At 60.2% G+C, this 56,465-nt stretch carries 55 protein-coding genes and 2 pseudogenes (2 of these 57 only partly in view); 26 read left to right on the forward strand and 31 right to left on the reverse strand.

Going from position 1 to position 56,465, the window contains the following annotated elements:
• The 5 genes from WGT02_RS12265 to WGT02_RS12285 form a co-directional block, all read right to left on the reverse strand.
• A protein-coding gene (locus WGT02_RS12265) for a cysteine desulfurase (RefSeq protein WP_024312709.1) crosses the window boundary here: on the reverse strand, positions 1-218 show its beginning. It extends 1,024 nt beyond the left edge of the window; 218 of the gene's 1,242 nt are visible here — the first part of the coding sequence; it begins with the start codon at positions 216-218; its stop codon lies beyond the left edge, outside the window.
• A 12-nt stretch (positions 219-230) separates the two neighbouring features.
• A complete protein-coding gene (sufD, locus tag WGT02_RS12270; RefSeq protein ID WP_208250335.1) occupies positions 231-1,505 on the reverse strand; it encodes a Fe-S cluster assembly protein SufD in 1,275 nt (424 codons plus the stop codon).
• Positions 1,506-1,528: 23 nt separating this feature from the next.
• Positions 1,529-2,284 carry a Fe-S cluster assembly ATPase SufC gene (sufC, locus tag WGT02_RS12275; RefSeq protein ID WP_208250333.1) on the reverse strand — a complete coding sequence of 252 codons (756 nt, stop codon included), beginning with the start codon at positions 2,282-2,284 and terminating at the stop codon, positions 1,529-1,531.
• Positions 2,285-2,356: 72 nt separating this feature from the next.
• On the reverse strand, positions 2,357-3,826 hold the full coding sequence (gene sufB / locus WGT02_RS12280) for a Fe-S cluster assembly protein SufB (RefSeq protein WP_208250331.1): 1,470 nt from the start codon (positions 3,824-3,826) through the stop codon (positions 2,357-2,359).
• Between the two features lie 143 nt (positions 3,827-3,969).
• Entirely contained in the window at positions 3,970-5,136 is a 1,167-nt protein-coding gene (locus WGT02_RS12285) for a cysteine desulfurase family protein (RefSeq protein ID WP_024312713.1), read from the reverse strand.
• Positions 5,137-5,341: 205 nt separating this feature from the next.
• Between WGT02_RS12285 and WGT02_RS12290 the strand changes: the two genes are divergently transcribed.
• Positions 5,342-6,019, forward strand: a complete 678-nt coding sequence (locus tag WGT02_RS12290) for an alpha/beta hydrolase (RefSeq protein WP_018902229.1) — start codon at positions 5,342-5,344, stop codon at positions 6,017-6,019.
• On the opposite strand, the gene WGT02_RS12295 is transcribed toward WGT02_RS12290, so the two are convergent.
• Both WGT02_RS12295 and WGT02_RS12300 read right to left on the reverse strand, forming a co-directional pair.
• Positions 6,016-6,540, reverse strand: a complete 525-nt coding sequence (locus tag WGT02_RS12295) for a GNAT family N-acetyltransferase (protein WP_037069771.1) — start codon at positions 6,538-6,540, stop codon at positions 6,016-6,018. The two genes, WGT02_RS12290 and WGT02_RS12295, sit on opposite strands and share 4 nt — an antisense overlap.
• The gene (locus WGT02_RS12300) at positions 6,540-7,658 is read right to left on the reverse strand and encodes an anhydro-N-acetylmuramic acid kinase (protein ID WP_024312715.1); all 1,119 of its coding nucleotides are present in this window, start codon (positions 7,656-7,658) and stop codon (positions 6,540-6,542) included. The genes WGT02_RS12295 and WGT02_RS12300 overlap by 1 nt, the downstream gene beginning before the upstream one ends.
• A 116-nt stretch (positions 7,659-7,774) precedes the next feature.
• On the opposite strand from WGT02_RS12300, the gene tyrS reads away from it, so the two are divergent.
• Positions 7,775-9,031, forward strand: coding sequence for a tyrosine--tRNA ligase (tyrS, locus tag WGT02_RS12305; protein WP_024312716.1), 1,257 nt, complete (start codon positions 7,775-7,777; stop codon positions 9,029-9,031).
• 52 nt (positions 9,032-9,083) lie between these two features.
• Here tyrS and WGT02_RS12310 read toward each other — a convergent pair whose 3' ends face one another.
• A complete protein-coding gene (locus WGT02_RS12310) occupies positions 9,084-12,476 on the reverse strand; it encodes a DUF3971 domain-containing protein (protein WP_024312717.1) in 3,393 nt (1,130 codons plus the stop codon).
• 119 nt (positions 12,477-12,595) lie between these two features.
• Between WGT02_RS12310 and WGT02_RS12315 the strand changes: the two genes are divergently transcribed.
• The 5 genes from WGT02_RS12315 (at position 12,596) to WGT02_RS12335 (ending at position 17,363) form a co-directional block, all read left to right on the forward strand.
• Positions 12,596-13,069, forward strand: coding sequence for a peroxiredoxin (locus WGT02_RS12315; protein WP_024312718.1), 474 nt, complete (start codon positions 12,596-12,598; stop codon positions 13,067-13,069).
• Positions 13,066-13,893: a ferritin-like domain-containing protein gene (locus WGT02_RS12320; RefSeq protein ID WP_024312719.1), complete on the forward strand. Its 828-nt coding sequence runs from the start codon at positions 13,066-13,068 to the stop codon at positions 13,891-13,893. Before WGT02_RS12315 ends, WGT02_RS12320 begins: the two co-directional genes overlap by 4 nt.
• A 97-nt stretch (positions 13,894-13,990) precedes the next feature.
• On the forward strand, positions 13,991-15,289 hold the full coding sequence (locus WGT02_RS12325; RefSeq protein WP_208250330.1) for a M23 family metallopeptidase: 1,299 nt from the start codon (positions 13,991-13,993) through the stop codon (positions 15,287-15,289).
• 157 nt (positions 15,290-15,446) lie between these two features.
• The gene (locus tag WGT02_RS12330; protein ID WP_024312721.1) at positions 15,447-16,934 is read left to right on the forward strand and encodes a DEAD/DEAH box helicase; all 1,488 of its coding nucleotides are present in this window, start codon (positions 15,447-15,449) and stop codon (positions 16,932-16,934) included.
• Between the two features lie 6 nt (positions 16,935-16,940).
• Positions 16,941-17,363 (forward strand): NUDIX domain-containing protein, encoded by a 423-nt coding sequence (locus tag WGT02_RS12335; RefSeq protein WP_024312722.1) that lies wholly within the window; start codon positions 16,941-16,943, stop codon positions 17,361-17,363.
• A 3-nt stretch (positions 17,364-17,366) separates the two neighbouring features.
• On the opposite strand, the gene WGT02_RS12340 is transcribed toward WGT02_RS12335, so the two are convergent.
• Genes WGT02_RS12340 through WGT02_RS12370 form a run of 7 tightly spaced genes read right to left on the reverse strand, consistent with a single transcriptional unit; the run spans position 17,367 to position 23,069 of the window.
• Entirely contained in the window at positions 17,367-17,684 is a 318-nt protein-coding gene (locus WGT02_RS12340) for a TfoX/Sxy family protein (protein ID WP_024312723.1), read from the reverse strand.
• A gap of 5 nt (positions 17,685-17,689) precedes the next feature.
• A complete protein-coding gene (locus tag WGT02_RS12345; RefSeq protein ID WP_208250329.1) occupies positions 17,690-19,324 on the reverse strand; it encodes an NTP transferase domain-containing protein in 1,635 nt (544 codons plus the stop codon).
• Positions 19,321-20,025 (reverse strand): XdhC family protein, encoded by a 705-nt coding sequence (locus WGT02_RS12350; RefSeq protein ID WP_208250328.1) that lies wholly within the window; start codon positions 20,023-20,025, stop codon positions 19,321-19,323. The genes WGT02_RS12345 and WGT02_RS12350 overlap by 4 nt, the downstream gene beginning before the upstream one ends.
• Positions 20,025-20,354, reverse strand: coding sequence for an XdhC family protein (locus tag WGT02_RS12355; RefSeq protein WP_208250327.1), 330 nt, complete (start codon positions 20,352-20,354; stop codon positions 20,025-20,027). Before WGT02_RS12355 ends, WGT02_RS12350 begins: the two co-directional genes overlap by 1 nt.
• Positions 20,351-21,613: a VWA domain-containing protein gene (locus WGT02_RS12360; RefSeq protein ID WP_024312727.1), complete on the reverse strand. Its 1,263-nt coding sequence runs from the start codon at positions 21,611-21,613 to the stop codon at positions 20,351-20,353. The genes WGT02_RS12355 and WGT02_RS12360 overlap by 4 nt, the downstream gene beginning before the upstream one ends.
• 3 nt (positions 21,614-21,616) lie before the next feature.
• Entirely contained in the window at positions 21,617-22,546 is a 930-nt protein-coding gene (locus WGT02_RS12365; RefSeq protein ID WP_024312728.1) for a MoxR family ATPase, read from the reverse strand.
• Positions 22,547-22,568: 22 nt separating this feature from the next.
• A complete protein-coding gene (locus WGT02_RS12370; RefSeq protein WP_176703569.1) occupies positions 22,569-23,069 on the reverse strand; it encodes a flavin reductase in 501 nt (166 codons plus the stop codon).
• 164 nt (positions 23,070-23,233) lie between these two features.
• Here WGT02_RS12370 and WGT02_RS12375 point away from each other — a divergent pair, with 164 nt between their 5' ends.
• From WGT02_RS12375 to purB, 4 genes are all read left to right on the forward strand, one after another.
• On the forward strand, positions 23,234-24,316 hold the full coding sequence (locus WGT02_RS12375) for a branched-chain amino acid ABC transporter substrate-binding protein (RefSeq protein WP_024312730.1): 1,083 nt from the start codon (positions 23,234-23,236) through the stop codon (positions 24,314-24,316).
• Positions 24,317-24,355: 39 nt separating this feature from the next.
• Complete coding sequence (gene rpe / locus WGT02_RS12380; RefSeq protein WP_024312731.1) at positions 24,356-25,036, forward strand: ribulose-phosphate 3-epimerase; 681 nt, start codon at positions 24,356-24,358, stop codon at positions 25,034-25,036.
• Positions 25,037-25,052: 16 nt separating this feature from the next.
• Positions 25,053-25,544, forward strand: a complete 492-nt coding sequence (locus WGT02_RS12385) for a hypothetical protein (RefSeq protein WP_208250326.1) — start codon at positions 25,053-25,055, stop codon at positions 25,542-25,544.
• Positions 25,545-25,607: 63 nt separating this feature from the next.
• Positions 25,608-26,915 carry an adenylosuccinate lyase gene (gene purB / locus WGT02_RS12390; protein WP_024312733.1) on the forward strand — a complete coding sequence of 436 codons (1,308 nt, stop codon included), beginning with the start codon at positions 25,608-25,610 and terminating at the stop codon, positions 26,913-26,915.
• Positions 26,916-26,921: 6 nt separating this feature from the next.
• Here purB and WGT02_RS12395 read toward each other — a convergent pair whose 3' ends face one another.
• The gene (locus tag WGT02_RS12395; protein ID WP_024312734.1) at positions 26,922-27,410 is read right to left on the reverse strand and encodes a low affinity iron permease family protein; all 489 of its coding nucleotides are present in this window, start codon (positions 27,408-27,410) and stop codon (positions 26,922-26,924) included.
• 70 nt (positions 27,411-27,480) lie between these two features.
• A complete protein-coding gene (locus WGT02_RS12400) occupies positions 27,481-28,284 on the reverse strand; it encodes a DUF2189 domain-containing protein (RefSeq protein WP_024312735.1) in 804 nt (267 codons plus the stop codon).
• A gap of 157 nt (positions 28,285-28,441) precedes the next feature.
• Between WGT02_RS12400 and WGT02_RS12405 the strand changes: the two genes are divergently transcribed.
• The 7 genes from WGT02_RS12405 (at position 28,442) to WGT02_RS12435 (ending at position 34,411) form a co-directional block, all read left to right on the forward strand.
• Positions 28,442-28,996: an alpha/beta hydrolase gene (locus tag WGT02_RS12405; protein WP_024312736.1), complete on the forward strand. Its 555-nt coding sequence runs from the start codon at positions 28,442-28,444 to the stop codon at positions 28,994-28,996.
• 455 nt (positions 28,997-29,451) lie between these two features.
• Positions 29,452-31,746, forward strand: coding sequence for a bifunctional diguanylate cyclase/phosphodiesterase (locus WGT02_RS12410; protein ID WP_208250325.1), 2,295 nt, complete (start codon positions 29,452-29,454; stop codon positions 31,744-31,746).
• Between the two features lie 230 nt (positions 31,747-31,976).
• On the forward strand, positions 31,977-32,741 hold the full coding sequence (gene purC, locus WGT02_RS12415; protein ID WP_007532892.1) for a phosphoribosylaminoimidazolesuccinocarboxamide synthase: 765 nt from the start codon (positions 31,977-31,979) through the stop codon (positions 32,739-32,741).
• A 33-nt stretch (positions 32,742-32,774) separates the two neighbouring features.
• A complete protein-coding gene (gene purS, locus WGT02_RS12420; RefSeq protein WP_024312738.1) occupies positions 32,775-33,017 on the forward strand; it encodes a phosphoribosylformylglycinamidine synthase subunit PurS in 243 nt (80 codons plus the stop codon).
• Between the two features lie 21 nt (positions 33,018-33,038).
• A complete protein-coding gene (locus WGT02_RS12425; protein WP_024312739.1) occupies positions 33,039-33,284 on the forward strand; it encodes a hypothetical protein in 246 nt (81 codons plus the stop codon).
• Between the two features lie 8 nt (positions 33,285-33,292).
• The gene (gene purQ / locus WGT02_RS12430) at positions 33,293-33,964 is read left to right on the forward strand and encodes a phosphoribosylformylglycinamidine synthase subunit PurQ (protein WP_024312740.1); all 672 of its coding nucleotides are present in this window, start codon (positions 33,293-33,295) and stop codon (positions 33,962-33,964) included.
• A gap of 48 nt (positions 33,965-34,012) precedes the next feature.
• A complete protein-coding gene (locus tag WGT02_RS12435; protein ID WP_024312741.1) occupies positions 34,013-34,411 on the forward strand; it encodes a hypothetical protein in 399 nt (132 codons plus the stop codon).
• On the opposite strand, the gene WGT02_RS12440 is transcribed toward WGT02_RS12435, so the two are convergent.
• From WGT02_RS12440 to WGT02_RS12450, 3 genes and pseudogenes are all read right to left on the reverse strand, one after another.
• Complete coding sequence (locus WGT02_RS12440) at positions 34,412-34,678, reverse strand: DUF1127 domain-containing protein (RefSeq protein ID WP_024312742.1); 267 nt, start codon at positions 34,676-34,678, stop codon at positions 34,412-34,414.
• 502 nt (positions 34,679-35,180) lie between these two features.
• Positions 35,181-36,290: pseudogene (locus WGT02_RS12445) on the reverse strand (IS91 family transposase); the annotation flags it as partial.
• 15 nt (positions 36,291-36,305) lie between these two features.
• Entirely contained in the window at positions 36,306-37,421 is a 1,116-nt protein-coding gene (locus tag WGT02_RS12450; RefSeq protein ID WP_208245192.1) for an IS630 family transposase, read from the reverse strand.
• 28 nt (positions 37,422-37,449) lie between these two features.
• On the opposite strand from WGT02_RS12450, the gene WGT02_RS12455 reads away from it, so the two are divergent.
• On the forward strand, positions 37,450-37,734 hold the full coding sequence (locus WGT02_RS12455) for a LexA family transcriptional regulator (RefSeq protein ID WP_225039569.1): 285 nt from the start codon (positions 37,450-37,452) through the stop codon (positions 37,732-37,734).
• A 115-nt stretch (positions 37,735-37,849) separates the two neighbouring features.
• Here WGT02_RS12455 and WGT02_RS12460 read toward each other — a convergent pair whose 3' ends face one another.
• Entirely contained in the window at positions 37,850-38,713 is an 864-nt protein-coding gene (locus WGT02_RS12460; protein WP_037069958.1) for a site-specific integrase, read from the reverse strand.
• A 98-nt stretch (positions 38,714-38,811) separates the two neighbouring features.
• Between WGT02_RS12460 and WGT02_RS12465 the strand changes: the two are divergent.
• The 4 genes and pseudogenes from WGT02_RS12465 to WGT02_RS12480 form a co-directional block, all read left to right on the forward strand.
• Positions 38,812-40,164: pseudogene (locus WGT02_RS12465) on the forward strand (PLP-dependent aminotransferase family protein); the annotation flags it as partial.
• 169 nt (positions 40,165-40,333) lie between these two features.
• Entirely contained in the window at positions 40,334-40,870 is a 537-nt protein-coding gene (locus WGT02_RS12470; protein ID WP_225039822.1) for an acyloxyacyl hydrolase, read from the forward strand.
• Positions 40,871-40,993: 123 nt separating this feature from the next.
• Positions 40,994-43,228: a phosphoribosylformylglycinamidine synthase subunit PurL gene (gene purL, locus WGT02_RS12475; protein ID WP_024312745.1), complete on the forward strand. Its 2,235-nt coding sequence runs from the start codon at positions 40,994-40,996 to the stop codon at positions 43,226-43,228.
• A gap of 19 nt (positions 43,229-43,247) precedes the next feature.
• Positions 43,248-43,481: a BolA/IbaG family iron-sulfur metabolism protein gene (locus WGT02_RS12480; protein ID WP_024312746.1), complete on the forward strand. Its 234-nt coding sequence runs from the start codon at positions 43,248-43,250 to the stop codon at positions 43,479-43,481.
• 20 nt (positions 43,482-43,501) lie between these two features.
• Here the strand turns inward: WGT02_RS12480 and WGT02_RS12485 are convergent, their stop codons facing one another.
• Complete coding sequence (locus tag WGT02_RS12485; protein ID WP_208250323.1) at positions 43,502-44,653, reverse strand: hypothetical protein; 1,152 nt, start codon at positions 44,651-44,653, stop codon at positions 43,502-43,504.
• 283 nt (positions 44,654-44,936) lie between these two features.
• Between WGT02_RS12485 and grxD the strand changes: the two genes are divergently transcribed.
• The 3 genes from grxD to WGT02_RS12500 all read left to right on the forward strand — a co-directional run bounded on the left by grxD (position 44,937) and on the right by WGT02_RS12500 (position 47,938).
• Positions 44,937-45,272 (forward strand): Grx4 family monothiol glutaredoxin, encoded by a 336-nt coding sequence (gene grxD, locus WGT02_RS12490; protein WP_024312748.1) that lies wholly within the window; start codon positions 44,937-44,939, stop codon positions 45,270-45,272.
• Positions 45,273-45,415: 143 nt separating this feature from the next.
• On the forward strand, positions 45,416-46,621 hold the full coding sequence (locus WGT02_RS12495) for a multidrug effflux MFS transporter (RefSeq protein WP_208250591.1): 1,206 nt from the start codon (positions 45,416-45,418) through the stop codon (positions 46,619-46,621).
• Positions 46,622-46,657: 36 nt separating this feature from the next.
• Complete coding sequence (locus tag WGT02_RS12500) at positions 46,658-47,938, forward strand: multidrug effflux MFS transporter (protein ID WP_024312750.1); 1,281 nt, start codon at positions 46,658-46,660, stop codon at positions 47,936-47,938.
• A 91-nt stretch (positions 47,939-48,029) separates the two neighbouring features.
• Here WGT02_RS12500 and WGT02_RS12505 read toward each other — a convergent pair whose 3' ends face one another.
• The 9 genes from WGT02_RS12505 to WGT02_RS12545 form a co-directional block, all read right to left on the reverse strand.
• Positions 48,030-48,626, reverse strand: a complete 597-nt coding sequence (locus tag WGT02_RS12505; RefSeq protein WP_024312751.1) for a LysE family translocator — start codon at positions 48,624-48,626, stop codon at positions 48,030-48,032.
• A 211-nt stretch (positions 48,627-48,837) separates the two neighbouring features.
• The gene (locus tag WGT02_RS12510) at positions 48,838-49,662 is read right to left on the reverse strand and encodes an inositol monophosphatase family protein (RefSeq protein ID WP_024312752.1); all 825 of its coding nucleotides are present in this window, start codon (positions 49,660-49,662) and stop codon (positions 48,838-48,840) included.
• A 28-nt stretch (positions 49,663-49,690) separates the two neighbouring features.
• Positions 49,691-50,575 carry a tRNA 2-thiocytidine(32) synthetase TtcA gene (gene ttcA / locus WGT02_RS12515; RefSeq protein WP_208250322.1) on the reverse strand — a complete coding sequence of 295 codons (885 nt, stop codon included), beginning with the start codon at positions 50,573-50,575 and terminating at the stop codon, positions 49,691-49,693.
• 58 nt (positions 50,576-50,633) lie between these two features.
• Positions 50,634-51,563 (reverse strand): glutaminase, encoded by a 930-nt coding sequence (locus WGT02_RS12520; protein WP_024312754.1) that lies wholly within the window; start codon positions 51,561-51,563, stop codon positions 50,634-50,636.
• A gap of 74 nt (positions 51,564-51,637) precedes the next feature.
• The gene (rpsD, locus tag WGT02_RS12525) at positions 51,638-52,255 is read right to left on the reverse strand and encodes a 30S ribosomal protein S4 (protein ID WP_024312755.1); all 618 of its coding nucleotides are present in this window, start codon (positions 52,253-52,255) and stop codon (positions 51,638-51,640) included.
• Positions 52,256-52,528: 273 nt separating this feature from the next.
• Positions 52,529-54,043 (reverse strand): ATP-binding protein, encoded by a 1,515-nt coding sequence (locus WGT02_RS12530; protein WP_024312756.1) that lies wholly within the window; start codon positions 54,041-54,043, stop codon positions 52,529-52,531.
• Positions 54,044-54,134: 91 nt separating this feature from the next.
• The gene (locus tag WGT02_RS12535) at positions 54,135-55,262 is read right to left on the reverse strand and encodes an MFS transporter (RefSeq protein WP_208250321.1); all 1,128 of its coding nucleotides are present in this window, start codon (positions 55,260-55,262) and stop codon (positions 54,135-54,137) included.
• 114 nt (positions 55,263-55,376) lie between these two features.
• Positions 55,377-56,177, reverse strand: coding sequence for a glutamate racemase (gene murI, locus WGT02_RS12540; RefSeq protein WP_024312758.1), 801 nt, complete (start codon positions 56,175-56,177; stop codon positions 55,377-55,379).
• Positions 56,158-56,465, reverse strand: the 3' end of a protein-coding gene (locus tag WGT02_RS12545; RefSeq protein WP_024312759.1) for an RNA methyltransferase. Its footprint extends 523 nt past the window's final position; 308 of the gene's 831 nt are visible here — the last part of the coding sequence; its start codon lies off the right edge, out of view; it ends in the stop codon at positions 56,158-56,160. The genes murI and WGT02_RS12545 overlap by 20 nt, the downstream gene beginning before the upstream one ends.

Genomic DNA, 56,465 nt, shown 5'->3' on the forward strand with positions numbered 1-56,465 from the left:
GTCGCAGCGTTCGACAGGAAATGCAGACCACGGTGAACGTTCGCATATTCGCTCGAATAGGCGTGCGAAATCGCGTCTATAACCGCCTGCGGCTTCTGCGCGGAGGCACCGTTGTCCAGATAGACCAGCGGCTTGCCGTAGACTTCCTTCGCAAGGATCGGAAAATCCTTGCGAATGGCTTCGACGTCATATGAGGTTGCCGGAACTATCTTGTCCATGACGCTATCCGATCAGGCGTGTTTTTCGAGCCAGGCCGAAATGACGCTTTCCAGCGACTCGACCAGGGCTTCATCTTCGAGCTCTTCGACGATCTCGGCAACGAAGGCATTGACGAGCATTGCGCGCGCCTTGTTCTCCGGAATGCCGCGCGCCATCATGTAGTAAAGATGGTTGTCGTCGATGTCGGCAACCGTCGCACCGTGGCCGCACTGAACGTCGTCAGCGAAAATCTCGAGTTCCGGCTTCATCGAGAATTCAGCGTCGTCGGACATGAGCAAAGTGTTGCACGCCATCCTGGCGTCGGTCTTTTGCGCATCGGGGGCGACACGGATCATGCCTTGGAAGACGCCCTTGGCACGGTCGAAGACGACGTTGCGAATCACGTCGGTGGAGCCCGTATGCGGAACGTTATGGCCGAGAACCATGGTAACGTCGGTATGCGTTTCAGCGCCAAGCAGGTTGATACCACGAAGCGTCAGGTCGGCACCCTCGCCCGTTACCTTGATGTGCAACTCCTGGCGAACCAGCTTGCCGCCGGCATTGATGACGAAAAGCTTCAGCTTGGCATCGGCACCGAGATCAACACGGATCTGGCCGAGGTGCGTATCCGCTGCGCCCTGCTGCTGGATGATGATCCAGGTGAGCTCCGTACCCTCGCCAACCGTGACGTCACTGACGTGAGACACGAAGGCGGCATCGGAGGTCACTGCAAGGTGACGTTCGATGACCGTCGCCTTTACGTTTGCACCGAAGCTAACCGGCAGGCGTGTGTGCGTCTGGCCGCCAGCGTGAACGAACTGAATCTCGAGCGGTTCCTCAAGCGCAGTTTCGGCGGCGACGTCAATGACGTAGCCATCCCGCACGAAGCTGCCGTTGATGCGGCCGATCGCATCGTCACTGCCGAGTGCGCCGAGGCCGATGGCAGCCGTGCCGTTCGAAAGCTGGGCCGCGTAGCCCGAAATGTCGAGGCCATCGACCGAAGCCTTCAGATTTGGCACACCCTGAATAACCGAAAGAACCGAGGATTCCTCAACCAGCGGGTCGCGGGCTTCCGAGCCGGCGTCGCCTGCCTGTTCCGGAATGGCGCGCAACAGTGTCTTGAGGTCGGTATAGTGCCAGGCCTCGATGCGGCGCGTCGGCAGGCCGGCCTTCTTCAGGTCGTCAAGCAGCCTGTCGCGGATGGCGATGACCGAACCGTCGCCCGGCAATTCGCCGATCTGGTTGTTGAAAGCCTCGATGAGCGCCGCTTCCGCGGTGGTCTGGCGGCTCGTCGTCTGCATGTTCATGAGACCCGTCCTTTCCGCCCAGATCAGGCTGCAGCGTCGATGATGTCGGCGTAGCCGTTGGCTTCCAGCTCATGCGCCAGTGTCTTGTCGCCCGACTTGATCACCTGCCCCTTGTAGAGAACGTGAACCGTGTCCGGAACGATATAGTCGAGCAGGCGCTGGTAGTGGGTGATGACGATGACGGCGCGGTCCGGCGAACGCAGCGCGTTGACGCCATCGGCAACGATCTTCAGTGCATCGATGTCGAGACCACTGTCGGTTTCGTCGAGAACGCAAAGCTGCGGCTGCAGCAGCGCCATCTGCAGGATTTCGGCGCGCTTCTTCTCGCCGCCGGAGAAGCCGACGTTCAGCGGACGCTTCAGCATTTCGGTGTTGATCTGCAGCTTGCCGGCAGCGTCCTTGACGAGGCGCATGAAATCAGGCGTCTTCAGCTCGTCTTCGCCGCGTGCCTTGCGCTGTTCGTTCATCGCGACTTTGAGGAACTGCATGGTGGCAACACCGGGAATTTCGACTGGGTACTGGAACGCGAGGAAGATGCCCTTGGCGGCACGCTCGGCAGCATCGAGTTCCAGGATGCTCTCGCCGTTGTAAAGGATGTCGCCTTCGGTGACTTCATAGTCTTCGCGGCCTGACAGGATGTAGGAGAGCGTCGACTTGCCAGAGCCATTCGGGCCCATGATGGCGGCAACTTCGCCAGCCTTTACCGTCAGGTCCAGGCCGCGGATGATCTCGGTGCCGTCTTCGGCGATGCGGGCGTGCAGGTTCTTAATTTCAAGCATGGTCTTGTCCCATAAAAAGCAATCGGAGAAAGGCGCGATCCACGCGCCCTCGCGCATTCATGTCGTGTTGCGTCAGCCGACGCTGCCTTCGAGCGAGATGCTGATCAGCTTCTGCGCTTCGACAGCGAATTCCATCGGCAGTTCCTGCAGGACTTCCTTGACGAAGCCGTTGACGATCAGGGCGATCGCCGCTTCGGTCGGGATGCCGCGTTGCAGGCAATAGAAGAGCTGGTCCTCGGAGATTTTCGAGGTGGTTGCTTCGTGCTCGAACTGCGCCGTCGAGTTCTTCGCTTCGATATATGGCACAGTATGCGCGCCGCACTTGTCGCCAATCAGCAGCGAGTCGCACTGTGTGAAGTTACGAGCGTTCGACGCCTTGCGGTGAGCCGAAACCTGGCCGCGATAGGTATTCTGCGATACGCCGGCAGCAATGCCCTTGGAGACGATGCGGCTCGAGGTGTTCTTACCGAGATGGATCATCTTCGTGCCGCTGTCGATCTGCTGATGGCCGTTGGACACGGCGATCGAGTAGAACTCGCCGCGGCTGTCATCGCCGCGCAGGATGCAGGACGGATATTTCCAGGTGATCGCCGAGCCGGTTTCGACCTGCGTCCACGAGATCTTCGACCGGTGACCACGGCAATCGCCGCGCTTGGTGACGAAGTTGTAGATGCCGCCCTTGCCTTGTGCGTCGCCCGGATACCAGTTCTGCACCGTCGAATACTTGATCTCGGCGTCATCGAGTGCAACGAGTTCGACTACCGCCGCATGCAACTGGTTCTCGTCGCGCTGCGGCGCGGTGCAGCCTTCGAGGTAAGAAACGTATGCCCCTTCCTCGGCGATGATCAGCGTGCGCTCGAACTGGCCGGTGTTCTTCTCGTTGATGCGGAAGTAGGTGGACAGTTCCATCGGGCAGCGAACGCCCTTGGGAACGAACACGAAGGAGCCATCGGTAAAGACAGCCGAGTTCAGCGTCGCATAGTAATTGTCGCTCGTCGGAACAACCGTGCCGAGATACTTCTTCATGAGATCAGGATGCTCGCGGATCGCTTCCGAGATCGACATGAAAATCACGCCGGCTTTCTTCAGCTCCTCTTTGAATGTCGTGACGACGGAGACTGAGTCGAAGACCGCATCGACGGCAATCCGCGGTTTCTCGACGCCAGCGAGTATTTCCTGCTCCTTGAGCGGAATCCCGAGCTTTTCGTAAACCTTGAGGATTTCAGGATCGACTTCATCAAGCGACTTCGGGCCAGGCGTGCTCTTCGGCGCGGCGTAGTAATAGATGTCGTTGAAATCGATCTTCGGATAATTGACGCGCGCCCAGGTCGGTTCTTCCAGGGTCAGCCAGCGTTTGTAGGCCTCGAGACGCCATTCGAGCATCCATTCCGGCTCCTGCTTCTTGGCGGAAATGAACCGGATGATGTCTTCGGACAGGCCCTTGGGTGCCTTGTCCATTTCGATGATGGTCTCGAAACCGTATTTGTACTGATCGACGTCAATCTCGCGGACGCGATCGACCGTTTCCTGGACGGCGGGCATGTCATTCTCCAATCTCGCCGGAGAAAAGGTCCGGCAGCTTGTCGTTCGGGCAGTATCGTTTGCCTTGTATGTAGGTGGCCAAAAGGGACTTTTCAGCCCGAATGGCAAGCGGAAATTTGCGTTTCCGCAAATTTATGAAGCGGTCACGCCGCCTCCCCGGCCGGCTTGCGTCGAGCGGCTATTTTCGCAAAGACGGAAATCGCCTTGTCGATCTCCTCTTCGGTCGTGGCAAAGCCCAACGAAATGCGCAAAGCACCGAGCTTGGGGTCACGCCCCATGGCAACCAGAACATGGCTTTCCCCGACCTTGCCGGAGGAGCAGGCGGAACCTGCCGAGAGCGCCACACCTTCGAGATCGAAGGCGATCTGGCCCGTCTCGGCCTTCAGCCCCGGAAGGGTGAAAAAGGTCGTATTCGAGACGCGTTGTCCCGCGGCGCCGTAGATGACGACGTCAGGCGCAGCCCCTCGCATTCCGGTTTCCAATCGATCACGCAGGGCCGAAACGGCCTCATTGCGCTGAAGGAATTCCGCAACGGCGGCTTCGGCGGCGGCGCCGAAACCGATCACCGCAAGTGAATTCTCTGTCCCCGAGCGGTGACCCTTCTCCTGGCCGCCGCCATGGATCAGCGGCCGCGGCATCAGGACTTCGCCACGGGTGATCAGCGCACCGGTGCCTTTCGGGCCGCCGAGCTTGTGCGACGAGATGATCATGAAATCGGCGCCGAATGCGTTGATATCGAGCTTCAAACGACCCGCTGCCTGCACAGCATCGACGACAAGCAGACCACCATGCGCCTGTACGATCTTCGCAACGTCGGCGATCGGCTGAACGATACCGGTCTCGTTGTTAACAAGCATAACCGCGACCATCGGCAAGCCACTCGATTTGTCATGAGCAGCGAGCAAAGTGCCAAGCGCATCGAGATCGACGACACCGGCCTCGGTAACAGGAATTTCCGTCGTTTGTTCCTTCGAAAACCGGCCGCCTTCGCGCACCGCGGGATGCTCGACGGCCGAGTAGTAAAGTTGGCCGATTGCGAGCGGCGTCCGCCCCATCCTGAACTCGGGCGTCAGGACCATATTGGCCGCTTCGGTTGCGCCGCTCGTGAAGATCACATGTGCAGGATCGGCGCCCGCAAGCGTCGCCACTTGGCGCCGCGCACGTTCTATGGCCGCGCGGACAGTTCGGCCTTCGCCGTGAACCGAGTTCGGGTTGCCGAACAGATCCATCGCGCGCAGAACGGCGTCGCGCGCCTGCGGATGCAGCGGCGAAGTCGCGTTCCAATCGAGATAAAGGCGTGGCGGCGCCATGATCTTTCGTCCTGCGCTAAAATCCTTGCGAGGCGGCTCGGCTCATTTTCCTTGAAATTTCGGCCGGGCTTGCCTTATGACACATCCCACAATGCGTGGATCGCCATGCAAGTTTCGAATTGTTCTAAACTGCGTTTTAGAAAAGCTGACAACGTTCGTCAAGTCTGCGCAGCGTGAACGCGAAGAAATAAACGCCGGAGTACAGATGCCCGAAGTCATTTTCAACGGCCCCGCAGGCCGCCTTGAAGGCCGCTACCAGCCCTCCAAGGAAAAAAGCGCGCCGATTGCCCTCATTCTGCACCCGCACCCCCAGTTCGGCGGCACGATGAACAACCAGATCGTCTACCAGCTCTTCTACATGTTCCAGAAGCGCGGGTTCACGACATTGCGCTTCAACTTCCGGGGAATCGGTCGCAGCCAGGGTGAGTTCGACCATGGTGCCGGCGAGCTTTCGGATGCCGCATCTGCGCTCGACTGGGTGCAGAGCCTGCACCCAGATTCGAAGACCTGCTGGGTCGCCGGTTATTCCTTCGGCTCCTGGATCGGAATGCAGCTGCTGATGCGACGGCCGGAGATCGAAGGCTTCATGTCGATCGCGCCGCAGCCGAACACCTACGACTTCTCGTTCCTCGCGCCCTGCCCGTCCTCCGGCCTCATCATCAACGGCGACGCTGACAAGGTGGCACCCGAGAAGGATGTCAACGGCCTCGTCGAGAAGCTGAAGACGCAGAAGGGTATCTTAATCACGCACCGCACGGTGCCGGGCGCCAACCACTTCTTTAACGGTCAAGTCGAGACCCTGATGGGCGAATGCGAGGATTACCTCGATCGCCGCCTGAACGGCGAACTGGTACCCGAACCGGCCGCCAAGCGGATTCGCTAGGCTGACCGCATCCCGCCGGTCAATTCGAACGTCGGGCAAGACAATCCGTCAACGATCATCGGCATGCGGCCTCGCATGCCGATTTTCGTTAGGACATGCTGAGATGCGGCATTGTCCGGATGCGTGAAGGCGATAAACTTCGACGCGACGTTCCGCGCGAAGAACCAGTCGGCCAGCCCGCCCGCAATCTCGGTCGCATAGCCCTTGTCCCATTCCTGCCGTCGAAGCGAATAGCCGAGTTCGAATTCCTGCCGCTCACCGCCGAAAAGCGAGAACCCCGCGCGGCCAATGAAGCGATCGTCCTCGCGGCCGAGGATCTTGTACTTCGTAATTCCGTCGCGCGCTTGCTCGCCGAACCAGTTGCGTAACCGTTCCTCCGACTTCTCGCGCGACCACGGAGCAGCACCCGAGAGATATTGCGTCGTCTCGATGGTGGAGTGAAGCTCCTGGATCAGGCCCGCATCGTCCGGTTCCCACATGACCGCGACAAGGCGCGGTGTCTCCAGAATGACCGGCGGCATCACGGCTTCACCACAACACCGCCGCTTACCGGCGCACGCACGCCCGTTGTCCCGGGAAACGTCAAGGGCAAGCCGTCCAACGACCTCACCGCGAGATAGGCCCAGGCTTCCGCCTCCATTGAATCTCCGTTGAAACCAGCCGCCTCCGCAGAAATCACTTGGGCGCCCTGGCGCCGGGCGATATCTCTCAAATCCAGCATCAGCACGCGATTGAGGCGACCACCGCCGCAGACGATGTAAAGCGTCGGCGTCACCGGCAGGTGACCGGCGGACTTGATGATCGAAGCGGCAGCGACGTAGGCAAGCGTGCGCGCACCATCGGCAAGTTCTGCATCTGCGCCCGACGGCGGCGGAAAGTCGTTGCGGTCGAGCGAGCGCCGCTTCCCCGCGGTAAAGAACGGGCTGTTCAAATAACGATCGGCCAGCTCGGCGATGATCCGACCCTCCGAAGCGATCATGCCGCCCTGATCGAACGGCACACCCGCATGGGTCTCGACCCACTGGTCGATCAGCGTATTGCCGGGTCCACTGTCGTAGCCGACGATGACGCCGTCTGCGCCGATATAGGTTAGGTTGGAAATCCCGCCGATATTGACGAAGCAGACCGGCAAAGCCGCGTTGATGAGGTTGGCGGCAAGTGCTGCATGATAGACCGGAACCAACGGCGCACCCTGGCCGCCATGCACCATGTCGTTGGCACGGAGGTCGTAGGCCACCGAAATGCCCGTCTCCCGCGCCAGCAGTGCCCCATCGCCGATCTGCACGGTCAACGCCTCGTCCGGCCGATGTAGCACCGTCTGCCCGTGAAAGCCGATGACATCGATCGAGGCCGCATCGAGCGCATTTGCAGCCAGAAATTCCCTAACGGCAACTACATGACGTAACGTCAGTTCGCGCTCGATAGAGGCCAGATCGCCCAGCCGTTGCTCACGTTGGGTAATGGTTTTCGCCTGCTCCAGTGCCAGCTTCAACCGATCACGGAAGGCCGGATCATAGGGAACGTTGAGGAAAGGCCCGCGTTCGACGACCGCTCGGCCATCCGTGCGCAGCAGCGCCACGTCGATACCGTCCATCGATGTTCCGCTCATCAAGCCGATCGCGGTCCTGACCTTCTCCATGACCCCTCGCTGGAAGATTCCTGCCAAATGGTGACTGTTCGGCAAAACAGTGCTAAACGCGCCGCGTCACTTCAACAATAGCCAATCCGAAAATCCGCACCCGAGAGCAAAAGGTCATGTCCGAGTTCAAATCCGATTTCCTCCGCACGCTGAAAGAGCGCGGCTTCATTCATCAGATCTCCGATGAATTGGGCCTCGACGAACTCTTCGCCAAGGAAACGGTAACGGCTTATATCGGCTTCGACCCGACGGCGCCCAGCCTGCATGCGGGCTCGCTCATCCAGATCATGATGCTGCACTGGCTGCAAGCAACCGGTCACCGCGCCATTTCGCTGATGGGCGGCGGCACCGGTATGGTCGGCGACCCCTCCTTCAAGGACGAGGCACGCCAGTTGATGACTATTGACACGATCGAGAGCAACATCGCCTCGATCAAGCGCGTCTTCTCGAACTACCTGACCTACGGCGACGGCCCCAAAGATGCACTGATGATCAACAATGCCGAGTGGCTGCGTTCGATCAATTACCTCGAGTTCCTGCGCGACGTTGGCCGGCATTTCTCCGTCAACCGAATGCTGTCCTTTGACAGCGTCAAGACGCGCCTTGATCGCGAGCAGTCGCTGTCGTTCCTCGAATTCAACTACATGATCCTGCAGGCCTACGACTTCGTCGAACTGGCCAAGCGCTACGACTGCCGTCTGCAGATGGGCGGTTCGGATCAGTGGGGCAACATCGTAAACGGCATCGACCTCGGTCACCGCATGGGGACGCGGCAGCTCTACGCGCTGACCTCGCCGCTGCTGACGACCGCTTCCGGTGCCAAGATGGGCAAGTCCGCGACCGGCGCCGTCTGGCTCAATGCCGACATGCTGTCGGCCTATGACTTCTGGCAGTACTGGCGCAACACCGAAGACGCCGACGTCTCGCGCTTCCTGAAGCTCTACACGACGCTCCCGATGGACGAGGTCGCACGCCTGTCGGCGCTCGCCGGCTCGGAGGTCAACGAAGTCAAGAAGATCCTGGCGACCGAGGTGACCTCGATCCTGCACGGCCGGACAGCCGCCGAACAGGCTGCCGAAACCGCCCGCAAGACCTTCGAGGAAGGAGGCCTTGCCGAAAACCTTCCCTCGGTCGAGGTCCCGGCTGCCGAACTGGACGACGGTATTGGCCTGCTGTCGCTGATCGTCCGCGCCGGCCTTGCCGCTTCGAATGGCGAGGCGCGCCGCCACGTTCAGGGCGGTGCAGTGCGCATCAACGACCAGGCAGTCAGTGACGAACGCAGGATCATCGGCAGCGGCGAGATCACCGCCGATGGCGTCATCAAGCTGTCGCTCGGCAAGAAGAAGCACATCCTGATCCGCTGCGCCGCTTAAGTGCGGCCAACGTCAGAAAAGGAAAGCCGGCCTCGCGCCGGCTTTTTCGTGCCTATTGGAATTCGAAGATGTTGCGGAAGACGCCGGGCGCGATGATCGACAACGGATTGATGATCATATCGGGGGACTCCAATTTCCCTGTCAGCTTGAACGTGATGCCGATCAGGCCGCGGTCCGTGCCATTGCCGAGGATGATACCGATCAGAGGCAATTCGGCGAAGAGCCGGTTCAGGCCATAGGCGGGCATGAAAGTGCCTGTCATGTCCATCCTTCCGCGCTGGTCGCGCACCATGCCTTGGAACACTGCGCCGACCTGATCGCCACGCACGACGCCGTTCTCAATGCTGATCGCGCCGTTCGTTGAAACGATCCGGGCAAAGCCGCGCTGGAAGCGCTGTGCAGAGGTGTCGATGTTCCGCTTCACCGCTGAATTCAGGCTCCGTTGCTCCTGACCGACCGGCGTCGAAACGATCGAGTGCAGGCGCTGCTCATTGACGAGAGAGAAGCGCCTGATGTCGATCGACCCGTCCCAGCTGTCGCCCGCGCCGAGGCGGATCTGCAGATTGAGCAAGCCGCCCGTCATGTGCTGATAGAGATCGGCGAAGCGCGAGACGGAGCCCGCATCCCCGCTCGTGATATTGATGACGCCATTGCCCTTCGTCCGGGCGACGAACGCCTCGCCGCTGTCGGTGACACCGGTGAAATTCAGTGACTGCAGCCTGCCATCCGCCGAAACGTAAAGCATGTCTACATTCCGCACCTTCTCATCGTTGAAGCCGACGATGCGACCGAGCTTGGCCCGTATGGATACGCTACCGCTCTGGTCGTCGTCGCTTTCGCCATTGCTGCCGGCCTTCAATCTGGAGATGATCGGACGGGCATCGGCACTATTGCCAGATACGGAGACATCAAGCCCTCCCTTGTTGCGCTTCACCGAAACGGAAAAATCGTCAAGAGAAGATAGTTTGACGCTGTCGAGATCCGCCTTCACCAGGCTGCCCTTGCCGATGACGAGAGAGCCGTTCGCGCCGAATCCGTCGCCTTTCAGGACGAAGTTCTTCAACTGCGTGTTGTCGGCTGGGCCGGATGCTTCGAACGTAGCCGTGGCGCCGATACCACTTCCCTTGGACCATCCCATCCATGGCAGCGATAGGCGGGCCCTTCCAAGGTCGATCGTGACCCCTTGCCGGTCCTGATCGATGCGATTGAGTTCAACGTCGATGCTGCCATCGATGATGTTGTTGAGGCCGGGTAGCAGCTTTTCCCGCTGATCGTTGTTGAGCGTAGCGGTAATGTGTTGCTGCGGCTGAACGCCGGAAGATTTATCCGTGGGCTCGACAAGCTCGATACCGGCGGGAATGCCGTCGATCAGCCCTTTTCCGTCGACGCTTACCTGCTTCGGATCAGCGTTCAGGACCCCGTCGAGGCTCGTGATTTTACGGCCCGAAATCGGCTTGGCGATATCGAGATCCTGAAGCTGCAACACCGCCTTCCATTCGGCCGGCGGAGGATTTTGCGACGAGATCAGCCCGAGGCGTGCCTGCACGTTCGCCGACACCTTGCCCGTGAGATCCTCAGGCACGAGGCCCGCACGCTGCAATACCTGGATCGGCTTGTAGGTCAGCAATTCGCCGACCGCGTCCGCCGCGCCGGAAATGGGAAGATTGAGTTCGGCCATGAGCGGCTTGTCGTAGGTCGACGGAAGGAGAAACGTACCCTCGCCGACGTTTACCGATCGTCCCGACGGGAAGAACGCCGTCCCGCTCTTGATCGAGATCGTCGCGCGCGGACCGCTCAAATCAAAATGCGCATTCGTATCGCGGATCGGCGGGATGTCGCCGACCACGTTCATCCGCGTACCAGCGATGTCGAACGCAATGCGGATCTGGTTCTCGTCGAGTTTCAGCCCCTTACCCACCGCCTCGTCCATGCGTCCGAACGGAATGAAGACGGAGATTGAAGCGTCGCTGACGGTGCCCCCGAAGAGGTTGCGTTCAACCCACTCGCGGCCCTTCGACGCCATCCAGAACGGCCATAATTGCTTGACGGCCGTTGTCTGCAGCTGCTGTGACTGACCGGCAAAGCTGATTTCCGGTGAGACGTCTCCGAAGCGGACATGCAAGGAGGCGAAGAGGCCGCCGGCCGGGCTCGAAACCCGCATATTCTCGAATTGCAGTTCGCGGCTGGCAACCAGGTACCGACCGGTCGCCTGGATATCGAAGGCAAGGGGTTGCTCTCCGGATCCAGTTGGCGCCGCCGTGCCGCCACTCACAAGCAGATCGATACCGAAGCCCTTTCCTGCGGAGGCATCGATCTTGTCCAGATCGATAAGGGCACCGGTGAGCGGTACCGACGTCGCGCCGAACTGAACGCGTGACTTGGCGATCTCGAGCGTTTGCTTGGAGAAATCATAGGCAAGGTTGATGCTGCCGCCGCTCAACTCCTGCTGGTCGCCGTCCATATAAAAGTGCCCCGGCTTCAGCTCGATCGAGGCATCGAGCGCAGGCGAAGCGTGATCGCCGGTACGAACGGCAGAGATCGCCAAGTCTCCAGTGCCATCGATGCCTTGCCGGATTTGACCTTCGACGTTTCGCTTGAGCGTGAACGGCCCCAGATCGACGCCTGCCAACTGCCCTGTCAACTTCGAAGTATGCCCGCTGGCCATTTCCGTGACGACGCTGAGTGTTGCCGGTTTGCCGTTGATCGCGACCTCGCCATCCAACGCCAGCGCGCCCTGGCGTGTCCTCGAGAAGGCCAGACTGTCGATTACGATCGAGAGTGGACCGTTTGCCGTATCGGCCAGCTTGATGTCGATGCCCGAGAGCTTGACCGACCGGGTTCCGCCGCGCTCTACGAAGCTGTCGATCATGTCAAGTTGAGCAAATGCCGCTTCCAGCGCGGCCGGGATTTCGTCGATCCTGACATCATCGAGCTTGAGCGGTTTTCCTGACGGCAGCAACGCCGTATCGAGCGCGATATCTTCGGCCTCGATCTGCGCAATCGCTATTCGACCGCGGAAGAGTTGCAGCGGGTCGAGTGCCATGCGCATGGCATGCGTCGTCGACAGGTGCTGGCCGCTCTTCTCGTCGATCATGTTGACGTCGCGCGCCTCGAGCGCAAGGCGCAGGTTCGATGTAAAGCGGATGACCGTCGAGCCGACCTCGGCCCGATAGCGCGGCCCGATAGCGGAGTTGAGGGCAGCCTGCGCCTGCCGCGAAAGCGGCGCGTCGAATATGCCGCTTTCCACCGTGAAGACAATCGCGGCGAGCACGAACAGAATAACGGCAATGCAGCCGCCCGTGGCACCAGCAGTTCTGCGCATGCGCGAACGCGTTGGCGGGCAGCTGACGATGATGGGATCTTCGGCCTGCGCCGAGGGAAGCTCATGCAGTGCGACGATATCTTTCTTGCGGAATGTAATTTTCTCGCCGCGGATCGCCGACATGCGTCTCGCCTAACTCTTTAATTTGTGGTCTGGACCAGACTGGCTGGACGATCGTTCGTCCAATATATATCTGGCAAATCACCTGTTATCCATAAACTCGGCAAAAGAAAGGTTTCTCCATGGCGGATATCAGCATCGGCACCGCGGCGCCCGACTTTGATCTCCCGCGTGATGGCGGAGGCCGCGTCTCGCTTGGTCATTTCCGCGGCAAACCACTGATACTTTTCTTCTATCCCAAGGATGACACGACGGGGTGCACGGCGGAATCGCTCGCCTTCACGGCGCTTGCCGGCGAATTTGAGAAAGCTGGCGCCGGCGTTATCGGGATGTCTCCCGATTCCGTGAAGTGCCATGACCGGTTCATCAAGAAGCACGACCTTGCGGTCGTCTTGGCGTCTGATGAAGAGAAGACGACGCTGGAAGCCTATGGTGTGTGGAAGCAGAAGACCATGTACGGACGCAATTTCATGGGTGTGGAGCGCACGACTTTCCTCATTCGCGAGGATGGGACGATCGGAACGATCTGGCAGAAGGTGAAAGTGCCAGGCCACGCCGAAATCGTCCTTGCCGCTGTGCAGAACCTGTCGCGATGACGTCTCGGTCCAACGTCACATCCCTGCGCGGCGGAGCGATCGACGCCATCCGCGCAACCGATCTCGATGAGAAGACCACGCTTGCCCAGGAAACTGCTACACGTTGGTTCCGTCGCACGCTGTCACTGCGTTCGCCGCTTGACGCGCCGCTGCCCGAGAGGCCGGGCCGTCCGGACAAGCCAGAGCTGATCCCGCCGACGCAGGTCGAAAAGCGTTCCTTGCATACGGTCAAGGGGCGCATCGCGCTGCTGCATGCCATCGCCCATATCGAACTCAACGCTGTCGACTTGGCGCTGGATATCGTTGCCCGATTCGCCACCGAGCCGGTGCCGAACTCCTTCTTCGACGGGTGGATGCAGGTAGCCTTCGAGGAGGCGAAACATTTCCGCATGGTGCGCGCCCGCCTGAGAGACCTCGACGCGGACTATGGTGACCTGCCCGCGCACGACGGCCTGTGGCAGGCGGCGCACTCGACGAGAAATAACCTGACGGCGCGGCTTGCGGTCGTTCCGCTCATCCTTGAGGCCCGCGGGCTCGACGTCACGCCGTCGCTGCAGGCCAAAATGCGCGAATCCGGCGATCTGGAGAGCGCAGCCGTGCTTGATGTCATTTACAACGACGAGAAAGGGCACGTCGCGATCGGCGCCAAATGGTTCCGCTTCCTCTGCTCCAGGGAAAAACGGGATCCTGCACGGACATTCCACGAATTGGTGCGCGCCAATTTCCGCGGTCCGTTGAAGCCTCCCTTCAACGACATCGCGCGGGCCGAAGCGGGCCTGACGCCGTCCTTCTACCGGTCGCTGATATCGACGAGCAACGCCTGATCCGATAGCGACAGCCATGCTGACCTAAGTAAATATTAACCATAATGGTGCGTAATCGTGGCAATTGAGGCATCGGCCGTCAATTGGGAGATTCTCCGTGACGCATGCACAGCATAGCCGCGTATTCGGTCAGCGAAAACAAGAGCATATACTGATCCTGGCGAGCGGCGACCGGATCCGTCACCTGACTGTCAAGCCGTGGATGGCAGCACTCGGTTTCTGTTTCGTCGGCGTCTTTGCGATCGGCTATCTGCTGGCGACGTCCTATCTCGTGCTGCGTGACGACCTGATCGGCGCCGCGATGGCCAGGCAGGCGCGCATGCAGCATGACTATGAAGACCGCATCGCCGCTTTGCGCGCCCAGGTGGACCGCGTTACGTCACGTCAATTGCTCGATCAGCAAGTTGTCGAGGACAAGGTCGACAAGCTGATGGAGCAGCAACTGGCGCTTACCTCGCGCCACGGTAAGCTGGGCTCGCTTCTTGACCGCGCCGAGAATTCTGGACTGGGCGGCAAGGAGACGACACCGCTGCAGTCCTACGCTCCCGAATCAAACGACAAGCACGCCTCGCTTTCCGGTGCAGTTCAGGCAATCGAAAATCAGCTTGCGGGGGCTGACGCACCGGAAGACATGGCCTCCGACAACGCTACCCTCGCTGACGTGCCGGCACATGAAACCGTTGGCGACCGCGCCGACCGTGTTTTCTCCAAGGTGACGCTGTCGTTGAAGGACATCGAGCAGAAGCAGCGCAATCGCATCGCGCAATTGACGAGCGACGCGGGCGGAACAGCCAATGCCATATCGAAGGTCCTGACACGTTTCCGCATTTCGGTGCCAGCCGAGCGCGTGACGCAGGATGACAGCGCAGTCGGCGGACCGTATGTCGAGCCTGAAAGCGCGGATGATTTCGATACCTCGCTTTCGCAGCTTGACGATGCCCTCACCCGCCTGGAGTCGGTGCGGAGCACGGCGGAATCGTTGCCGTTCCAGAACCCGGCCATTGGCAAGGAGATTACCAGCTCGTTCGGGAACAGGCGCGATCCGTTCCTCGGACGCCTGGCACTTCACTCCGGCATCGATTTCCGTTTTGCGCCCGGCGAGAAGGTTCGCCCGACAGCGCCCGGCAAGGTGATCGCTGCAGGCTGGACTGGCGGCTACGGCAACATGGTCGAGGTGGATCATGGCAACGGTATTTCTACGCGCTACGGCCATATGTCGGAAATTCTCGTGAAAGTCGGCGACAAGGTAGACCGCACTGACGTGATTGGCCTTGCGGGCAGCACGGGCCGATCCACCGATACGCATTTACACTACGAGGTCCGCCAGGATGGTCGTGCCGTCGACCCCATTTATTTCATGAACGCGGGCTTGAAGCTTGCCAGTTACATAAAGTAACTACGGGCACTAACCACCTCTTTACCTCTGCACTGGTCGCAAAGCCTGTATTCCTTGACTTAAGGACAGTTTCGGCTTATGTCGCGCTGCATTGCGGCATGCAATCACGCCGACTCAATCAGAGTACGGCCGAACCGGAACGGAAACAGTTTTCCCTTTGACGACATTTGCTGATCTTGGCTTGAGCCAAAAAGTGCTTTCCGCTGTCACCGACGCGGGCTACACGGTGCCAACCCCTATCCAGGCTGGCGCCATTCCCTTTGCGCTGGAACGCCGCGATATTTGCGGCATTGCGCAAACAGGAACGGGCAAGACGGCCTCCTTCGTCTTGCCGATGCTGTCGCTGCTGGAAAAGGGCCGTGCCCGCGCCCGCATGCCGCGCACGCTGATCCTCGAGCCGACCCGCGAGTTGGCTGCGCAGGTCGCCGAGAACTTCGAAAAGTACGGCAAAAATCACCGGTTGAATGTCGCGCTGCTAATCGGCGGCGTCTCCTTCGAAGATCAGGATCGCAAGCTTGAGCGCGGTGCCGATGTTCTGATCTGCACGCCCGGCCGCCTGCTCGACCACTTCGAGCGCGGCAAGCTCTTGATGAGCGGCGTTGAGATTCTCGTCATCGACGAAGCCGACCGCATGCTCGACATGGGTTTCATTCCCGATATCGAGCGTATCGCCAAGCTCATTCCGTTCACCCGCCAGACGCTGTTCTTCTCGGCAACCATGCCGTCTGAGATTCAGAAGCTCGCCGATCGCTTCCTGCAGAATCCGGAACGCATCGAAGTCGCCAAGCCGGCATCGACGGCAAAGACGGTAACGCAGCGCTTCGTCGCCTCGCATGGAAAGGATTACGAGAAGCGCGCCGTTTTGCGCGACCTCGTCAAAGCGCAGACCGATCTCAAGAACGCGATCATCTTCTGCAACCGCAAGAAGGACGTTTCCGAGCTCTTCCGTTCTCTGGACCGCCACGGCTTTTCTGCCGGCGCTCTGCATGGTGACATGGATCAGCGCTCGCGCATGGCCATGCTGCAGAACTTCAAGGATGGCAACCTCCAGCTTCTCGTGGCTTCCGATGTCGCCGCCCGCGGTCTCGACATTCCTGACGTCAGCCACGTCTTCAACTTCGATGTTCCGATCCATTCCGAGGATTATGTGCATCGCATTGGCCGCACCGGCCGCGCAGGCCGTTCCGGCGCTGCATTCACCATCGTCACCCGCCACGACCAGAAACATGCCGACGCGATCGAAAAGCTGATCGGCGAGAAAGTTGAGTGGTTGAGCGGCGACCTTTCCGCCTTGCCCCCTCCCGAACCCAGCCGCGACGACGATCGCTCGCGCCGCAAGGGTCGAGACAAGGACCGCGGTCGCGCCAAGGGCCGTGGAGGTCATAAATCTGATATCGCCGTCGCAGATAATGACGTCGAGACGATGGAAACAGCAGCACCAGCAAAGGTCGAAAGCGTGAAGCAAGAGCGCAAAGCAGAACAACACAAGCCGCAACACAACACGCGCGCCGCTCGTCCTTACCCGGCAAACGATGACAATCGCGATCGCCGCCGCTACCGGGACCACGACGACGGCCCGACGCCTGTCGGCTTTGGCGATGAGATTCCAGCCTTCATGCTGATCACGGCCAACGCCAAGATCTGACGAACCATGGGTACGCCGGGCATCGATTTTCCGGGCCTTGGCGTTGGCCTGGTGATTTTGCGTGACCGCAAGATCCTGCTCTACAAGCGCATGCGCGCCCCTGAGGCCGGCCACTGGAGCATTGTGGGCGGCAAGGTGGATCACATGGAGCCAGCCGATCAGGCGGCGCGACGCGAAGCGGAAGAGGAAACCGGCCTATCCATCGGCCGCGTCAGTCTTCTCGGCCCTGCCGAACTTATCAGCAAGGCGGACGAACAGCACTGGATCTCCCTGCTCTATATAGCGTCCGAGTTTGACGGCGAACCGAAGCTCACCGAGCCGGACAAACTCTCGGACTTCGGCTGGTTCAGCCGTTCCGAACTCCCGCAGCCGCTTTCCGCCTTTGCGGCGGCAGCGATGGAGCGGCTGAAGGCCGACGAACTGCTCTAAGGATCATTCCGCCCGGAGCGCAGCCTCATAGGCAAGCCGCACCCATCGTGCCATGACATCAGGGTCATCATAGGCATCGTCCGGGATCGACCAGTACGGCATCTTCACCGGACTTCCCTTCTTGCCTTCATAGGTCCATTGTGTCGCCCCAGCTGCGGCGAATTCGGATGCACTCCGCTCGTCGGCCTTCAGCAACATCTCGCCGCGCACTTCGACCGCCACGATCCGGCCCATGTGGTAGATGCCCTTGCCACCAAACATGCGCTTGATGGTGACGGGACCAAGGCCTTGAAACATTTCTTCGATTGCCGCCGCATCCATTGCCCTTATCCCTTCAAAACGCCGCCTGCCGCGATGACGGCCTCCGGCGTATCCACGTCCAAATGTGCGGAATCGCCAATATCGATGTCTACCACAGGCACGCCCGATGTCTCGATGATATGCCGCGCCCCGACGTCACCCTCCAGCCTCATAACCTCATCGAACAGCGATTTCGGCATGATCACGGGATTGCCGCGCTTGCCGCGCGACACCGCACGGATGATCGACTGGCCGTTCGATCGCCGGAACGCTGCGATCAGTCGATCGAGATCGCCGCTGGAAACGCCCGGCATATCGGCCAACATGACCAGAATACCATCCGCATCCCGCGCTTGCTCGACGGAAAATCCTGTCGAGAGCGACGAGGCCATGCCCGAGGCGTAGTCAGGATTGTGAACTGTCACTGCATTCAGCCCGGACAGCGCCGCTTCGATGTCGTTTTTGCGATGCCCCGTCACGACGACGACCGACGACGACCGACTACCGATCGCCGTCATCACCGATCGCCGGACGAGCGGCACACCGTCAAACTCCGCGAGCAGCTTATGTGGACCGCGCTTGCCCATCCGGCTGGCTTTGCCGGCGGCAAGAACGACGGTCAAGACGTTATCCGCGGGGGCCAATCGCGCCTCCGGTTCGCGAAGGCTTGGCCGCGCTTGGATTTCCATCAGCAGACCTCCGACACCCATGCCGCTGATCTCGAGTGCACTTGGCTCTTCACCCACCAGGATCCGATCGAGCACCCAGTCGAAGCCATTCTCGTTGGGGCTGCGCGCACATCCCGGCGCCCCAATCACCGGGATATTGCCGATGCGGCCGAGAACGAGCAAGTTACCGGGATCGACAGGCATACCGACCTGCACGACCTCGCCCCCAGCCTGCCGAATGGCCTCGGGAATCACGTCCTCCGCATCAATCACGGCAGACGCACCGAAAAGGATAATCATTTTCGGTGCTTTGTCGGGCTGCCGAGATGCGTCTCTGAGCGCCTCTGCAACCGGCTCGGCACGGTGAGCAACCCTTGCCTCCCTGACGAGTTGGCTACCGGATACGATGAGCCGGCGAGAAAGAACACGCGCCGTCTTGTCCATCACCGCAGGCTTCAGCGATGGCAGCTGCGTCGCAATCAATGACACGGACCGGCTGACGAAAGGTTTCACCTCGAAAGCGGGCGTCGCCCGCAGCACTTCGCATGCCCCGTCCAGTTTCTCGCCCGAAACCGCGAGTGGAATGATCTTGAATGTTGCGACCATGTCGCCGTTCCGGACAGGCACATGGTCGTTGAGGCAGGCGAGCGTTATGCCGGGATCGACCCTGTTCAGGCGATCGACGACACTTCGGCTTGCGACGAACAGCCCGTCGACCGTGGAATACACATTCACGCGCCCCGTGGACGCTTCCGAGAAGCGCAGGTGGTCGGGGGCGACGGCCTGCGCAAGCCGTCCCGCCGCGTCATCCTCACCCACGTCCCCCGGCTCGATGCGCGCTGCAATGACATGCTCAATACCCACGCCGCGCAGTCTGACGATGTCACCGGCGTCGATCCTGTGCCCTTTGGGCAGGCTGCCGCCTGCAAGCTTCACCGCATGCGCGAGGACCAGGCCTTCGGCGACGTCGATGGAAAACGACCCGAATTTCATTTCTTGTCACCGGTGGGTGATATCTCGCGGGTTCGCAAGGTCTGGACGATCTCCGCGAGAATGGCGACCGCGATTTCTGCCGGGCTCGCCGCACCGATATTGAGCCCGATGGGTGCACTGATCCTGGCAAGGGCGGCTTCGTCCACACCGTCGGCGCGCAACCGCTCCAGGCGCGTCGCGTGCGTCTTGCGGTTGCCGAGTGCACCGACGTAGAAACAACCGATCCGCAACGCTTCCGTGATCGGGAAATCGTCGATCTTCGGGTCATGCGTAACCGCGACGAGCGCCGTATAGGCATCCAGCGGACGATCATTGAGCACGTCCACCGGCCACTCCGCCGTCAGTTCGATGCCGAGGAATCGTTCGGGCGTGGCGAAAGCCGTGCGCGGATCGATGATGCGGACATCGAAGCCCGCAAGAGATGCCATCTGCGCCAGGACTTGGCTGATGTGAACGGCACCGATGATCACGATATGGGCCGGCGGCAGATGCACGTTCAGAAAGTACCGATGCCCATCGACCTCGATCGACGTCGATTTGCCCGAGCGAAAAGCAGCTTTTACGGCAGGCACCAACCAAGGCTGCACGGAATCTCCCTCGAGGACGACGCTATCGCCGCCGTTCTCAAGATCGGTCAGCAATATGGCTCCCCTGCGAGCCCGGCGAGCATCATTGAGCCGCGCAAGATTTGCGGCATCCATCAATCGAGCCTTTCGACATAGACGCGAATGCGGCCACCACAGGAAAGGCCGACGCGCCATGCGGTTTCATCCGCAACGCCGAACTCGAGCATCTTCGCCTTGCCGTCGGCGATCACGTCCAGAGCCTCGGTTATAACGGCCCCTTCGACGCAGCCTCCGGAGACGGACCCTTCGAAATTGCCATCACGATCGATCACCAGATGGCTCCCTGCCGGTCGCGGCGCCGAGCCCCACGTCTCGATCACCGTAGCGATGGCAACGTCTCGCCCGTCTTTCCGCCAGGTTTCTGCCGTCATCAACGGATCAAGGTCAAAAAATGTCCCTGTCATGCGATGCCTTTCAATGTTGCGAGGTACCGGCGCGGGTCGTATGTGGTCGACCTGGTTGCGCCGAGTGCTTCTGCGAGATCGCTCAAGGATGATAGATTGTGAACCGGTCGGAATTCGTCAACATGCGGCAGCATTGTGCGCACACCACGGGCTCGCGGCTCGAAGCCATCGAAGCGCAGCAGCGGATTGAGCCAGATCAGTCGCCGGCAAGAGCGGTGCAGGCGGTCCATCTCGGCCGCGAGCAGCTCCGTTCCCTCGCGTTCCAGGCCGTCGGTGATAAGCAGCACCACCGCGCCCTGGCCCAGCACGCGCCGGGCCCACAGGCGATTGAATTCCTTTAGCGTTTCACCGATCCGCGTTCCTCCCGACCAATCCTTTACGGCCGCGGCGCATTCGTCCATCGCCTCGTCCGGGTCCTTGTGGCGCATCTGCCTGGTGACATTCGTGAGGCGCGTCCCGAATAGGAAGGTATGCACCCGCCGGCGCTTCTCCGTCAGCACATGCAGAAAATGCAGAAAGATGCGCGTGTACTGGCTCATCGAGCCCGAGATATCGGCGAGAACCACCAAGGGCGGCTGGACCTCGCGGATCTCCCGGTACCGCGGAAGAATGAGACCCGCCCCGTTGCGCAATGCCGCCCGCATGGTGGCGCGCGGATCGACGTGCGAATGAACATGCGACGGCCGGAAGCGCCGAGTGCGCACCTTGTCCAGAGGCAACTGCAGTTTCGCGAGTGCCTTCTTGGCGACCGCGATCTCCATCGCTGACATTTGCGCAAAGTCCATTCGCCGGAAAACCTCGTTGCCCGACATGGTGAGGCGCGCATCGATCTCGATGTCGGGTTCATCCCGCGGGGGCTTGCTGTCCTTTTGTTCGCCAAGCAAGGCGTCCGCGGCGCGGCTCTCGCCCGGCTTCGCTTTCTCCCTTTCGCGCGTGTCCGGCGCCCGTGGTGACATCAACGCGATCATCTTCTCGACAAGGTCGCGCGAGCGCCAGAAGAGACGGAACGCCTCGTCGAAGACCGGCTTGTCCTCATGTCGCTTGACGAAGACGGACGAGAGTGCGGCGTGAAATTCTTCGCGCGATCCCATGCCGATTGCCGCGACCGCCTCGATGGCATCAACGATCGCCGTGGGCCCGATCTTCATACCGGCCTTTCGCAGTGCTCTGGCAAAGAAGACGATATTGTCTGCAAATCGACCGGCGCCGACCGGAGGTGGCGGAACGACGATCCCATCTTGTCCGCTTGTCGGCTCCATGCGCTATCCTGCCGCTTGCAACTCGCTCTTGACGTCTTCCAGCACCTTCGTACCGTCGCTGCCTTGAATGCGCGCAATATCGTCCTGGTATTTCAGCAGCGTTCCGATCGTATCGGAGATCGTTTCCGGATCGAGCGCCAGCCGGTCGAGTTCCGTCAGTGCTGTCGCCCAATCGATCGTCTCGGCAACGCCCGGGTTCTTGAAAAGATCTAGTGTCCGAAGCTGCTGCACATAGGCGACGATCTGTGCGGACAGCGCCGCATTGCAGCCCGGTACCTTGCGGCGAATGATTTCGAGCTCTTGCAGGGCATCGGGATAATCGACCCAATGATAGAGGCAGCGCCGTTTCAGCGCGTCGTGGACTTCGCGCGTCCGGTTCGTGGTGATGATGACGATTGGTGGTTCGGCGGCCCGGATGGTGCCGAGCTCGGGGATCGTCACCTGAAAGTCGGAAAGAACCTCCAAAAGGAAGGCCTCGAATGCCTCGTCGGTACGGTCTAGCTCATCGATGAGGAAGACCGGCGCGCGACCATCTGCGCTGGACAGAGCCTGCAGCACGGGTCGGCGGATGAGGTAGCGCTCCGAGAAGATGTCCGACTCGATTCTGTCCCGGTCGGTAAGACCGGACGCTTCCGCGAGGCGGATTTCCAGCATCTGCGCCGGATAGTTCCATTCGTAGACGGCCGAGGCGATATCCAGCCCTTCGTAGCATTGCAGGCGGATCAGCGGCCGCCCCAGAGCTTTTGATAGGACCTTGGCGATCTCTGTCTTCCCGACACCAGCTTCCCCCTCCAGGAAGAGAGGACGCTTCATCTTCAGGGCAAGAAACAGCACCGTGCCAAGCGCCCGCCCCGCCAGATAGTCCTGATCGCCCAACATCGCGATCGTTTCGTCGATCGACGACGGTAGTGGCGGATGCGCTTGATCCGGCATGTCTTCTCCCTTTTTCAGGAAGTTATAGCGTGTGATAGTCCCGGTTCATATAGAGAAGCGCGGGCTTAGCCTCGTTGTAGCGGACCGCCACGACCTCACCGAAAATGATGTGGTGTGTCGACATTTCCTTGATTTCGCTCACGCGGCAATCGAAGGAGGCAAGCGCGTCGTGAAGAATGGGTGCGCCGGTGACGAGCTTGTCGAACCGGCCCGTCGCGAAACGTTCGCAGTTGCTGAGCTGGGTGCGGCCAGAAAAAGCATCGGCAAGTGCCTGATGGTGCGCGCCCAGCGTATTCAAAGCAAAGATACCGCTCCTGAAGAAGATGTCGTTCTTCGGATTGCTGTTGTTCAGGCACACCAGAACGGTCGCAGGGTCATCAGATACGGAGCACGCGGCGGTGATCGTCACGCCACGGCGCTCCTTGCCGATTGCCGTCGTCACGAGCTGCACATGGCCTCCAAAGCGGCTCATCGCATCTCGGTAGAGGCGCGGATCGATCGGTTGCTTGCTCAACAAAGGCATTCTCCATCCGGCGTCACCGGCTTGCTGTTTCCTGTAATATGAAGGTGATCGGTTACCTTTTCTACAAAAGCCAGGCGAAAAGCTTCCCGATTGTGCGTTTTTCTTTGACGATCGATGCCGGACGGATAAAAGAGCAGGACAAAGGACAGGGACCTGCAGCTTTTATGAATACTTTGCGTGGCCTAGCACTTCTGCCGATGCTGCTCCTTGCGGCTGCAGAATGCCATGCCGCGGGTCTGATAATCGGTGTCGTAGCGCCACAGAGTGGCAACCTCGCGCCAATTGGTGCGCAGATCATCGCCGGTGCCACTGCCAAGGTCCTGCAGGATGGTAGCACGATCGTCACGGTCGGAGAGACTTGCGAGGAAAACAGCGGTGCGGCAATCGCTGACGCATTAATCAATGCCAAGGTCCAGGTGGCCGTCGGTTTTCTCTGCAGCGAGACGCTCGAAGGCGCGTTGCCGAAGCTCAAGGACGCAAATATCCCGGCGATCACCGTCTCTGTGCGTTCACGCATTCTCATGGAAGACGCGCTGAAAAATGGCTGGCCGCTCTACCGAATGGCGCCGGCCGATGGCGCCGAAGCGGAAAAGATCATCGAGGCGATCGTGGGCGAGTGGGCAGCCGCGCCAATTGCGCTGATCGAGGATGGCACCATCCATGGTCGGGAGCTTACGGAAGCGATCCGAAACGCACTCGAGGAAAAAGGCCTCAAGCCCGTCTTCACCGACACGTATCGACCGGGCCAGGAGCAGCAAGTCGCTCTCGTGCGACGGTTGAGGAAAGCCGGGGTAACAAAAGTCTTCGTCGGTGGAGATCGTAGCGACGTTGCCGTCATCGCACGCGACGCCGCAGCGGAAAAGATTCACCTCGATATTCTCGGTGGCGACGCGATGCGCGCCGCCGACCAACCGCTCGGGCTCGCGGATGGCGTTCTCGCCGTCGCCCTGCCCGACTACGCCGCGCGCCCTGAGGCGAAGCCTGTGGTCGACGCGTTCCGTGCGAGCGGCGTCGAGCCCGAGGGTTATGTGCTGCCCGCGTATGCGGCGGTGGAAATCGCGACGAAGGCAGCCCAGGATGCCGCTGCGGATGACCGGCCCATCGCACAGCACATCGGCGGGACCTCTTTTGAGACGGTCATCGGCAAAATTGCTTTCAACGCCGGCCATGAACTGGCCGATAACCCCTACCGGATGCTGCAGTGGCATGCCGGTTCGTTCGCACCGCCAAGCACACCGATCGAATAGGATCTGACACCGCGGCATGAGTTTTACGGAGAGACCTCAATGACTACGCCCATTCGCATCGCGCCATCCGTCCTTGCGGCCGACTTCGCCAAACTGGGCCAGGAAGTGCGCGACGTAACGGCGGCCGGCGCCGATTGGATCCACCTCGACGTCATGGACGGTCACTTCGTTCCCAACATTTCCTTCGGCCCTGACGTCATCAAGTCGTTGCGTTCCTACACGGATGCGGTTTTCGATTGCCATCTGATGATTGCGCCGGTCGATCCGTATCTTGAGGCCTTCGCGAAGGCGGGCTGCGACCGCATTACCGTCCATGCTGAAGCCGGGCCGCATCTCCACCGTTCGCTTCAGACTGTGCGCGGGCTCGGCAAGAAGGTCGGCGTCACGATCAATCCTGCCACGTCGCTTTCGGCGATCGAAAACGTGCTCGACGACATTGACCTGATCCTCATCATGTCGGTGAACCCCGGCTTCGGCGGGCAGAAATTCATTCCAGCGATGGCGGACAAGATCGCCGCAGCGCGGTCACTTATCGGTGACAGGCCGATCGACCTTGAAGTTGACGGTGGAGTGACGGTCGAAACCGCGCCGATCATCGGCAAATCAGGCGGCAATGTTCTCGTTGCCGGTTCGGCGATTTTCAAGGGCGGCTCGCTCGAGGCCTACAAGACGGCGATCAGCGCCCTACGAAGCGCCGCCGAAGGCAAATCCAAGTCGTGACGAAAGCAGGTCGTCCTTGATCTCCGAGCGGCTCAAGGCGGCCCGCCCGCCCCTCTCCGATCTTTTCGCGGGGGCCATCCTCTGGGGCATCCAGATGCTGGCGTCGGCAATGGCTGCTCTCTATCTCAGAAACGGGATGGAGACCGCACATGTCCGTGACCTCGCAATGCTCTATTTTGCGGGCGGTTTGCTGGCATGGCCGTTCATGTTGCCTTTGGGTCGGTTCTTTGCGCATCGACGATCCCTGGCGACACGCTTTGCGGCATTCTTCGCTGCGCTTGCCGTCGGGACCATCCTAATGACGGCCTTTCTCTTCGCCATGGACTACCGGGTCTTCTACTCCGCGTGGCACGCCTCTTTTGGATCCCTCACATGGGTGTTCCAATTCGTCTTTACCGGAGCCAGCGCAGTCTATCAGTTTGCCGTGCTGGGAATTCGCCTGTTTCTTCCACTCGGCCTTCTCTGCCTTTTCGGTACGAGTATAGCGCTTGCCAAACGCATGCGTTGAGATTGCCGCCTGTCTTTGCTACAGGGGCGCCAGCATTCCTTTTATGAACGAAAGCAGGAAGCCATGATCCCGCGCTACTCCCGGCCAGAGATGGTCGCCATCTGGTCGCCCGAGACCAAATTCCGCATCTGGTTCGAGATCGAGGCTCACGCCTGCGATGCGCTCGCCGAACTGGGCGTCATCCCGAAATCCGCTGCAAAGACAATTTGGGAGCGAGGCGGCGCTGCGACGTTCGACGTTGCGCGGATCGATGAAATCGAGTCCGTCACCAAGCACGATGTCATCGCCTTCCTGACGCACCTTTCCGAAATCGTCGGCCCGGATGCCCGTTTCGTCCACCAGGGCATGACTTCTTCGGACGTTCTCGACACCACGCTGAACATCCAGCTGGTCCGCGCAGCCGACATTCTGCTCGCCGATATGGACCGCCTGCTTGCGGCACTGAAGGCACGTGCCTTCGAACACAAGGACACCATCCGCATCGGCCGCAGCCACGGTATTCACGCCGAGCCGACGACGATGGGACTGACGCTGGCGCGCTTCTACGCCGAGATGAGCCGCAACCGCGCGCGCCTCGTGGCTGCGCGTGTCGAGATCGCCACCGGTGCGGTTTCAGGCGCCGTCGGCACCTTTGCCAATATCGACCCTCGCGTCGAGGAACACGTCTGCGCCAAGCTCGGCCTTGTCCCGGAGCCTGTCTCGACGCAGGTCATTCCGCGTGACCGTCACGCGATGTTCTTCGCCACGCTCGGCGTTATCGGCTCTTCCATCGAAAACGTCGCGATCGAGATCCGCCACATGCAGCGCACGGAAGTGCTGGAAGCCGAGGAATACTTCTCGCCCGGCCAGAAGGGTTCTTCTGCGATGCCGCACAAGCGCAATCCGGTTCTGACCGAGAACCTGACGGGCCTTGCCCGCCTGGTTCGTATGTCGGTGGTTCCGGCTATGGAGAATGTCGCCCTGTGGCATGAGCGCGACATTAGCCATTCGAGCGTCGAGCGCGGCATCGGGCCCGACACAACGATCACGCTCGACTTCGCCCTCAACAGGCTGGCCGGCGTCATCGAGAAGCTCGTCGTCTATCCCGACAACATGATGAAAAATCTCGACAAGTTCCGTGGCCTCGTGCATTCGCAGCGCGTGCTTCTGGCGCTGACGCAGGCAGGCGTTTCGCGCGAGGATGCCTACCGGCTCGTCCAGCGCAACGCCATGAAGGTGTGGGAACAGGGCAAGGATTTCCTGGAGGAACTGCTTGCCGACGCGGAGGTGCGTACTGCGCTATCCGAAGAAGAAATCCGCGAGAAGTTCGATCTCGGCTACCATACCAAACACGTGGATACCATTTTCCGGCGCGTCTTCGGCGCCGCCTGAGTTTGACTACCGGGACGGCGCCTTCGAGGGCGCCGTTTTCCGTTTCGGCTTCCGGGGCTTTGCCGATGTCCTTTTTTCGTTCGCCTCATCACTGGAATTTGTCGCCTTCGGCGTTCCGTTCGTCCGCCCCTCGCGCACTCCCTTTGCCGCCTTGGCGACAAGGCGATCCAGGTGCTTCAGGTCTTCGTCATCGAGGTGCTCGATCCCGATGAACTTGTTCTCGGCGTGGCTCGTCAGAATAATTTCGTCGAGCTTCGCCTGAACAGCGCGAGCATCCCTCGTCTGTGCGTTCTGCAACACGAACACCATCAGGAACGTGATGATGGTCGTTCCTGTGTTGATGACCAGTTGCCAAGTCTCCGAGAAGTCAAAGAGCGGGCCCGTCCCGGCCCAGACAGCGACAAGGACGACGGCAAGCACGAACGTCACGGGTCGCCCTGCCCATTCAGACGTCTTGCTGGCAAAGTGGGTAAACAGATGTTGCGGCGTAGCCATATGGAACTCCCTCGGGTATTCGCCTCAGCGAAACTCCGAGGGAGGTGGTCCAGTTCCAGCCCTGTGGCCGTCAGACGACCGGAGGTGCCACGAGCTTCCTATAGAGATGCCAGCTGGCGTGGCCGAGCACCGGCATGACGAGGGCAAGCCCGACAAACAGCGGGATCGTGCCAACGATGAGGCTGACAGCGATGATGAGACCCCAGCAGAAGACCGGCACCGGGTTGGCGACGGTCGCCCTGACCGATGTTTCCATCGCGCAAACGAGGCCGACGTCCCGATCCAGCAGCAAGGGAAAGGTTACGACGGTCGTGCCCAGAACGATGATGGCAAAGCCCAGACCGAGCAGATGTCCCCACATGATCAGCTGGATTCCCTCAGGCGTGCCGACGATCTCCGAGAAGAATAAGGAGATTGAGCGCGGGAAAACGTCGCCGAAGACGTTCGAATAGAGCGTCTGCGCAGCGACGAGCCAGACCACGAAGAAGCCGAACAGCAGCAATCCGCCGGCAACGATCGATGGGAACGCCGGCGATCTTGTCACCTCGAGCGCATGTCTCCACGAGGTGTCCAGGCCGGCTTCCCGCCTGCGGCTGATCTCATAGAGCCCGATCGCGGCGATGGGACCGATCAGCGCAAAGCCTGATATCAGCGGAAAAATCATCGGCAGGAGGTTGGCACTTGATGTTGCGAGCGCAAGAAAAATGCCGGCAATCGGATACATCAGGCACAGAAATACATAGTGGGATGGTTTTTCTCGAAAATCGTCGAGCCCGCGCCGCAGCGCATCGAAGACATCCGCAACGCTGATCTTGTTGACGACCGGACGTGTGTAGACATCGCCTGCACCCGACATAACATGGAATGCCGTCATGGCTTTCTCCTCCTCAGCCAAGATAGCCGGCAGCGAAAGGATCGGCGATAACGCCGATACGAGACGCAACCGGCACTGCTGAAAACATAACAAATTTCGGCGGCCTTGTCCCACCCTCCCTTGACATCGCCGTCAAGCTTTCTCAAATCCGCGCATCATGAAAGCTTCAGACGCCGAAATTCTCATTATCCCCGGTTATACAAATTCCGGTCCCGACCACTGGCAAAGCCGCTGGGAGGCCAAGCTCAGCACGGCTCGTCGTGTCGAACAGGCTGAATGGTCGAAGCCGGTCCGCGACGATTGGGTGAGCCGCATTGCCGAGGAAGTGAATGCCGCGACGCGACCGGTGGTATTGGTTGCGCATTCGCTTGGCATTCCCTCCGCCATCCACGCAATTCCCCATTTCCGCAACAAGGTGGCCGGGGCATTCTTCGTCGCACCCCCGGATGTTGCCAATCCGGCAATACGACCGAAGCACCTGATGACATTCGGCCCGTACCCGCGCGACCCACTTCCGTTTCCGACCATTACAATCGCCAGCCGCAATGATCCCTTCGGCAGCTACGAACACGCCGATGACATCGCGGCAAGCTGGGGATCGCTCCTCATCGATGCGGGGGAAGCCGGGCACATCAACAGCGAGTCGGGCCACGGGCCATGGCCGGAAGGAACCATGGTGTTCGCGCAGTTCCTGAGTCGCTTGAAGCCGTAACGCCCTTCGTAGAGCTGCATCGATGCGATCGGCAAATTCGCGACGCCTCAGCGCTTCAAGATCATCTCTCGGCGAAGGGGCGAGATTACGACCCATAGCTGACCGTACCGAGGCCACGCGTCGTGGAGACGCACAGACGGTTTGTGGCTGATCTGGCGGCTAGTCGCCCTCTCCGCGAATGAAGAGAACGCCCGCCAGGCCCACGAGAACGATGCATTGCAGGATGAACATCGGCCATTCTGGAGACATGTCATTCCCTCCCCAATCGGTGCGATATAGGGTGCTGCCAGACAAGTGTATGCACATTATGGAAAAGTTACTCGCCTCCAGGCGTATGCACCCATTACAGCGCGACTAAGCATTTGTTTTTGCATTATTATTATTTTGACGACATTAAGGGCTGTTTAATTCAATGAATGCAAAATATCTACACGCTAAAAGAGCGAGTATGCAGATTGAAGCAAACGACTCCCGACAAACGGGTCAAATCGAAGGCTAAGCTTGACGCCGCGGCGTTTGACGGCGACACGGCCCCGCAGAACAGTTTTGAACTCTCGGAACGCGAGAGCCGCTGGAACTACGCTCTTGTCGGATCGGGCCTCGGCGTCTGGGACCACAATCTTCGTCTTGGCAAACGCTACTACTCCGACACGTGGAAAATGATGCGCGGCATGGCGCCCGATGAGGATGCCGACGGCGACTATGACACGTGGATCGACCTCATCCACCCGGACGACCGGGACTTCGTCGTCAAGGCCATCGAACGGCAGAACGCCGGCGATCCGGACTATCAGATTTTCGAGTATCGGGAGCGCCACAGAGACGGCCACTGGATCTGGATCGAGTGCCGAGGCGCTTGCGTGGAATGGGACGAAAACGGCGCCCCTGCCCGGCTCATTGGCACCGACAACGATATCACCGCACGCAAGGAGGCCGAGGAGCGGCTTGCGCATCTGTCGCGGCGCCTGGATCTCGCGCTCGATATCTCTGATATCGGCGTCTTCGAGGCAGATATCGAAAACGGCACCGTCGATTGGGACGATCGCCTTCTGGCAATCTACGGCATTACCAACACGTCTCCGGTCAGCACCGGCAACGCCTGGGAGGCGTCGCTGCATCCCGACGACAGGGATCGCGTGCTGGCGACCATCAATGAGAGCGTCGCTAACAGCACCGATTTCCAACACGAATTCCGCATCATCAGGCAGGACGGCATCGAACGTGTCATCCGCGCAAAAGCAGCCTTCTTTCTTGACAGTGACGGGCGCCGCAAGCTGATTGGCGCAAATTGGGATGTGACCGCCGAAGTCAGGCTCAATACCGAGTTACAGCGCGCCAAGGATCTCGCGGAAGCCCGCAACAGGGAACTCGAAAGCGCCAAGGAGAACATCGAGCACCTGGCGCTGCACGATTATCTCACCGGCCTGCCAAACCGGCGATACCTCGACCGCATGCTGGATGAGCGTTCCGCCGAATGTCGCCGCACCGGGCTGACGCTCGCGATCCTCCACATCGATCTCGACCGCTTCAAGCAGATCAACGATACGCTCGGCCACCGCGCCGGCGACGCAATGCTGAGGCATGCAGCACAGGTGCTGACGGGGAGTGTCCGTTCGACCGATTTCGTCGCCCGCATTGGTGGCGATGAATTCGTGGTCATCTGCACACTCGATGTCACGCCGAAGAAGATCTCTAATCTGGCGGAGCGCATCATCCGCGAGCTCTGCAAGCCCATTCGCTACGAGGGCCACGATTGCCGTTTCGGCGCCAGCATCGGCATTGCGGCTGAAAGCGGTCCGGCGCTCGATGCCAAGCAGCTTCTGCTCAATGCTGACATCGCGCTCTATCGCGCGAAAAGCGGCGGACGCAACCGGCACGAATTCTTCTCGACCGACGAGCGGCACCGCATCATCGCCAGCAAGCGGCTGGCGGACGAAATCCTCCTCGGTCTCGAGCGGGGGGAGTTTGTCCCGCTCTACCAGTTGCAGTTCCATGCCCGAACGCTCGATGTCGCCGGCGTCGAGACGCTGGCTCGCTGGCAGCACCGGGAACATGGTTTGCTGGCTCCTGATCGTTTCCTGACGATCGCTGAGGATCTGGATGTGGTCTCCACCATCGACGGGCTGATCCTCGAGCAAGCGCTCGCGGACCGGCACCGATGGGAGGACGAGGGTCTTCTCATCCCGAAGATTGCGGTCAACGTGTCGTCGCGTCGTCTCGGTGATCCAACCCTTGCGAAGAAGCTTCGCGGCTTGAAGATCGAACCTCGCACAATCTCGTTCGAGCTGCTTGAATCGATTTCACTCGACGATTGCGATGATGCCGTGATCGCCAATCTCCGGCACCTGCGCCGCCTCGGCATCGACATAGAGATCGATGACTTCGGCACGGGCCATGCATCCATTGTCAGTCTTTTGAAACTCAGTCCGAAGACCTTGAAGATCGACCGCGAGTTGATCCGCATGCTGCCACATTCCGCCGAGCAGCGGAAACTGGTCCGCTCGATCATCGATATCGGCCGTTCGCTTAATATCCTCGTCACCGCCGAGGGCGTCGAAACGATGGACCACGTCCGCATTCTCTGTGATCTCGGTTGCGATATGCTGCAGGGCTACGCGCTCGCCCGCCCGATGCCCGCACTGCAGATCCCGCCCTTCGTGCGCGCCGCGTCCTGGCGCGGCGTCGAGGGCCTGGCGCGTGGTTTGCAGCACGATTTGCGTAAGTCGCTCAGCGGCTCGGGCGCAAGATAAAGGCTTGCATGACTGCCCTGACGCGGCTGCGTCACATTCCGTTGGCCGCGAAAAACCTGTAAACTGCCTTACAGAAGGTCTTCGATTCTCTTAGCGGCCTCCGGAAGCGCCGGAATCCGGGGAAGGAGTGACAGGCGGATTGTGAAACCCTCGCTTTTCCTTTAAGGGGACGCCACGAGATAGATCCACTCGCGCTATCCCAAGAGCGCCAACGATAGAGAACAATTGCAATGAACCGTCGCCGCCGTATCTACGAGGGCAAAGCAAAGATTCTGTATGAGGGCCCGGAACCGGGCACGCTGATCCAGTTCTTCAAAGATGATGCCACCGCCTTCAACAAGAAGAAGCACGAAGTCATCGATGGCAAAGGCGTTCTGAATAACCGTATTTCGGAATACATCTTCAGCCATCTAAACAAGATCGGCATTCCGACGCATTTCATCCGCCGCCTCAACATGCGCGAGCAGTTGATCCGCGAAGTGGAAATGATCCCGCTCGAGATCGTTGTTCGTAACGTTGCCGCCGGCTCGCTGTCGAAGCGCCTCGGTATCGAGGAAGGCGTGGTGCTGCCGCGGTCGATCATCGAGTTCTACTACAAGTCTGACGCGCTCGACGATCCGATGGTCTCTGAAGAGCACATAACGGCTTTCGGCTGGGCAAACCCCGCCGAACTCGATGACATCATGGCGCTCGCCATTCGCGTCAACGATTTCATGACCGGCCTTTTCCTAGGTGTCGGCATCCAGCTTGTCGACTTCAAGATCGAATGCGGCCGCCTCTATGAAGGCGACATGATGCGCATCATCCTCGCCGATGAGATTTCGCCGGACTCCTGCCGTCTGTGGGATATCGACACCCGCGAGAAGATGGACAAGGACCGCTTCCGCCGCGACATGGGCGGCCTTCTCGAAGCCTATTCGGAAGTTGCGCGTCGTCTCGGCATCATCAACGAGAACGAGCCTGTGCGCGGCACCGGTCCGGTACTCGTGAAGTAAGACATTCAGGCCAAGCAAGACAGGGAAGATAAAGTGATCAAGGCTCGTGTAACCGTCACGCTGAAAAACGGCGTTCTCGATCCGCAGGGCAAGGCAATCGAGGGCGCCCTCGGCGCGCTTGGATTCGATGGTGTCGGGCATGTCCGTCAGGGCAAGGTTTTCGACGTCGAACTCGAAGGCGCTGACAAGGCGAAAGCGGAGAGCGAGCTCAAGGCGATGTGCGAGAAACTCCTCGCAAATACGGTGATCGAGAACTATAATATTTCCGTCGACTAATCTGGTCGAGGAGCGCACTCGATGGCTGAATTGACGCAAGAGCTCGTGCTTGAGTTGTTGACGAAAATGCACGAACACATCGATACGTTAGATGCGTCGCTTGAAGAGATCCGGAGCGAAATGCACTGCATGAGCGACACGATGACGTCGATGCAGCAGGAAATACATAGTATTTACGGTGTCCTCGGTCGGCATGAAGGCCGGCTGGAGCGTATTGAAAAGCGTCTCGTACTTAGAGAACTTGCAGAAGCACAAACAAGGTTTTAGCCGCAGTCATGAAATCAGCCGTCGTTCAACTTCCGGGCCTCAATCGCGATCGCGACATGATCGCTGCACTGACGAAAATCTCCGGTCGCGCACCGGTGACGATCTGGCAAACGGAGACGGATATTCCGGACGTCGACCTTATCGTCATCCCTGGCGGCTTTTCCTATGGCGACTACCTTCGTTGTGGCGCCATCGCAGCGCGCATGCCGGTCATGCAGGCAATCGTCGAAAAGGCGAACAAGGGCGTCAAGGTTCTCGGCGTGTGCAACGGCTTCCAGATCCTCCTCGAGGCAGGCCTGCTACCCGGTGCACTGATGCGCAATGCCTCGCTTAAGTTCGTCTGCCGTGAGATCAAGCTCGAAGTCGCAAACGCCGACACCGATTTCACCCGTGCCTATTCCGAGGGGCAGATCATACGCTGCCCGGTTGCGCATCACGATGGCAACTATTTTGCCGACGCAGAGACGCTGGCAACGATCGAGGGCAACGGACAGGTCGTTTTCCGCTATGCGGAAGGCACCAATCCGAACGGCTCGATGAACGATATTGCCGCCGTCATGAACGACAAGGGCAACATCCTCGGCATGATGCCGCACCCCGAAAACCTCATCGAAGCGGCGCATGGCGGTTCCGACGGCCGCGCTCTGTTCGCTTCGGCCCTCGAGGTAATCGCTGCTTAACCTTCGGCAGGTAAGAGGCCATTCATCCGGTCCATTGGAGCAAGATTGATGCGCCCTCGCCTTTCGACGACACGCATTCTCGCGATTGCCGCAACAGCAGTATTGGTGGCGTCCTGCCAAACGAACACGCCGGCGAAGGGTCCGGATCGCAGCGCGCTTTCGACGATGGAGCGCGTTGCTCTCGGCGCGAACGCCTGCTGGTTCAAGTCCGGCGACGCCGCCTTCGCTGACTACAGGCTGGCGCCCGAACTGAACTCCTTCTCCGGTCGTCCGCGCATTCTCGTCGTGCACAGGGGCAGCCCCGAGAGCCGCCCTTTGCTCGTCGTTCAGGCCGAAGGCAACCCCTCCAAGCTCGACGCCTTTGGTCCAATGATGCAAGGCTCCGCAGGGCCGCGGATCGTCAAGGATGTCACCCGCTGGGCATCCGGCGGCAAGGCTTGCGGCTGATCAATCCCAGAAGGGCGATTTGCCGGCTTCCTCGCGTGCTTGCGCACGCGTGATGCCAATGTCCAACAGTTCGTCGTCCGTCAGATCCCGCAGGACCCGGCGGGTTTCGCGCTTCTGGTGCCACGACGATAGCCGATGCCACGCGGACTGCAGCAAGGCCTGAGCGCGCGATGCGCCGACCGAGTCTTGCGGAATACGGTATTGCATCGATTGCACCCCAGACGACAGAGGCGCAATCGCAGGCTCGTTCTCTGGAACGGCAGACATGTCATTCTCCAAGCAAAATTGTATCCGCCCTGGACATAGCGTTGACGATTTGAGGGTGACAATATAAAGAATTGTCATCATGACAACTTGGCTTCCAGACTTTTCTCGTGGTTCCGGCCCGGTCTATCTCCGGATTGCCGACAGCATTGAATCTGGAGGGTTATGTGAGGTCGGATAGGACAGTGGCGTCATACTCGGCCGACCTCACATAAGCCGGATTGAACGAAGGCGCGGGTTGTTTGGCACTATGGGGATTGCGTTCTGCGTCCGGTTCCGGCGCGGTGATGCGGTGGCCCTGAGGGCGCGCAATCAAGTGGCAGACGGCGAGGTTTTACATGATTGTCGAAGCGCAATGTCGCGGGTCGCTGTGCCGGTTGTGCCGATATGGATGCATTTGCGCCTACGGATCGAACATCTGGCCTGGTTCCAGGCAGCGACGATTGTCCGCCGGAACGGCGTCCAAGTCGGCGGGTGATATGGGTCGTCTGCCGATCGCCTGATGTCATGATGTGTCACATCGGAATGAAGATGACCGTGCTTGAGCGGGTCGGATGTTGGCCTTCATCCGACGCATCGGCCGGTCACATTCGGGGCATGTGAAGGGGTAGCCTTGATTTGGGTTGAGGCAATGCGGTTGCTCGGCCGACGTCGACCGCTGGCCCAGCAGGTCCCGACAGAGGGCGATGCGTTGCCGGCGATGGCTATTGGCGAGAAAGCCGAAGTGACGCATACGGTGAAAGCCGTCGGGTAGTACGTGGAGAAGGAAGCGCCGGATAAACTCGAGCGGGTCAAGGCGCATGATCTTCTCGCGATCATGTCCTTGGCGTCGATAGTCCTTCCACCGGAAGTCGACATGCTCGTCATCGGCACCGACGATACGACTGTTGGCGATGGCCACACGATGGGTGTATCTGCCGAGATAGGCGAGCACTTGGTCCGGTCCGCCAAACGGCGGCTTGGCGTAGACGACCCATTCACTGCGACGGGCGTGCGCGAGATGGCTGGTGAAAGCGGTGGGGTCGGCAAGGCGTGCAAGCGCGTTGGAGAAGCGAAGTTTACGCTGAGCGAAGGCGTCAGCAAGGGCCGTCAGAAAGAGCCGCCGGAAGACACGCGATAGAACTCGGACGGGCAAGAAAAAGCCCGGCCGGCATGCGATCCACTTTGACTTATCCGGTGAGAGACCGCCGCCTGGTATGACGCAGTGGACGTGGGGATGGTGGGTCATCGCCTGGCCCCAGGTGTGAAGCACGGCGATGATACCGATCTCGGCACCCAGCCGTTTAGGGTCGGCGGCGACCGTCTGCAGCGTCTGGGCTGCGATCCGCATCAGCAGTGCGTAGACGACCGCCTTGTTGTGGAAGGCTATCTCGGCGATGCCAGGCGGTAGTGTGAAGACCACATGGAAGTACTGGACCGGCAAGAGATCGCAGATGCGGGCCGCGACCCATCCCCTGCGAGCTATGCCCTGGCACTTCGGGCAGTGACGATTGCGGCAGGAATTATAGGAGATGCGAGTCGTGCCACACTCATCGCAGGCATCGACATGGCCGCCGAGCCTGGGTGTGCGGCAAGCTTCGATCGCGCCCATGACACGTCGTTCGCCACGACTAATGCCGCGCCACAGAGATTATGACTCTTTGACGGGGTAAGCTTTGCGGAGCTTTTGGCGGGCTTTTTCGGTTGTGAACATCCATTGGATCTTTGCGCCATTAGCGTTGCGTTGCTGCTCCCAGGCTGCGACTTCGGCGATTATGGTGTCTTTATTGTCGATACGACGGTCGAGGCATTGGCTGCGCAGGACACCGATCTCGATCTCGACCATGTTGAGCCAACTGGCGTGCTTGGGCGTGTGGTGGAACTCCAGTCGCTTCAGCACCCTTCGAGCCTCCGGGGCTGGAAATGCGTCGTAAAGCGCCCCGGCGGAATGGGTGGAGAGGTTGTCCATCACCACGCGGATGATCGGGGCGTCGGGATAATCGACGTCGACCAGTTCGCGCATGCACTGGGCGAAGTCTTGGTTGGTTCGCCGATCGGTGACCTTCACCCTGCGCCAGGGCTGGTGGGCGTCCATGAAGACAAACAGATTGACCGTGCCGTTTCGGCGATACTCGCAGTCGTAGCGTTCAAGCTGGCCAGGCTTGGCCGCAATGGGCTCGCGCACTTCGCCGATGAGTTGGGTCGGGCTCTCGTCGAAGCAGACCACGGGCCTTTGTGGATCAGGCGTCTCTGCGTAGAGGTCGAGAACATCCTCCATGCGCGCGACGTATTCCCCATCGAGCTTTGGGATGCACCACATGTCTTTGCGCCAAGGTTTGAGATGATTCTCAGCCAGCCGGCGACGTACGGTCTCCGAGGACAACTCGTCATGATCGGTGAGTCGGACCATCTCATCGGCCAGAAGCTCCAGGGTCCAGCGGGCTCGCCCGGGCGGCGGCTTTGAGCAGGCGGTCGCCACCAACAGCGCCTCCTCCTTGCTCGATAGCTTGCGCTCAACACCCGGGCGCGGTTCTTCACTGAGCGCGCCTTCCAGATTGGCTTCCACAAACCGGCGCTTGGTCCGGTAAATCGTCGATCCGCTGACGTTCAAGGTTGCCGCGATCACCTCGTCGCTGAAGCCTTCGTCCGCCGCCACCAGGATCTGGGCGCGCTTGATCTTGCGCGACGCATGGCGTCCCCCGCTCAACAAAACGGCCAGTTGATCACGTTCCGATTGGCTAAGCTCTACGTGAAACTTTATATTCATCGACACCTCCTTCAGCGCGGAGACGCAGATGAATCCGAAAATGAGTCCCTCACTTGACCCGCAAGCCGCAACGGCAAGACATGGCCTTACGCAAGTCCAAGGCCAGTACCTGGCCTTCATCTACGCCTACAGCCGCATCTTCAAACAGCCTCCGGCCGAAGCCGACATGCGTCGCCACTTCGCCGTTACGGCTCCGTCTGTTCACCAGATGGTGCTGACCCTCGAGAAGGCAGGATTTATATCCCGCGTGCCAGGCGCAGCACGCAGCATCCAACTTCTCATCCCACCAGAAGACTTGCCCATTCTACGATAACCCAACCCGTCATAATCTCTGTGGCGCGGTACTAAGATGACCGGCGTTCTCTCGCCTGTAGCAGCCACCGTGTCGCCGAAAGATGTCGGCAACTTCGAAAGCGGGGCGCAACCGATTATGATACCGGCGGCGTCACCTCCAGTCGCAATCGGTCAAGCGGGCTTGCCGTGGAGCGGATCGTGTCGGTGGAAACCCGCGTGTAATGTGCCGTGCTCGACAGGTGTGCATGACCGAGCAGTACTTGGATAATACGAATATCGGTGCCGTTCTCCAGCAAGTGGGTGGCAAAACTGTGCCGCAATGTATGGATGGTGACCCGCTTGGCCAGTCCCGTTGCTGCAACCGCCGAACGACAAGCGGCATGCAACACCGTCGGCTCGATCGGCTTGTCAGGATTGCGTCCGGGAAAGAGCAGCGTCTTGGGCCTCGTCAAGCGCCAATAGCTGCGTAGGATGCCGAGCAGTTCCGGCGACAGCATGACGTAGCGGGCTTTGCCGCCCTTGCCATGGCGGATATGAATCACCATGCGCGAGCTGTCGATATCACCGATGCTTAGTCCGCAGACTTCCGAGACCCTGAGACCGGCTCCATAGGCGCAGGTTAGTGCCACACGCGCCTTCAGGCTGGAGACAGCTTCCAGGAATTGGACTACCTCGTCCGTCGACAGAACGATGGGTAGCTTCCGCGGTGCGCGGGCATAGGGGATGCGCTCCGGGATCTCATTCTGACCGAGCGTGACCCCATAAAAAAACCGCAGCGCGCAGACGATCTGGTTCAATGCCGCCCAGGATATTCCACCTGAGACAAGGTAGACTTGGAACGCGCGGACATCTTCAAGATCAAGCCGATCCGGCGAGTGGCCGAAATGGCGGCTGAACTTCTGGACGGCATTGATATAGGATCGTTGGGTGGCCGGAGACAGATTGCGGACCGTCATGTCCTCGATCATCCGGCGGCGAAGAGGGCTTATCTCGGCCATCTGGACCTCCTGTCTGAAGGGTGGGTTTGCAACACCCTCATCCTCTCAGCCAGGAGGCTCTTCTCAAAGCCCGCCGCAATTGCCGCGGTAGCGGCTTAGTTCAATCAGCCATCGCCAGCGGCACATTGCCTGCCGGCAGCAAATTGCCGCCGCAGCGAAACCTCGCCTACGATATTGGCGTGACAATCGGGACAATCGGCCGCGCTTACGCGCTGGTGCACGAGCGTGGCCTCGTCGCAGGAGAAGTTGGCCGCGGAACCTATGTGCTGGATCGCGCCGAGACCACACCCGGCAATCAGCCGGACCCGCTGACCATTGCACTCGGCGGCACACGCGCGATCGATGCGCCGGCCGGCAAGATACGCTTTGATACGACGGCGGCTCCGGATCTTGGCCAAGGCAAGATCATCGGCAAAGTGCTCGCCGAGATTGGCGAGGAGCAGCTTTCCGAGATTTCGTCCTATTCCCGCGTTTTCCCGCGAAATTGGTACGAAGCCGGCCGGCGGTGGCTGGCCAGAAACGATTGGACGCCTGAGACAGAAAATATCGTCCCTACCCTTGGGGCGCATGCGGCAGCTGTCTCGGTCATCTCGGCCGTGTCATCGCCCGGCGACAAGATCGTATTTGAGGATCTTAGCTATACGCAGGTCAGCCGCAGCGCGCGCATTCTCGGTCGCCGCACGATTACCGTCGAGTCCGACGAGAATGGCGTGATCCCCGATGACTTCGAACGCCTCTGCCTTCAGCAGCATCCCAAACTCGCGTTCCTGATGCCAACTGCGCACAATCCCACCCTGGCGACGATGCCCCACGAACGCCGGACACGGGTTGCAGAAATTGCGCGCCGGCACGGGGTCTGGCTGATTGAAGACGATCTCTATGGTGGGATGACCGGAGACGAAAATCCCCTGCTTGCGTCGCTCGCACCCGATCGCACGTTTCTGATCAGTGGCCTTTCAAAGTCGGTGGCCGCCGGCGTGCGCGGCGGCTGGGTCGCCTGCCCGCCGCATTTTGCGCAGCGGATCAAGGTGACGCACAAGATGATCACTGGCGGGCTGCCTTTCATCCTGGCTGAAGCCTGCGCTCGTCTCGTGGAAAGCGGCCAGGCGCACGAGATCCGCAAGGCAAGTGCGGCGGAACTGTCCATCCGCGAACGTCTCGCACGCGAACAGCTGCAAGGATACGACTTCGTATCGCATCCACACGTGCCCTTCCTCTGGCTGAAACTGCCCGACCCCTGGCTCTCAGGAACCTTCAAGAACGCCGCTTACCGAGATGGCGTTCTGATCGACGACGAGGATGAGTTCAAGGCAGCTCGCGCCGAGAAAGTCTATCACCGCGTACGGATAGGCTTCTCGTCGCCCCGCAACCGGGAAGATATGGTTGCGGGTCTCATGACATTGCGACGCCTGCTAGAAAGCGGCGGCGCCGGGTATGACGGCGAAATTTGAGACTGCGGCAGATGGGCCGCAGGCCCGAGACAAAGCAGCGACGGCCGACGAAAGCGGCTTTACCTGACTATGATCGATGCTACCAAATTCAGATCAGGAATCTGGCGTGGGTCGGACGAGGTAATCTGAATGTCGATCGACACTTCTGACGATTTTACCGCGTTCATCAATAGCGTTTCTGGCAGCCCTTCTTGCCAACATCTCTGTCATTCCGGCTCATGCCCGCGGGCAAATCTTTGATGAGTTGCGCTTCGGTGCCTCGGCATCAGTGCAAGGCGGCGGCGAGCGCGAGGACGGCCTCTTTCCAGAGGTAACGGTGTTCTTTGATCCGTTCGGGCAGGACGCAGCAACGGGCTGGAAGCAACAGCTTGCGCGCCCACGCATTAATCTCGGCACCTCCATCGGCACGTCCGGGGAAGCCACCCAAATCTTTGCGGGTCTCTCCTGGACGGCGAACTTCAATGAGAAGGTCTTTGCCGAAGCCGGCTTCGGCGGCGTCTGGCACAATGGCGAACTCGAAGGCAATACCGATGGCCCGAACCTCGGCTGTCGGTTCCTCTTCCACGAATATTTGGGCGCTGGTTACCATTTCGATCAGCACTGGAACGTCATCGCCCAGGTCGCCCATTCGTCCCATGCCAATCTCTGCGACGGGCCGAACAACGGCATGACGCGCGCCGGCGTCCAGATCGGCTACAAGTTCTAAGCCATCGCGGGTTGCCTTTCGGTGCCCGCTGTCTGTTAACAGCGGGCATTTTCCTGTCGCGCGTTTCATTCACTTAGGCTAAAGACACCGCAATCGCGCAACGGCAGGGACTTCCGAGAGCTCATGACCATTTCCAATACCCGCCCGATCACCCCCGAACTGATCGCCGCCCATGGCCTGAAGCCAGACGAATATCAGCGGATATTGGACCTGATCGGCCGCGAACCGAGCTTTACGGAGCTCGGCATCTTCTCGGCCATGTGGAACGAGCACTGCTCGTACAAATCCTCGAAGAAGTGGTTGCGCACGCTGCCGACCAAAGGCCCGCGTGTCATCCAGGGACCCGGTGAAAATGCAGGTGTCGTCGATATCGATGATGGCGACTGCGTCGTCTTCAAGATGGAGAGCCACAACCACCCCTCCTACATCGAGCCGTATCAAGGTGCGGCGACGGGCGTCGGCGGCATTCTGCGCGACGTCTTCACCATGGGCGCCCGCCCAATCGCAGCGATGAACGCGCTACGTTTCGGCGAGCCGGACCATCCAAAGACCCGTCACCTCGTCTCTGGCGTCGTTTCCGGCGTTGGCGGCTACGGCAACTCCTTCGGCGTGCCGACGGTCGGCGGCGAAGTGGAATTCGACGCCCGCTACAACGGCAACATTCTGGTCAACGCCTTTGCCGCTGGTTTGGCGAAGTCGAACGCGATCTTCCTCTCGGAAGCCAAGGGCGTCGGCCTCCCAGTCGTCTATCTCGGCGCGAAGACCGGCCGCGACGGCGTCGGCGGCGCGACCATGGCCTCGGCCGAATTCGACGAATCCATCGAGGAAAAGCGCCCGACGGTTCAGGTTGGCGACCCCTTCACAGAAAAGTGCCTGCTCGAAGCCTGCCTTGAGCTGATGCAGACGGGCGCCGTCATCGCCATCCAGGACATGGGTGCTGCCGGCCTCACCTGCTCGGCCGTGGAAATGGGCGCCAAGGGCGATCTCGGCATCCTGCTCGATCTCGATACCGTGCCGGTGCGCGAAGAACAGATGACGGCCTACGAGATGATGCTGTCCGAGAGCCAGGAGCGCATGCTCATGGTCCTGGAGCCGGAAAAAGAGGCCGTTGCGAAGGCGATCTTCGTCAAGTGGGGCCTCGATTTTGCCATCGTCGGCAAGACCACCGACGACTTGCTGTTCCGCGTCGTTCACCAGGGCGAGGAAGTCGCCAACCTGCCGATCAAGGATCTCGGCGACCAGGCGCCGGAATATGATCGTCCGTGGCGCGAGTCGGACAAGCGCGCGCCTTTGCCGGCCAACCTCATCGCGGCCCCGGCTGATTACGGTCAGGCGCTATTGCAGCTCGTTGGCTCTCCCAATCAATCAAGTCGGCGTTGGGTCTACGAACAGTACGATACCCTGATCCAGGGCAACTCACTCCAGCTTCCTGGCGGTGATGCGGGCGTCGTTCGCGTCGAGAACCATGCGAGCAAGGCTCTCGCTTTTTCCTCTGACGTTACGCCGCGCTATGTTGAGGCAGACCCGTTCGAAGGCGGCAAGCAGGCGGTCGCGGAATGCTGGCGCAACATCACCGCAACCGGCGCAGAGCCGCTGGCGGCGACCGACAACTTGAACTTCGGCAATCCCGAGAAGCCCGAGATCATGGGCCAATTCGTCCAAGCCGTGAAGGGCATCGGAGAAGCCTGCCGGGTTCTCGATTTTCCCATCGTGTCGGGCAATGTCTCGCTCTACAACGAAACCAATGGTGTTGCGATCCTGCCGACGCCGACGATCGCTGGCGTTGGCCTTCTGCTCGACTGGAAGAAGATGGCGCGTATCGGCGGCGCCGCGAATGGCGACAAGGTGATCATGATCGGTACCGACGGCAGCCATCTCGGTTCGTCGGTCTACCTGCGCGATGTTATCGGCAGCACTGAAGGCCCCGCTCCGGAAGTCGACCTCTTTGCGGAGCGCCGCAATGGCGATTTCGTGCGCTCGGTCATCCGCAACGGCCAGGCAACGGCCTGCCACGATATCTCTTCGGGTGGCCTCGTACTTGCTCTGGCCGAAATGGCGATGGCATCCAGCAAGGGCCTAAAGATCAGCCTCGGTGAATGCAGGGGAGCGCCGCACGCGCTGCTGTTCGGCGAAGATCAGGCCCGCTACGTGCTAACGGTGCCGGCGGATGTCGCAAACTTCGTCTGCGCCAATGCCGAAGGTGCGGGCATACCCTTCCGCCGCCTCGGCACGGTCGAGGGTAATAGCCTTGTGGTCGACGATCTGCTGTCGCTGCCGATTCAGCAATTGCGCGACGCCCATGAATCATGGTTCCCTGATTACATGGAAGGCCATGGCACGCTCGCTGCCACGGAATAATGCGCAAGGAGTAACGATCATGCCTATGAAACCCGGTGATATCGAAGACATGATCAAGGCTGGAATCCCCGGCGCCAAGGTAACCATTCGCGACCTCGCCGGCGACGGCGACCATTATGCAGCGGAAGTCGTCGCGGAAGCCTTTCGCGGCAAGAGCCGCGTGCAGCAGCACCAAATGGTTTACGAAGCCCTCAAGGGAAACATGGGCGGTTTACTGCATGCCCTGGCGCTGCAGACATCGGCACCTGATTGATATCGATGCAAAATGCCCGGTCACAAGCCGGGCATTTTGTTATAGCCGGATCCGGCAAAGACCAAGCCGGACCGTGGGCCGGCCGTCAGCAGCGTGAAGTCGAAGGGAGCCCGCAAATCCGGCCCCAGGACGTACTGCCGATGCACGCGCAGAAAGTCCTTCTTGATCTTCCTATAGTGTTCAACGCTCAGCATCTGCTTGACGCGGATGAACACCATCTTGGCGGGGCGTGCGTCGCCATGCCCGCAAACGGCCACCACCGGGACCTTGTAGAAATGGATCGCATCCGTCATGCATTGGACATCGAGCCATTTGACGGTGTCGCATCGCGCTATGAGGCCCACCCGTGATCGCAGCAACTGCGCGGGGCGCAACAATGCACATTGCAGGATTGCTGACCCGAGCGTCGCAAAGATCACCCTCTTTCCGGCGAAAACACCCGCATGCCGCTCGAGAAGTATGCCGATCACATGCGCCGCCACGCTGGAGCCCATGCTGTGAGATGAGATTACATATTCGTCCGCCGGCTCCGACAAGGCTGCCCGGGCAGCGGTGGCACAGCGATCGAGCCACTCGCTGAATTCTGGATGGTTCATCCGAGCAAGAGCCACCGCCATGTGCCAGTCCGCGAAAAGATGCAATGTGTAGAAACGTTCGGCAAAAGGTAGAAACACGAAGCCGACGAAACACAACGCCAGCGCCACGCTCCACAGAAGATGAAAGCCGGGCAATTCCATTCCGATCGGTATGACAGCGATCGTGGCACTGAGCGAGAAGCCAAGGATCATCATCAGAAACGGAAAGACAAAAAACAGTCCGAAGCGCCAGGCATGCCTGAAATAGCCGGCCAGCCCGCCGTAGGCGATGACCTGCAACGCGCTCCAAAAACCTGCGCGGATCTGCGCCGCCCGGCTGCCCGTCCTAAGCCCTTCGACAAGGGCATTGTGGTCGAGGACATGGATGTGGCTGCTGGTTTCCCAGCCATCCGCGCTCGTCTGCACCTTGAAGCTCGTTGAATCCGGTCCGTATTCCGGTTCGCCTGCCAGCGCTGAGAAATTCCAGACGGCTGCACTTTGCTTTGCTGATCGTGCGTAGCGCGAGCAGTGGGCAAGCCCATCAAGCGGCTCGAACCCCGGAAAGTGGAGAACGACCCTTTTTGAAATCAATGTCATTATTCTCTTTCGTGGCCGCGCAGCGGCAATAATTGCTGCGCCGCAATCTGCGACAATTGTGGCGAAATCCGGGTGGATTCCGTTGACGAGCGGGCGCCGGTAGCGCCATATCGCGTCGCTTCCGGAGGAGGCGTAACGCAAGGGCAACAATCCGCGCTCCGCAAACCGTTAGGGTGCTCTTTTTTTGCCCCGACCTGCTGGAATTCCGCCGATCACATGCTATCTAAGCTTAACGATTGAAACGGCGGGCCTTTAACTCGCCTGTGGAAAGGATCAGGTCCCTATGAGCGGCATCAACGAATTCATCGACAACGAAATCAAGAGCAACGACGTCGTCCTCTTCATGAAGGGCACGCCGCAGTTTCCGCAGTGTGGATTCTCCGGCCAGGTCGTGCAGATTCTCGATTACATCGGCGTCGACTACAAGGGCATCAACGTGCTCGCTGACTCCGAGATCCGCCAGGGCATCAAGGATTATTCCAACTGGCCGACGATCCCGCAGCTCTACGTCAAGGGCGCGTTCGTCGGCGGCTGCGACATCGTCCGGGAAATGTTCCAGGCCGGTGAGTTGCAGCAGCACCTGCAAGAACACGGCGTCACCGTTCGCGGCGCCGCCTGACCTGTCCGGTCACCGGGCGTCCGCCCGGTTTCCAAATCTTGTATTTTGAGTCCGAGGCGCTGTGCTCAACAGCGCCTTGGCCTGTTTATGGGAATTTCATTGTGACAGATTCATCACAAGGGGTGCACGCGGGCCAATTGCCCATGGGCAAAGGGGAATTCATTGTGCTCGCCGCCTTCCTGATGGCGGTCAATTCGCTTGCGATTGACATCATGCTTCCGGCGTTGCAGCAGATCGGCGCGAGCCTCGGCGTCGAGAGCGAAAATCACCGCCAATTCGTCGTTTCCTCCTATCTGCTCGGGTTCGGCCTGGCGCAGCTCTTCTACGGTCCACTCTCCGACCGCTTCGGCCGTCGCCTGCCGCTGCTGATTGGCCTCGTCATCTATATCTGTTCCGCACTCGGGATCGCGCTGGTGCCGTCCTTTGCCGGCCTCCTCGTGCTTCGCTTCGTTCAGGGCATTGGTTCGGCGGCCACGCGCGTCATCACGATCTCCATCGTCCGTGATATCTATGGCGGTCGGCAAATGGCGGAAGTCATGTCGCTGATCATGATGGTCTTCATGATCGTTCCCGTCATCGCGCCGGGCAGCGGCCAGATCATCATGTTCTTCGGCAGCTGGCATCTGATCTTCGTGTTCATAGCCATCATGGCGGCTTTGATTTCAATCTGGGCCTATCTCCGCCTTCCCGAAACCCTGCGTCCCGCGAATGTTCGCCCCTTCACCGCCCGCTCGGTAATCGGCGGCTTCAAGCTGGTTCTCACGAACCGCATCGCGCTCTGCTACACGATCGCCAGCACCTTCATCTTCGGTTCGCTGTTCGGCTTCATCAATTCCGCGCAGCAAATCTATGTCGGAATCTACGATCTCGGCGTGTACTTCCCCTTTGCTTTCGCCGGTGTTGCCGTCTTCATGTCGCTGTCGTCCTTCCTAAACTCGCGGCTCGTCGGCAAGTTCGGGATGCGGCGGCTGTCGCATGGCGCGTTGGCCGGCTTCATCACCATCAACACGATCTGGCTTGCGGCCCTCATCCTCGGACCGCATCCGATGCCCTTCCCCCTCTTCATCGGCTTCTTCGGTCTGGCGATGTTCCAGTTCGGATGGATCGGCTCCAACTTCAACTCGCTTGCAATGGAGCCGCTCGGCCATGTCGCGGGAACGGCCTCGTCCGTCCTCGGCTTCATGAGCACGGTCGGCGGTGCGTTGATCGGCGCCGGCATCGGCCAGGCATTCAACGGCACCGCGCTGCCGATGGTCGCGGGCTATTTCACCGTCTCGATCATCGGTCTGATCTTCGTTTTGATCGCAGAAAAGGGGCGTCTCTTCCAACCGCACAATCCCGCGGTCTGATCGGCTCGCCCCACTTCATATTTCAGGATTTCCATTATGACGCCTGCCCATAAACCACATGTTGAAAATCAGGGCTCCCGCCGAATAGGCATGGGTTTCGTCGAATTCGTCGTCACCATCGCCATCATGACCGCCAGTATCGCCATGGCGATCGACAGCATGTTGCCCTCGCTTCCCGCGATCGGCCATTCGTTCGGCGTCACCAACGCCAACGACGCGCAGCTCGTGATCGGTGTCTTCTTCCTCGGCTTCGGCGTGTCGCAGATCATCTTTGGCAGCTTGGCAGACACCTTCGGTCGTCGCAACATCCTGCTCGGCGGTCTGGCGGTCTATGTGCTCGCCATGTTCGCCGCGGCTGCCACCGGCAGCTTTGAAATGCTGCTGGTCATGCGCTTCGTGCAGGGCCTCGGAGGCGCTGCCGTTCGCATCACCACCATGGCGATCGTTCGTGACTGCTTCGGCGGCCGCGAGATGGCGCGTGTCATGTCCTACGTGATGATCGTCTTCATGATCGTGCCGATCGTGGCACCTTCGGTGGGGCAAGTGATCATCACCTATGCCAACTGGCACTGGATCTTCATCCTGCTCGGCCTGGTGGGCGCAATCCTGTTCATCTGGGCGCTGCTGCGCCTCAAGGAGTCTCTGCCGAGGGAGGAGCGCATCCCCCTGTCGGTCGGCTCCGTCGTCGACGGTTTCAAGACCGTTCTGACCAACAAGATCACCTGCGGCTACATGATCGGTCTCACCATGTTCACGGGCGTCATCAGCGCCTACGTCATTTCGGTCCAGCAGGTTTTCGGCGAGGTCTACGGTCTCGGTGACTGGCTGCCGATCGCGTTTGCGGCAACGGCAGGCGGTATCGCGGTGGCAAACTTCGCCAACGGCTTCTTCGTGCGCAGGTTCGGCATGCGCCGCATCTCGCACGTCGCCATGATCTTGTTCACGATCGTCTCGGCGATTGGCTACGTCAAGGCGCTCGGCGGCCGCCCCGATTTCGCCTTCGCCTATGCGCTCTTCACCATCCTGCTGATGATGTTCGCCGTCATCGCAACCAACTTCACTGCAATCAGCCTGGAGCCTATGGGCAATCTGGCCGGCACGGCGACCGCCATCACCGGCTTCGTGTCGACGACCTTCGGCGCGATCCTCGGCGGCACGGTTGGCCAGCTGTTCAATGGCACAGTCCAGCCGCTGTTCGGCGGCTTCGCGGTCTTCGGCGCGATCAGCATCGCCGCAACGCTCTGGGCGGAAGGCGGCAAGCTCTTTACGCATCCGGGCGACAGCCCTCAGCTCGATCCGAGTGCCGGACACTTCTAATTGCTTGTTCGGCTTCCTTCAATAGGAATGCGCTACACTTCCGACGATGGTCGCTCGCAGCACTCGTTGCGGGCGGCACTCCCTCTCAGGTTTATCGCCAGACCAGAACAACCGACGCAGCCAGCGCCAATGCCATGACAATGTTGAAGCGCCTGGCCGAACGCTCACCCCGGAGAAGGCTGGCCATAAGCGCGCCCATCGCAAGCCACAGCATGCCCGCAGGAAATGCAGCAGCGGCAAAAAGTGTCCCCATCCACAGGGCGCCGCTGATTTGATTGTACTGCACAGGTACGAGATAGGTACTTCCCGCACTCAGGGCGACAAGCCAGCCTTTTGGATTCAGCCACTGGAAGAGGAAAGCTTGCAGAAATCCCGTCGCACGCCCCTGACCGTCCGCCTCGAACGTGCCTGCATTGACGATCTGCCAAGCTAACCACACCAAGAACAGAGATCCCGCCATCTTCATCGCAATCACAACCTTTGGCGCAGCGGCGACAATCTCCCCAACGCCGAAGGCGCTCAGAACAATCATCACCCCCATTCCCAGCGACGCACCGATCGGACAGGTGATGCCTCTCCAAGCGCCGACGGCCGCACCGGTGGACAGGATCATCGCGTTACTAGGCCCCGGCGTGACCGCCGCGACAAATGCAAACAACGCGAAGGCCAGCGCCTGAGCGGTATCCATGTTCGCTCTCCAGGTCATCAATAGGAGGAGCATCCTAAGCTCGGCGTTTCCTTCTCGTATTGTATGTCTGTGCAAACGCGGCCGATGGACAGCCATTGACGCTGACGATTTGCCTTGCGTGCCTCAAGCGGAAACGGAGGCGCGCGCGGTGAGCGGCCCGCGCGAAGACGCATTCCACATTCAGGAGCCCGACAGTTCGGCGGGCTTTTTGTCAGACTGTGAAGACCTCACGCCGCAGGAGTTCCCAGCTCGCCCTGTCAGGCGTAATCAGCAAGCCCCCGGTAATGTGGTGCGGCAGATACGGCGAACCGTCAAAACGGGCCGCATAGGCCCCGGCCTCGATACTGAGAAGCGTGCCGGCAAGATGATCCCAGGGCATCAGCTTGTTGTACATGAGATAGTGCACGTGGCCGCCCGCAAAGGCTCGATATTCGTGGGCTGCGCAGCGGTAGTTGGCGAGGAACCGGACCTTGGCCAGATTGGCAAGGATTTGGCCACGTTTGGGCTTTGGCAGAAAGCCGGTCGACGCCATGCCGACCATCTGGTCCAGCGCGACGGGCGCAGCGACAGAGAGCCGTTCTGTTTCGCCGCCGGGACGCCGAAGCCATGCGCCGCCGCCCTTCTCTGCGATCGCCCAATCGTCACCCATCGGGTCGTAGATGATGCCGGCAACCGTTTCGCCCCTGGCAACGACCGATGCCATGACGCCAAAGGCCGGAATCCCGGATGCGAAGTTGAACGTCCCATCGACGGGGTCCACGACGACTGCAAGGTCGGCGCCTTCGAGCTTGCCGAGGAGCGCGGGATCGGCAGCAACTGACTCCTCGCCGACGAACACGGCGTCCGGCCAAAGCGCGGCCGCCTCCGCCTTGATCATCCGCTCCGCCTGCAGATCGGCCTCTGTGACCAGATCGGTTGCCTCGCTCTTGGCACGGACGTCATCGCTCCCAAGTCGACGGAAACGCGGCAAGATCTCCGCCTTCGCCGCCCGCCGGAGGAGATCGGCAAGCGTCGTGGTGTCTATCGTGGAACTCATGGAACTTCCTTCTTGACGTGAGCGCCGATTACTCACTCTTCGGCGCGGTCTCCCCGGCCATCAGGCCGGCGAAATCGAAAAGTTTGGGATCGAGCAGATGCGACGGGTTCACATGGGCAAGTGCTCGGAGCATGGTATCCTTGCGGCCCGGCATCCGGCGTTCGATATCGGCCAGCATATCCTTCATCGCATTGCGCTGTAGCCCGTCTTGCGAGCCACAGAGGTCACAAGGAATGATCGGAAACTGCATTGCCGCGGCAAACTTCGCCATGTCGTCTTCGGCGCAGTAGGCGAGCGGGCGCAGAACCATCAGGTTGCCCTCGTCGTTGAGCAGTTTGGCCGGCATCGAGGCCAGCCGCCCACCATGGAAGAAATTCATGAAGAAGGTTTCGAGGATATCCTCGCGGTGGTGACCGAGCACCAATGCGTCGCAGCCCTCCTCCTTGGCGAGCCGGTAGAGATTGCCGCGGCGCAGGCGCGAACAGAGCGAGCAATAGGTTGCCCCTTCTGGAACCTTCTCCTTCACGATCGAATAGGTGTCGCGATACTCGATACGGTGCTTGACGCCGATCCTCGTGAGATAGTCGGGCAGGATATGCTTTGGAAAGTTCGGCTGCCCCTGATCGAGATTGCAGGCGATCAACTCGACCGGCAACAGACCGCGCCATTGCAGGTCGAGCAGCAGCGCCAGCAGCCCATAGGAATCCTTGCCGCCAGAAAGGCCGATCAGCCAGCGCTGTTGGCCTCTGAGCATGCCGAAGTCGTCGAACGCCTGCCTGATCTGGCGCAGCAGACGCTTCCGCAGCTTGTTAAACGAGACGGAGCTCGGCGCATCGGCAAACAGCGCATGCACGATGCCGCCCTCGGCTGCCGCTGTCTCCAGCTCGTCGGCAATATTGGCTGCGATGTTCATATCTTCGTCCAATCAGAGTCTGATCTGCTCTAGCAGAAAGCCACGACGCAACACAGCATCAATCGCCGAAAACCGACCATCCGGTGCGAGCCGCAAGCATCTCAAGCGCAACAGCGCCGAGCTGCGAGTTCCCAACCTTGTTCAGCCCCGGAGACCAGACCGCCATCGATGCAATCCCGGGCGCAACGGCGAAGATGCCGCCGCCAACGCCGCTCTTGCCGGGCAGACCAACGTGATAGGCGAAGTCGCCCGATCCGTCGTAGTGACCGCAGGTGAGCATCAGGGCGTTAATACGCCGCGCACGCTTCGGCGACACCACCGACAGACCTGCCACGGGGTTGCTGCCGCGTGCCGCCAGAAACAGGCCGGCCTTGGCAAGCTGCTCGCACGTCATCGACAGCGCGCATTGGTGAAAATAGACACCGAGCACGTGTTCGACCGGGTGCTCGAGATTGCCATAGGCTTTCATGAAATTGGCGAGCGCGACGTTGCGGAAGCCCGTATGCGTTTCCGATTTCGCAACCCGACCGTCGATGGTGACCCCGTCGTCGTCCGAGAGGTAGCGCACAAAGCGCAGCAGCTCGCCGATCGCCTCGCGTGGCGCATGCCCTGATATGACCACATCGGTCACCGCGATCGCGCCGGCGTTGATGAAGGGATTGCGCGGAATGCCGGATTCCTGCTCGAGCTGTACGATCGAGTTGAACGCCGAACCAGAAGGCTCGCGGCCGACGCGCTTCCACAGCTGCTCGCCAACCTTGCCCAGCGCCAGCGTCAGCATGAAAACCTTGGATATGCTCTGGATCGAAAACGGAACGGCGCTATCGCCGACGCTGTATATCTTGCCGTCGACCGTCGTCACGGTCAGCCCGAACTGGTTCGGATCAACCTTGGCCAGATCGGGAATGTAATCCGCCACCCTGCCCTCGCCGATTCTCGGCTTGAGTTCGGTATAGATCCCGTCGAGGATCGCCTGCAAATCCGTCATGATCATCCCGCTCCAGATAACAAAAAAGCCGCCCGAGAGGCGGCTTTTCCGTATGCGAAAACGCCTCTCGCTAATTAGCGAGAATAGAATTCGACCACCAGATGCGGTTCCATGACGACCGGATACGGTACGTCGCCGAGAGCCGGAACACGAGCGAAGGTAGCAACCATCTTGTTGTGGTCGGCTTCGATGTAGTCCGGAACGTCACGCTCAGCTAGGCCAACTGATTCCAGAACGGAAACGAGCTGCTTCGACTTCTGACGAACTTCGATGACGTCGCCAGCCTTGCAACGGTAAGAACCGATGTTGACGCGGACGCCGTTCACGGTCACGTGGCCGTGGTTCACGAACTGGCGGGCAGCGAAAACGGTCGGAACGAACTTGGCGCGATAGACGATCGCGTCCAGACGGGACTCCAGAAGACCGATCAGGTTTTCAGAGGTGTCACCCTTGCGGCGGGCGGCTTCAGCGAAGATTGCACGGAACTGCTTTTCGCGCAGGTCACCGTAGTAGCCCTTGAGCTTCTGCTTGGCGCGCAGCTGCACACCGAAGTCGGAAAGCTTGCCCTTGCGGCGCTGACCATGCTGGCCCGGGCCGTATTCGCGGCGGTTCACCGGGGACTTCGGACGGCCCCAGATGTTTTCGCCCATACGGCGGTCAATCTTGTACTTAGACGATTCGCGCTTGCTCATCGTATTTCCTTTCAGAAAGTTAGAACGGTCTGTTGCCAAACCGCGTGAAGGAAACACGCCCTCCTTTGATCTTCTTTCGAGGATCCGACAGGATCATCCCATTACGCGAACAGGACAAATCCACGGGACATGTCAAATGAAACACCGGACATCTCTGCCCGGTGCTGGCGCGGTCTTTAGGGGGAAGTCGCTGGAATGTCAATCACAATCCACATCTGGCCCGACCCTAGCGTTCGCTTTTCGTCGGAGAACGGCTCTGCCTCGATCGCAGCGTTATTCTGCAGCAGAGGGAACGTCGTCCATATCAGCCGCATTTGCATCGCCTGGCGCCGTCTGGCAGTTGATGTCGGGAAACGCGACGATACGCTTGCCCGAAAAGTCGGTATGCACGACGACGATGCCTTGCTCTTCAAAATATCCGAGTAGGCGTCTGGCCCGCCGTGCCGAATGGGTGCCGTAGGCGCGTGCAATCCGGGCGTCCGAGGGGCACGGTTCGCCGCAGACGGCGGCCTTCGCCAGCATCAGGAAGACGCCCTGGAGATCATCGGTAACACCGGTAGAGAGCGACAGCGCCGTCGCCCACGCCTCCGTCTCCGCCGTTGCCGCGTCCACGCCGGAGCGCGAAATCGCGACGCGACGCCTGAACTCCGGCAAGGACATCGGTGGACCGGGAACCCGGCGCATACGAAGTCGCACGAGGAACTCCTGGTAAAGCACGGAATCCGTTCGGAATCCAGAGTCCGGATCGTCCAGAATCTCGTGAAGCACGGCTGTCAGGCGCTCCTCTCGCTCCTGCGCCGATAGCTCAGGCTGTGGCACACGTGTCTCCGAGGGTGAAGCCGAGGCAGCAGGCGCCGAACGCGCCAATTCGGCGAGAATATCAGTTGTCGGCCGCGGCGCAGGCGGGGCGCGACGGACGATCGGACGTTGGAATTCTTCCGGATCCGGCGTGAAGATCAGGTCTTCGACGTCTTGCGGCGCATCCGGCAGCGGCATGAGCTTGGGACTCGACGAACGCGCGGACGTTTCAACATTGCCGATCTGGATCGGTAGCGGACGGCGCGACAGCGCCGGTCCCAGCGCGACGAAGTTTCCGCGCTTCAGGTCGCGGAACATTTCCGCCTGCCGGCGGTCCATGCCGAGCAGGTCGGCCGCTCGTGCCATGTCGATATCGAGGAAGGTGCGGCCCATCAGGAAGTTCGAGGCTTCTGCGGCCACGTTCTTGGCGAGCTTGGCGAGGCGCTGCGTCGCGATCACCCCGGCAAGACCGCGTTTACGGCCACGGCACATCAGGTTCGTCATTGCACCGAGCGACATCTTGCGGGCGTCTTCCGAGACGTCGCCGCCGACCGAAGGCGCAAACATCTGAGCCTCGTCGACCACGACGAGAACCGGATACCAGTATTCGCGGTCGGCATCGAACATGCCGTTGAGGAAAGCGGCGGCGGCGCGCATCTGCTGCTCGATATCAAGCCCTTCGAGTGTCAGGACGCAGGAGACGCGATGCTGGCGGATACGGTTGGCAATGCCGGCCAATTCTGCTTCGGTCCGCTCGCCGTCGACGACGACATGGCCGAACTTGTCCGACAGCGTGACGAAATCACCTTCAGGATCGATGATGACCTGCTGCACCCACTGTGCGGATTGCTCCAGCAGGCGGCGGAGCAGATGCGACTTGCCGGAGCCGGAATTGCCCTGCACCAGAAGACGGGTAGCCAGAAGCTCCTCGATATCGAGCGTGGCCGGATTCCCCCCCGTCGCCGATCCCATATCGATACCAACCTGCAATGTCACAATCCTCTTTCAATCGAACACGGCGTGCTAGCAGGTTTGAGCGTGTCTTTGGCGACACGGTCGCACAAACCCACAGGAGAAAACGTCAGAACCGCACCGCAAGCATGCGCGTAAACGCGAGGCTGATGGCGAGCGGAACAATCAACACCGCTAGCCCTACGCGCAGACCCGACACCTCGGCGATGAAACCGATGAGCGGCGGCCCGATCAAAAAGCCCGTAAGGGCCATAAAGGACAGGATGGCGACATTGGCTGCCGCGGGTCGATCCTTGAGGCTCGCCGCCGCCGTGACGGCCAGGGGAAAGCCGACCGACACACCAATGCCGACCAGCCCAAAGCCAGCCATCGTCACCAGGCTCTGCCAGGCAAAGACGACGATCAGCATGCCCACAAGAGCAGCCGCACCGCAGCCCCTGGCCAGCAAAATCGCGCCAAAACGCTGCTTCAAATGGTCGCCACTGAAGCGCCCGGCCGCCACCATCGAGGCGAAGATCGTATATCCGATGCCGGTCATCATACCGTCGGTCTTGAAAACGTCTTTGAGATAGACAGCCGACCAGTCGGCAATCGCCCCTTCGGTCATGGTAATTCCGAAGACGAAGGCGCAGATGCCGAGGAGCGCGCTGCTCGGCAATTTGAACGGCGCATGCGGCGGAGCCGACCCAGCTTCGCGATCCGGCGGCAGGCGGAGGCTTGCCAGGACAGCAAACGGCAAAACGATGAAGGCGGCCGCCATGATCGCCCATTCCACCGAAGTTGCAATGGCCACCATCGCCGAACCCAGCAAGCTGCCAGCCATGATACCAAGGCTCCAGAACCCATGGCAGCGGTTCATGATGATCGAGCCGGTATCCTTTTCGGCGCGATCCGCCTCGACATTCAGCCCCAACTCCAGCGTCGACATCGCGACGCCAAGCAGCGCCAGCGCAATGAAGAGCTCTACCGGCGTACGGGAGAAGGCCGGTAGGCAGACAATCACCGAAAAGACGAAGAAGCCAGCTATGACAGTGGTCTTGCCGCCGATATGAGACACCACTCGTCCGGCGACGGGCAGCGTCGAGAGAATACCGAGCGGCATTCCGAGCAAGGCCAGCGCAAGATCGGCAGGCCCGAGTTCCAAACGGGCCTGGATTTCAGGAATGCGCGGCAACCAGCTGCCGAACGCAATCGGCTGCAGAAAAAAGATAGCCATGACACGTTTTTGGAAGGACATGCGGAGCCTGGCGGGATCGATGCGAATCACAACCCCCAGTGTGCGCAGTCGCTTAGCTTTGCGATAGCCCTTATTGCATCAAGACCAGATTGGTGTTGGCGCTAGCGCCGAACGTCAAGCCCTGAGCCCAAACCCCTGCATCAGCCGCCGCGTCGCAAAATCGGGATTGCCCGAAGTGAATACTGCAAAGTCGAAATTGTCGGAGTGCACAGCATCGGCGACCTTCGGTACCAGGCTGCGGGCGCGCCGCGCAATCGCCTCCGCCGGGTCCAGCCAATCGACCGGCCAGGGTGCGAGCCGCCGGAAGACGTTGGCCATGAAGGGATAGTGCGTGCAGGCAAGCACCACGATGTCGGTCTTGCGACCGTCCTTCTCCACGAAACACTGGTCGATCTCGGACAGCACGACCTCGTCGGATACGGTATCGCCGCGGATATAAGCCTCCGCCATTCGCGCCAGGTTTTCGGAGCCAACGAGGCGTACATGGCATTGCTGCGCGAACGACTGAATCAGATCGCGCGTATAGGCGCGCTTGACCGTCCCTGGCGTCGCCAGCACCGAGACGAGCCCTGAGCGCGTCCGCTCTGCCGCCGGCTTGATCGCCGGTACCGTACCGACAAAGGTCATCTCAGGATAGGCCGCGCGCAGATCGGCGCCAACCAGCGTGAACGCCGTGTTGCAGGCGATGATGCAGACCTCTGGGTCATGCTCGGCAAGCAGCCTGGCGAAAAGGCTGATGATCCGTTCCTTCAGCGCCTGCTCTTCCCAGCCGCCATAGGGAAAGCCGGCATCGTCGGCGATGTAGATAAAACCGCGCTCTGGCATCAGCACGCGCGCCTCACGCAGCACGGTCAGCCCCCCGATGCCGGAATCGAAGACCAGAACCGGTTTCAGCTCATTCGCCGCTGGGGTCATCGTTCGGCTGTTCCTTGGCATCTGCAGGTGGTCGGCTGCCGCGCGGATACTTCCGCGAGAAGCGGTCGAGGGAGGAGATCACGCCGCGCAACACGCTGATTTCTTGCTCCGTGAAGGCGCGGCGGGACAGGACTGCGCGCAGATTGTCCACCATTTTGGGCTTTTTCCCGGCAGGGTGGAAATAATTGCGGGCCTCCAGTGCCTCTTCCAACTGGTCGTAAAGACCGAACAATTGTTCCTTGGTCGATTGCGTCTGCGACATCGCCTGGAAAGGAACGGTTCCGATAT

The sequence above is a fragment of the Rhizobium sp. T1470 genome (assembly GCF_042140505.1).
Classification (GTDB): Bacteria; Pseudomonadota; Alphaproteobacteria; order Rhizobiales; family Rhizobiaceae; genus Rhizobium; species Rhizobium favelukesii.

What these genes read in the sequence shown, in the direction of transcription:
- sufD (WP_208250335.1), bottom strand. Translation starts at nt 1,505, where the DNA reads ATGAACATGCAGACGACGAGCCGCCAGACCACCGCGGAAGCGGCGCTC.
- sufC (WP_208250333.1), bottom strand. Translation starts at nt 2,284, where the DNA reads ATGCTTGAAATTAAGAACCTGCACGCCCGCATCGCCGAAGACGGCACC.
- sufB (WP_208250331.1), bottom strand. Translation starts at nt 3,826, where the DNA reads ATGCCCGCCGTCCAGGAAACGGTCGATCGCGTCCGCGAGATTGACGTC.
- WGT02_RS12285 (WP_024312713.1), bottom strand. Translation starts at nt 5,136, where the DNA reads ATGGCGCCGCCACGCCTTTATCTCGATTGGAACGCGACTTCGCCGCTG.
- WGT02_RS12290 (WP_018902229.1), top strand. Translation starts at nt 5,342, where the DNA reads ATGCCCGAAGTCATTTTCAACGGCCCCGCAGGCCGCCTTGAAGGCCGC.
- WGT02_RS12295 (WP_037069771.1), bottom strand. Translation starts at nt 6,540, where the DNA reads ATGCCGCCGGTCATTCTGGAGACACCGCGCCTTGTCGCGGTCATGTGG.
- WGT02_RS12300 (WP_024312715.1), bottom strand. Translation starts at nt 7,658, where the DNA reads ATGGAGAAGGTCAGGACCGCGATCGGCTTGATGAGCGGAACATCGATG.
- tyrS (WP_024312716.1), top strand. Translation starts at nt 7,775, where the DNA reads ATGTCCGAGTTCAAATCCGATTTCCTCCGCACGCTGAAAGAGCGCGGC.
- WGT02_RS12310 (WP_024312717.1), bottom strand. Translation starts at nt 12,476, where the DNA reads ATGTCGGCGATCCGCGGCGAGAAAATTACATTCCGCAAGAAAGATATC.
- WGT02_RS12315 (WP_024312718.1), top strand. Translation starts at nt 12,596, where the DNA reads ATGGCGGATATCAGCATCGGCACCGCGGCGCCCGACTTTGATCTCCCG.
- WGT02_RS12320 (WP_024312719.1), top strand. Translation starts at nt 13,066, where the DNA reads ATGACGTCTCGGTCCAACGTCACATCCCTGCGCGGCGGAGCGATCGAC.
- WGT02_RS12335 (WP_024312722.1), top strand. Translation starts at nt 16,941, where the DNA reads ATGGGTACGCCGGGCATCGATTTTCCGGGCCTTGGCGTTGGCCTGGTG.
- WGT02_RS12340 (WP_024312723.1), bottom strand. Translation starts at nt 17,684, where the DNA reads ATGGATGCGGCGGCAATCGAAGAAATGTTTCAAGGCCTTGGTCCCGTC.
- WGT02_RS12345 (WP_208250329.1), bottom strand. Translation starts at nt 19,324, where the DNA reads ATGAAATTCGGGTCGTTTTCCATCGACGTCGCCGAAGGCCTGGTCCTC.
- WGT02_RS12350 (WP_208250328.1), bottom strand. Translation starts at nt 20,025, where the DNA reads ATGGATGCCGCAAATCTTGCGCGGCTCAATGATGCTCGCCGGGCTCGC.
- WGT02_RS12355 (WP_208250327.1), bottom strand. Translation starts at nt 20,354, where the DNA reads ATGACAGGGACATTTTTTGACCTTGATCCGTTGATGACGGCAGAAACC.
- WGT02_RS12360 (WP_024312727.1), bottom strand. Translation starts at nt 21,613, where the DNA reads ATGGAGCCGACAAGCGGACAAGATGGGATCGTCGTTCCGCCACCTCCG.
- WGT02_RS12365 (WP_024312728.1), bottom strand. Translation starts at nt 22,546, where the DNA reads ATGCCGGATCAAGCGCATCCGCCACTACCGTCGTCGATCGACGAAACG.
- WGT02_RS12370 (WP_176703569.1), bottom strand. Translation starts at nt 23,069, where the DNA reads ATGCCTTTGTTGAGCAAGCAACCGATCGATCCGCGCCTCTACCGAGAT.
- WGT02_RS12375 (WP_024312730.1), top strand. Translation starts at nt 23,234, where the DNA reads ATGAATACTTTGCGTGGCCTAGCACTTCTGCCGATGCTGCTCCTTGCG.
- rpe (WP_024312731.1), top strand. Translation starts at nt 24,356, where the DNA reads ATGACTACGCCCATTCGCATCGCGCCATCCGTCCTTGCGGCCGACTTC.
- purB (WP_024312733.1), top strand. Translation starts at nt 25,608, where the DNA reads ATGATCCCGCGCTACTCCCGGCCAGAGATGGTCGCCATCTGGTCGCCC.
- WGT02_RS12395 (WP_024312734.1), bottom strand. Translation starts at nt 27,410, where the DNA reads ATGGCTACGCCGCAACATCTGTTTACCCACTTTGCCAGCAAGACGTCT.
- WGT02_RS12400 (WP_024312735.1), bottom strand. Translation starts at nt 28,284, where the DNA reads ATGACGGCATTCCATGTTATGTCGGGTGCAGGCGATGTCTACACACGT.
- WGT02_RS12405 (WP_024312736.1), top strand. Translation starts at nt 28,442, where the DNA reads ATGAAAGCTTCAGACGCCGAAATTCTCATTATCCCCGGTTATACAAAT.
- purC (WP_007532892.1), top strand. Translation starts at nt 31,977, where the DNA reads ATGAACCGTCGCCGCCGTATCTACGAGGGCAAAGCAAAGATTCTGTAT.
- WGT02_RS12425 (WP_024312739.1), top strand. Translation starts at nt 33,039, where the DNA reads ATGGCTGAATTGACGCAAGAGCTCGTGCTTGAGTTGTTGACGAAAATG.
- purQ (WP_024312740.1), top strand. Translation starts at nt 33,293, where the DNA reads ATGAAATCAGCCGTCGTTCAACTTCCGGGCCTCAATCGCGATCGCGAC.
- WGT02_RS12435 (WP_024312741.1), top strand. Translation starts at nt 34,013, where the DNA reads ATGCGCCCTCGCCTTTCGACGACACGCATTCTCGCGATTGCCGCAACA.
- WGT02_RS12440 (WP_024312742.1), bottom strand. Translation starts at nt 34,678, where the DNA reads ATGTCTGCCGTTCCAGAGAACGAGCCTGCGATTGCGCCTCTGTCGTCT.
- WGT02_RS12450 (WP_208245192.1), bottom strand. Translation starts at nt 37,421, where the DNA reads ATGAATATAAAGTTTCACGTAGAGCTTAGCCAATCGGAACGTGATCAA.
- WGT02_RS12455 (WP_225039569.1), top strand. Translation starts at nt 37,450, where the DNA reads ATGAATCCGAAAATGAGTCCCTCACTTGACCCGCAAGCCGCAACGGCA.
- WGT02_RS12460 (WP_037069958.1), bottom strand. Translation starts at nt 38,713, where the DNA reads ATGGCCGAGATAAGCCCTCTTCGCCGCCGGATGATCGAGGACATGACG.
- purL (WP_024312745.1), top strand. Translation starts at nt 40,994, where the DNA reads ATGACCATTTCCAATACCCGCCCGATCACCCCCGAACTGATCGCCGCC.
- WGT02_RS12480 (WP_024312746.1), top strand. Translation starts at nt 43,248, where the DNA reads ATGCCTATGAAACCCGGTGATATCGAAGACATGATCAAGGCTGGAATC.
- WGT02_RS12485 (WP_208250323.1), bottom strand. Translation starts at nt 44,653, where the DNA reads ATGACATTGATTTCAAAAAGGGTCGTTCTCCACTTTCCGGGGTTCGAG.
- grxD (WP_024312748.1), top strand. Translation starts at nt 44,937, where the DNA reads ATGAGCGGCATCAACGAATTCATCGACAACGAAATCAAGAGCAACGAC.
- WGT02_RS12495 (WP_208250591.1), top strand. Translation starts at nt 45,416, where the DNA reads ATGGGCAAAGGGGAATTCATTGTGCTCGCCGCCTTCCTGATGGCGGTC.
- WGT02_RS12500 (WP_024312750.1), top strand. Translation starts at nt 46,658, where the DNA reads ATGACGCCTGCCCATAAACCACATGTTGAAAATCAGGGCTCCCGCCGA.
- WGT02_RS12505 (WP_024312751.1), bottom strand. Translation starts at nt 48,626, where the DNA reads ATGGATACCGCTCAGGCGCTGGCCTTCGCGTTGTTTGCATTTGTCGCG.
- WGT02_RS12510 (WP_024312752.1), bottom strand. Translation starts at nt 49,662, where the DNA reads ATGAGTTCCACGATAGACACCACGACGCTTGCCGATCTCCTCCGGCGG.
- ttcA (WP_208250322.1), bottom strand. Translation starts at nt 50,575, where the DNA reads ATGAACATCGCAGCCAATATTGCCGACGAGCTGGAGACAGCGGCAGCC.
- WGT02_RS12520 (WP_024312754.1), bottom strand. Translation starts at nt 51,563, where the DNA reads ATGACGGATTTGCAGGCGATCCTCGACGGGATCTATACCGAACTCAAG.
- rpsD (WP_024312755.1), bottom strand. Translation starts at nt 52,255, where the DNA reads ATGAGCAAGCGCGAATCGTCTAAGTACAAGATTGACCGCCGTATGGGC.
- WGT02_RS12535 (WP_208250321.1), bottom strand. Translation starts at nt 55,262, where the DNA reads ATGTCCTTCCAAAAACGTGTCATGGCTATCTTTTTTCTGCAGCCGATT.
- murI (WP_024312758.1), bottom strand. Translation starts at nt 56,177, where the DNA reads ATGACCCCAGCGGCGAATGAGCTGAAACCGGTTCTGGTCTTCGATTCC.